Origin of the sequence: Lactobacillus sp. UMNPBX16 (genome assembly GCF_002553775.1) — a bacterium.
GTDB classification, from domain to species: Bacteria; Bacillota; Bacilli; order Lactobacillales; family Lactobacillaceae; genus Lactobacillus; species Lactobacillus crispatus.
The window spans coordinates 1-43092 of the sequence record NZ_PCYU01000039.1 but is presented as its reverse complement, the minus strand read 5'-3'; the positions used below and the strand labels follow the sequence as shown (position 1 = coordinate 43092).

General features: G+C 36.1%; 35 protein-coding genes and 6 pseudogenes. 6 read left to right on the top strand and 35 right to left on the bottom strand.

Features of this window, described 5'->3' with window-relative positions; all coding sequences use genetic code 11:
- Positions 1 to 72: 72 nt before the first annotated feature.
- The 4 genes from CP367_RS08980 to CP367_RS08970 form a co-directional block, all read right to left on the bottom strand.
- Entirely contained in the window at positions 73 to 885 is an 813-nt protein-coding gene (locus CP367_RS08980) for a helix-turn-helix domain-containing protein (protein WP_233186499.1), read from the bottom strand.
- Positions 882 to 1496 carry an IS607 family transposase gene (locus tag CP367_RS08975; RefSeq protein ID WP_061204974.1) on the bottom strand — a complete coding sequence of 205 codons (615 nt, stop codon included), beginning with the start codon at positions 1494 to 1496 and terminating at the stop codon, positions 882 to 884. The genes CP367_RS08980 and CP367_RS08975 overlap by 4 nt, the downstream gene beginning before the upstream one ends.
- 69 nt (positions 1497 to 1565) lie before the next feature.
- Positions 1566 to 1706, bottom strand: a complete 141-nt coding sequence (locus tag CP367_RS10760) for a hypothetical protein (RefSeq protein ID WP_158227331.1) — start codon at positions 1704 to 1706, stop codon at positions 1566 to 1568.
- A 151-nt stretch (positions 1707 to 1857) separates the two neighbouring features.
- Positions 1858 to 3138, bottom strand: a complete 1281-nt coding sequence (locus CP367_RS08970) for a lactate oxidase (protein WP_005723285.1) — start codon at positions 3136 to 3138, stop codon at positions 1858 to 1860.
- Positions 3139 to 3421: 283 nt separating this feature from the next.
- On the opposite strand from CP367_RS08970, the gene CP367_RS08965 reads away from it, so the two are divergent.
- The gene (locus tag CP367_RS08965) at positions 3422 to 4621 is read left to right on the top strand and encodes an acetate/propionate family kinase (protein ID WP_089146236.1); all 1200 of its coding nucleotides are present in this window, start codon (positions 3422 to 3424) and stop codon (positions 4619 to 4621) included.
- A 55-nt stretch (positions 4622 to 4676) separates the two neighbouring features.
- Here the strand turns inward: CP367_RS08965 and yjeM are convergent.
- The 21 genes and pseudogenes from yjeM to CP367_RS08860 all read right to left on the bottom strand — a co-directional run bounded on the left by yjeM (position 4677) and on the right by CP367_RS08860 (position 26432).
- A pseudogene (gene yjeM, locus CP367_RS08960) lies at positions 4677 to 6172 on the bottom strand (glutamate/gamma-aminobutyrate family transporter YjeM).
- Positions 6173 to 6450: 278 nt separating this feature from the next.
- A complete protein-coding gene (locus CP367_RS08955) occupies positions 6451 to 7446 on the bottom strand; it encodes an SLAP domain-containing protein (RefSeq protein WP_143438844.1) in 996 nt (331 codons plus the stop codon).
- Positions 7447 to 7523: 77 nt separating this feature from the next.
- Positions 7524 to 8156 carry a hypothetical protein gene (locus tag CP367_RS08950; protein ID WP_089146234.1) on the bottom strand — a complete coding sequence of 211 codons (633 nt, stop codon included), beginning with the start codon at positions 8154 to 8156 and terminating at the stop codon, positions 7524 to 7526.
- 168 nt (positions 8157 to 8324) lie between these two features.
- Positions 8325 to 9047, bottom strand: coding sequence for a Fic family protein (locus tag CP367_RS08945; RefSeq protein WP_013086576.1), 723 nt, complete (start codon positions 9045 to 9047; stop codon positions 8325 to 8327).
- Between the two features lie 94 nt (positions 9048 to 9141).
- Complete coding sequence (locus tag CP367_RS08940) at positions 9142 to 10641, bottom strand: SH3-like domain-containing protein (protein WP_089146086.1); 1500 nt, start codon at positions 10639 to 10641, stop codon at positions 9142 to 9144.
- Positions 10642 to 10786: 145 nt separating this feature from the next.
- Positions 10787 to 11539 (bottom strand): hypothetical protein, encoded by a 753-nt coding sequence (locus CP367_RS08935; protein WP_005728136.1) that lies wholly within the window; start codon positions 11537 to 11539, stop codon positions 10787 to 10789.
- A 51-nt stretch (positions 11540 to 11590) separates the two neighbouring features.
- A complete protein-coding gene (locus CP367_RS08930) occupies positions 11591 to 12103 on the bottom strand; it encodes a DUF805 domain-containing protein (protein ID WP_013086579.1) in 513 nt (170 codons plus the stop codon).
- Between the two features lie 3 nt (positions 12104 to 12106).
- On the bottom strand, positions 12107 to 12511 hold the full coding sequence (locus tag CP367_RS08925) for an OsmC family protein (protein ID WP_089146087.1): 405 nt from the start codon (positions 12509 to 12511) through the stop codon (positions 12107 to 12109).
- Positions 12512 to 12521: 10 nt separating this feature from the next.
- The gene (locus tag CP367_RS08920) at positions 12522 to 13694 is read right to left on the bottom strand and encodes an MFS transporter (RefSeq protein WP_089146088.1); all 1173 of its coding nucleotides are present in this window, start codon (positions 13692 to 13694) and stop codon (positions 12522 to 12524) included.
- A 46-nt stretch (positions 13695 to 13740) separates the two neighbouring features.
- Entirely contained in the window at positions 13741 to 15018 is a 1278-nt protein-coding gene (locus tag CP367_RS08915) for a cell wall metabolism sensor histidine kinase WalK (RefSeq protein ID WP_089146089.1), read from the bottom strand.
- An 8-nt stretch (positions 15019 to 15026) separates the two neighbouring features.
- Positions 15027 to 15275, bottom strand: a pseudogene (locus CP367_RS08910) (winged helix-turn-helix domain-containing protein); the annotation flags it as partial.
- Between the two features lie 194 nt (positions 15276 to 15469).
- Positions 15470 to 16714, bottom strand: coding sequence for a transposase (locus CP367_RS08905; protein WP_233186501.1), 1245 nt, complete (start codon positions 16712 to 16714; stop codon positions 15470 to 15472).
- The gene (locus tag CP367_RS08900) at positions 16695 to 17336 is read right to left on the bottom strand and encodes an IS607 family transposase (RefSeq protein ID WP_061204417.1); all 642 of its coding nucleotides are present in this window, start codon (positions 17334 to 17336) and stop codon (positions 16695 to 16697) included. The genes CP367_RS08905 and CP367_RS08900 overlap by 20 nt, the downstream gene beginning before the upstream one ends.
- Positions 17337 to 17405: 69 nt before the next feature.
- A pseudogene (locus tag CP367_RS08895) lies at positions 17406 to 17843 on the bottom strand (response regulator transcription factor); the annotation flags it as partial.
- Positions 17844 to 17849: 6 nt separating this feature from the next.
- Entirely contained in the window at positions 17850 to 18461 is a 612-nt protein-coding gene (locus CP367_RS08890; protein WP_176714030.1) for a GTP pyrophosphokinase family protein, read from the bottom strand.
- A 174-nt stretch (positions 18462 to 18635) separates the two neighbouring features.
- A complete protein-coding gene (gene gtfA / locus CP367_RS08885; protein ID WP_089146091.1) occupies positions 18636 to 20078 on the bottom strand; it encodes a sucrose phosphorylase in 1443 nt (480 codons plus the stop codon).
- 11 nt (positions 20079 to 20089) lie between these two features.
- Positions 20090 to 22291, bottom strand: a complete 2202-nt coding sequence (locus tag CP367_RS08880) for an alpha-galactosidase (protein ID WP_089146092.1) — start codon at positions 22289 to 22291, stop codon at positions 20090 to 20092.
- Between the two features lie 9 nt (positions 22292 to 22300).
- Entirely contained in the window at positions 22301 to 23413 is a 1113-nt protein-coding gene (locus tag CP367_RS08875; RefSeq protein ID WP_005719533.1) for an ABC transporter ATP-binding protein, read from the bottom strand.
- A gap of 26 nt (positions 23414 to 23439) precedes the next feature.
- Positions 23440 to 24273, bottom strand: a complete 834-nt coding sequence (locus CP367_RS08870; protein WP_023488656.1) for a carbohydrate ABC transporter permease — start codon at positions 24271 to 24273, stop codon at positions 23440 to 23442.
- Positions 24274 to 24287: 14 nt separating this feature from the next.
- The gene (locus CP367_RS08865; protein WP_023488657.1) at positions 24288 to 25163 is read right to left on the bottom strand and encodes a carbohydrate ABC transporter permease; all 876 of its coding nucleotides are present in this window, start codon (positions 25161 to 25163) and stop codon (positions 24288 to 24290) included.
- A gap of 12 nt (positions 25164 to 25175) precedes the next feature.
- Positions 25176 to 26432, bottom strand: a complete 1257-nt coding sequence (locus tag CP367_RS08860; RefSeq protein WP_089146093.1) for an extracellular solute-binding protein — start codon at positions 26430 to 26432, stop codon at positions 25176 to 25178.
- A 185-nt stretch (positions 26433 to 26617) separates the two neighbouring features.
- Between CP367_RS08860 and CP367_RS08855 the strand changes: the two genes are divergently transcribed.
- Positions 26618 to 27574: a LacI family DNA-binding transcriptional regulator gene (locus CP367_RS08855; protein ID WP_013086589.1), complete on the top strand. Its 957-nt coding sequence runs from the start codon at positions 26618 to 26620 to the stop codon at positions 27572 to 27574.
- A 56-nt stretch (positions 27575 to 27630) separates the two neighbouring features.
- Here CP367_RS08855 and CP367_RS08850 read toward each other — a convergent pair whose 3' ends face one another.
- The 5 genes and pseudogenes from CP367_RS08850 to CP367_RS08830 form a co-directional block, all read right to left on the bottom strand.
- The gene (locus CP367_RS08850; RefSeq protein ID WP_005719540.1) at positions 27631 to 27864 is read right to left on the bottom strand and encodes a hypothetical protein; all 234 of its coding nucleotides are present in this window, start codon (positions 27862 to 27864) and stop codon (positions 27631 to 27633) included.
- 132 nt (positions 27865 to 27996) lie between these two features.
- A complete protein-coding gene (locus CP367_RS08845; RefSeq protein ID WP_089146094.1) occupies positions 27997 to 28992 on the bottom strand; it encodes an aldose epimerase family protein in 996 nt (331 codons plus the stop codon).
- Between the two features lie 122 nt (positions 28993 to 29114).
- Positions 29115 to 30584: a UDP-glucose--hexose-1-phosphate uridylyltransferase gene (locus CP367_RS08840; protein ID WP_089146095.1), complete on the bottom strand. Its 1470-nt coding sequence runs from the start codon at positions 30582 to 30584 to the stop codon at positions 29115 to 29117.
- A gap of 18 nt (positions 30585 to 30602) precedes the next feature.
- Complete coding sequence (locus CP367_RS08835) at positions 30603 to 31766, bottom strand: galactokinase (RefSeq protein WP_089145407.1); 1164 nt, start codon at positions 31764 to 31766, stop codon at positions 30603 to 30605.
- Positions 31767 to 32133: 367 nt separating this feature from the next.
- Positions 32134 to 33876, bottom strand: a pseudogene (locus tag CP367_RS08830) (beta-galactosidase trimerization domain-containing protein); the annotation flags it as partial.
- Positions 33877 to 34087: 211 nt separating this feature from the next.
- Between CP367_RS08830 and CP367_RS08825 the strand changes: the two are divergent.
- Positions 34088 to 35791, top strand: a complete 1704-nt coding sequence (locus CP367_RS08825) for an IS1182 family transposase (RefSeq protein ID WP_089143252.1) — start codon at positions 34088 to 34090, stop codon at positions 35789 to 35791.
- Here CP367_RS08825 and CP367_RS08820 read toward each other — a convergent pair.
- Complete coding sequence (locus CP367_RS08820) at positions 35784 to 35939, bottom strand: protein repA (protein WP_087712813.1); 156 nt, start codon at positions 35937 to 35939, stop codon at positions 35784 to 35786. The genes CP367_RS08825 and CP367_RS08820 overlap by 8 nt on opposite strands.
- A 358-nt stretch (positions 35940 to 36297) precedes the next feature.
- On the opposite strand from CP367_RS08820, the gene lnu(A) reads away from it, so the two are divergent.
- Positions 36298 to 36783, top strand: coding sequence for a lincosamide nucleotidyltransferase Lnu(A) (lnu(A), locus tag CP367_RS08815; RefSeq protein ID WP_086129319.1), 486 nt, complete (start codon positions 36298 to 36300; stop codon positions 36781 to 36783).
- 305 nt (positions 36784 to 37088) lie between these two features.
- On the opposite strand, the gene mobV is transcribed toward lnu(A), so the two are convergent.
- Positions 37089 to 38300 (bottom strand): MobV family relaxase, encoded by a 1212-nt coding sequence (gene mobV / locus CP367_RS08810; RefSeq protein ID WP_089143251.1) that lies wholly within the window; start codon positions 38298 to 38300, stop codon positions 37089 to 37091.
- A 358-nt stretch (positions 38301 to 38658) separates the two neighbouring features.
- On the opposite strand from mobV, the gene ermCL reads away from it, so the two are divergent.
- Both ermCL and erm read left to right on the top strand, forming a co-directional pair.
- On the top strand, positions 38659 to 38718 hold the full coding sequence (gene ermCL, locus CP367_RS10700) for a 23S rRNA methylase leader peptide ErmCL (protein WP_002503927.1): 60 nt from the start codon (positions 38659 to 38661) through the stop codon (positions 38716 to 38718).
- Between the two features lie 59 nt (positions 38719 to 38777).
- Complete coding sequence (gene erm, locus CP367_RS08805) at positions 38778 to 39515, top strand: 23S ribosomal RNA methyltransferase Erm (RefSeq protein ID WP_087712812.1); 738 nt, start codon at positions 38778 to 38780, stop codon at positions 39513 to 39515.
- Between the two features lie 509 nt (positions 39516 to 40024).
- Here the strand turns inward: erm and CP367_RS08800 are convergent.
- The 3 genes and pseudogenes from CP367_RS08800 to CP367_RS08790 form a co-directional block, all read right to left on the bottom strand.
- Positions 40025 to 40837 (bottom strand): annotated as a pseudogene (locus CP367_RS08800) (beta-galactosidase); the annotation flags it as partial.
- 10 nt (positions 40838 to 40847) lie between these two features.
- A pseudogene (locus CP367_RS08795) lies at positions 40848 to 41468 on the bottom strand (glucose PTS transporter subunit IIA); the annotation flags it as partial.
- 185 nt (positions 41469 to 41653) lie between these two features.
- Complete coding sequence (locus CP367_RS08790; protein ID WP_098043545.1) at positions 41654 to 42985, bottom strand: RNA-guided endonuclease TnpB family protein; 1332 nt, start codon at positions 42983 to 42985, stop codon at positions 41654 to 41656.
- Between the last annotated feature and the right edge of the window lie 107 nt (positions 42986 to 43092).

Sequence of the window (43092 nt, the reverse complement as noted above, 5' to 3'; positions counted from 1 at the left end):
TGTGTAGAAGAGACACCTTAGAATCCTACTTTGATTAAATAAATAATTAAAAAATCAATTTACGAGAAAGATCTATTTACACAAAAGATTTGACAGTTTCATTCTGCCATTAACTGTCCGCTTCTTAGCTATACGCTTTTGATAAAACTTGATTTTCGCATAAAGCCTCTTTAGTGACTTAGGCAAGACTAAACACTGTCCATCTTGATAATTAAAGTGACCTACATTAATATCAACTCCTGTACCTTTGCCAGTTTTAGCCTTGGGTAAAGGCTTTTCTAGCTTATAAGGTATAGAAGCATAATACTTATGGTTTACTTTAAAAATTGAAACTACACCAATTTTACCCGATAAAGGCTTATTTGAAAGTTCGATCCCTGCCCAACGATCCTTATATGGGGTATCTCTAGGCATTTCTAACCAAAGTAGTCCATCCTCTATCTTTGCTCGATCAGTTTTAAAGCCTTGGCGCGGATTTTTCTTAGAGCGGAACTTAGGCTTGCCCCAATCAGGCTGTGCTTTATTAAAGAAATTTTGCCATGCTTTGCCTAAATCCTGTACCGCTAACTGTAAAGTGCGAGCAGAGTAGGCATACTGCCAATCTTCCTTTTGTTCAATCATTAGGTCTCTTACTAAACGCCAATTAGGACTAGGATTTAAGTGATAATCTTGATGAGTCATGCGCCATTTCTTAGTCTTTTTATTCTGCTTAGGAATAAAGGTAGTGGCAACTACTTTATCAAAAATAGTACGTGCCATATACAAGTCTTGCCATAAAGCCAAGGCTTGATTCCAACAGTATCGACGGTAGTTACACCAATCGTCCAAAATTTGCTTCATCGCCTCATCTGGTTTTAGACGGTAAACGCGTGTTTTTACTATCATTTATTAGTCAACTCCTTGTCTTCGCTAATCTTATGCTTGTATTTACGTAAGCCGTAAAGACGACAAGAAAAGACGTGTAAAATACTTAAGACATCTTGAACCAATTCTTCATTAGGCGACGTTTCTCGATTGTTTAAGACTACTATTTTGGTGCCATTTTGATTACATAGTTTTTCAAACCAATCATAACCAAAGCGGATAAAACGATCTTGGTAAGTAATGTAAATTGTTTTAATCTTTCCTTGCATTACTTCATCAAGAAGCTTATTCCACTTTTTGCGCTTATAATTCAGACCGCTACCAATATCGATGATCATTTCATCAAGAATAATCCCTTTAGCGTTGACAAATTCGCGTATGAACTCTTCTTGATCTTTTAAATCATCCTTTTGATTAGCAGTTGAAACGCGTGCGTAGCCAACTACCTTGCGCTTATCCTTCTTAGGATCAGAATTATTATTAATGTACTTAAGATAATCCTGTTCAGTATAGTAGCGCTTATTTGTTGGAGTACGATGTGCTGGAAAAATTCCTTTACGATCCCACTCCTGTAAAGTGCGCACTGTCACACCCAAGCGTTCAGCCATCTCTTTAGGTTTAAGAACTGCCATAATCTTCATCTCCACATATTACCTTTAGTAAAGATTATAGCATTTGCTTCTACTAAATTCTATAAATTTCTATTTCTTTCTATGGCTTAATTTATCATTTCTTTCTCCTAATAGTTTTTGTAAATATTTTGCTACTAAAATTTCATTATCATTAACGGATTTTATTGCAACAAGATCACTCAAGATTTTAAGCTCTTCAGTATCAGTCAAAACATTATTCTCTTCAATAATTTAATTTTCCTCTCCAAAAATCAAATCGCTTTCACCTTGATTGTAGCCGCTGAGTTCTTGATAGTAAAAAAATATGACTATCATTTATTCAATGACAATCATATTGAAAAATATTAATTATATTTTTGCTTTATCTTACTGAAGCACCAGTTGTGGTATCAGTCTCTGGTTCCGGAGCTGGCTTTCCTTCTAACTTAGAAGCACCAGATACCGCATCAGTTTGCTTAACTTGATTTTCGTCAGTTACCGGATATTCCTTGCGTCTGCTTGGATCAGTATTAGATGGCAAATTATCAGCAGTATAAGCAATGTGCGTCAATTTAGCATGCTTAACGTCATCAATTGTCTTGCATCCCGTTAATTGCATATCAATCTTTAATTCATCATTTAATTGTTCAATAACTGAAGCAACTCCATGCGCACCACCTAAGGCTAAACCATAAAGATATGGACGACCGATTCCAACAATGTCAGCACCCAAAGCCAAAGCTTTAAAGATATGAGAGCCACGACGGACACCTGAATCAAAGATAATTGGCACCCGATGATTTACTGCTTGCGCAATTTCTGGCAAAACATCAATGGTAGCAGGAGCACCATCAACTTCACGACCACCATGATTAGTTACGTAAATTCCATCAGCACCGGCTCCAATTGCTTTATAGGCATCTTCAGCACACATAACACCTTTAACAAAGACTGGCAAACCTGATTCTTTCTTAATTCTTTTAACATCTTCAGGACCAATCTTTTGCGCAGAAGAAGCGTACATTTGAGCTACGCTTTGACCTTTACCTTTTGCACCAAGGTAACGCTTAAAGAAGTCCAATGGTACAGGATAAGTAAAGTTAGTCCGCAAGTTTGCTTCACGATAACCTGATACCAAAGCATCAACGGTTAAGAAAATGCCTTGATAACCAGCTTTTTTAATTGCATCAAAAACCATCTGATTAAAATTCCAGTCTTTACTCAAATAAAGTTGGAAAAACCTTGGTGCTTCTGGAGCTGCAGCTGCAATTTCTTCTACACTCTTATTAGCATAAGTACTAGAACTAAAGAGCGCACCAGCCATAGCAGCACCCTTTTGCGTTGCGACTTCCGCATCTTTATGTGCAATTCCATGACAAGCAATTGGAGCGATCATAATTGGCGTCTTTAAGTGCATCCCCATAAAATCAGTATCAGTTTGCGGATCAGCCATCTCAGTCAAAGCACGAGGTACAATTTGAAAATGATTAAAAGCAGCAGTATTGTTACGCCAGGTCCATTCATTTTCTGCACCCGAAGCAATATAATAATATGCACCTTCTGGCATTACCTTCTTAACACGTTCTTCAAGTTCATCCACATTCACCATCTTGATTTTTTCATCGCGGTCACTTTGTGGAAAGCCTTCGTAGTAGTGGGTCATTCGTTTTTCTCCTCTCAATATATATTGTATGTTAATTTCATTATAGTTTGTAAGCGGTTTTGTTGCAAATTGATATTCTAAATTTATATATGATCAATCAAATTTATATATAAATTTTAGTAATAAAAAAATATCTGTAAGAGCTTACAACAAAAGTTGTATAATAAAGACGTTGACACTATTACTGCAAGAACTTACTTAAAGCAGATTAGTGGCATTTTCTTTATTGCATGCCTTACTGGATAGGTTGCACTGCAAAAATTAAGAAAAAGAGGCATAATTTATGAAAAAAATTTTAGCGATTAATTCGGGTAGCTCTTCTTTTAAATTTAAGCTTTTCACCTTTCCTGATGAAAAAGTTATCAGCGAAGGGATGGCTGATCGAGTTGGGCTTAACGGCTCCACCTTTACAATCAAGGTTAAAGGTGAAAAACACCAAGAAAAAGTTGACATTCTTGATTCCGAAACTGCCGTTACAATCTTGCTTGAAAATTTAAAAAAGTATGATTTAATTGACGATCCTAAAGAAATCATCGGAATCGGACATCGAATTGTTGCGGGTGGTGAAGAATTTAAGGACTCCACCTTAATTGATGAAAAGTCACTACAAAAGATTTATGATTTGAAACAATATGCGCCGCTTCATAATACCGCTGAAGCCGATGTCATTAAGGCCTTCATGAAAGTATTGCCTGGCGTCCCTGAAGTCGCTGTCTTTGATACTTCATTCCACCAAACCTTGGATCCAGTGCACTACTTGTACTCACTTCCATATAAATACTATGAAAAATACGGTGCAAGAAAATATGGCGCACATGGCACTTCGGTTAGATATGTTAGTCAAAAAGCCGCTGAAATTATGAAACGCGACTTAAAGGACTTGAAATTAATCGTTTGTCACTTAGGATCTGGTGCTTCAGTTACCGCTGTGAAAGATGGTAAATCATTCGATACTTCAATGGGCTTTTCACCAATGGCGGGTATTACGATGAGTTCCCGTTCAGGTGATGTTGATCCTTCTTTACTTGCTTTTGTCATGAAAAAGGAAAATCTTGATGCTGATCAAATGCTTAAGGTTCTAAACAACGAATCTGGTTTGTTAGGAATTTCAGGCATTTCACCAGATATGCGTGATTTACGTGGTGACATGACTAAGCTCGAAGGGGAAAAGAAGAAGCGTGCTGACTTAGCTAGGAACATTTTCATTAATCGAATCATTCGCTATGTTGGTGCTTATACCCTTGAAATGGGTGGCCTAGATGGTATCGCCTTTACAGCTGGTGTTGGTGAACACGACTTTGGTGTCCGTGAACATGTCATGGATTCACTCGAACTTTTAGGCCTTAAGCCTGATTCAGCCGCTAATAAAGAAAATGCCACCATTATTACCAAGCCCGACTCAACTATTGTTGGTATGGTTATTCCAACTAATGAGGAATTAATGATTGAACGCGATGTTGTCAGAGTAGCTGGCTTAAAGTAAAAAATAGAGAAAAGAAATAAGACGAAGGACAAAATCCTTCGTCTTATTTTGCGTATTAAGCCATTGCTTTTTCTTTTCGTTCATTATATGCGTAATAAATCCAAGCAACAACACCAAAGGCCACTGGACCAATAGCCGTCCAGAATGAAGTTTGCCAGTCTCCGGTAAAGAGTGGTTCGATACAAGTAAAGATAATTCCGACCGCAACCACTAACCAAACAACAATTGTCGTTGCCCAAACTTTTTTCTTACCTTCAATAAAAACAAATGGCCGATCTAAGTCTTTTTTAGCTTTAAAAAATGGGTAAGCAGCAATTAAAAATAAATATGGTGCTGATGAAGAAACATTCATCATATCCATTAAAATTGTATAGAATTGTTGTGCTCCATTACCACCAAATGAAATAAATAAGATAATAACGCTAACCACAATTGCTTGTACCCACATCGAGAATTCAGGCATATTGTGCTTATTTAACTTAACCATCTTCTTAGGCAATAGTCGCGGATCACACCCCTCAATAAATGATTTAATCGGTGAATAAACCATCAAAAAGGCAGCGGCAATTCCTGATAACACATCCGCAATTCCGGCCAAACGAGAAAAGACAGTTCCAATTGCCAGTGAAGTAGAATGTGATAGACCTAGGCTATGACCAGTGACAATACCTAAATTATTAATCAAAACATATTCGACATTAGCTAAGTCAACACCTTTACCACCTAACGATTTGTTCCAATTAACAGCCACCCCACACATAAAGATGTTTACAACATAAAGTGCTGTCATTAAGACCATGGCCGTAATCAGAGCCTTAGGATAATTCTTTTCCGGTTTATCAACTGAATCAATTACTCCTGAGGTTGTTTCCAGACCACCATAGGCAAATAAAGCATAGACAATAAATGAAATAACCGCAATCGGTGACTGAAATGCTGGATTAGGTGAATGAACCATATTTTGTGCGGTCACTGGTTCAGCTAATTGCCCACGATTCAAAATAAATACAAAAAGTGAAACTGCTGTAAAACCAATGGCAATTCCTAAAGTAAAGATCCCACCAATATTATTAATCGCCTTTATTTTATCAATTCCCTTTGCGGCACAGAATGTAACAATTGCCAAAAAATAACTTCTAAAACACCTAATAATTGGGTTGAAGTTAATGGTCCTAAATGCCAACTTTGGGTTGTATCATGACCAAAAATTGCAGTTGAAACTGAAACCAAGAAGAATTGGGTTGAAGAAACCAACCAAATCACCCAAGCTGATAGCCAAATAAAAGTTCCAATAAATGCTACTTTTTCATTAGTAGATCCTTCAAGCCATGAAAAGATTCCACCTTTAATTCCTTTAAAGGAAGCACCATATTCAGCGAAAATTAAGGCTGATGGCAAGAAGAATAAAATAGCGGTGACAATATACCAAATGATACTTGAATAACCCATTTGGTAAAAAGCTGTCAGAGAATTACTAAATCCAAAAATAGAAGAAAAAATCATCAAGACCAGACTACTACGACTTATCTTGCTGTGATCATTATTCTTCATAAAAAATAAAACAACTCCTTTAACATAAACAAACAATTTCTATTATGAACTTTTATCATGATATTTTCAAAAAGAGCTTTCGAATAAAAAAAGACGAGATAGCATGATGCTATCTCGTCATGGAACGACTTACGCTTCGTATAGCAATTAAATCATTTAAAGAGTAGTAACTGCAGATAACTTTTTTGGAAAATCATTTCAAGAATGAATATTTTTTATTTTGTAGAGTTTTTAGAAACAATATTCCATCAGTACGTGTTATCTGCAGGAAACGTATATTACTTGGCTGTTTTAACTAACTTAATATTGCCTGATCTAACCCAAGTGTTAGTTCCCTTGATTCTGTAGAAAGTTGTTCCTTTCATAAATTTCTTTGCATCAAATTTAACTTTCTTAGCCACAGTTAAGTACTTCTTAGTGTATTTACCATTAGCATTGTAAAGTTTAACACCATACTTCTTAGTAGCAGCAATCGTACCACGGGTATTAATCTTTTGAGCCTTTGACACTCTACCAACATTAGCTACTTTTACAAAACGGTTCTTGCCCACTCTGTAGTATTTCTTGCCTTTGATGGTATAAATCTTGCCATTATCAAGAATCTTAGCTTTAGTGTGGAGTGCCTTTAAGCGATAGCCATCCTTAGATAAAATCAACTTGCCATTTTTGTCATAAACAAAAGCATTATGAATGTAAACCAAGTTTTTGGTATTTGCTACGGTTGCTTTTTGACTTATATTTTGTTTATCAGTATTTTCGGAAGATGTATTAACAGTTGTTGCTGTTGAACTTGTAGTTACTGATGTAGGTTCTTCAACATTAGTAATAGGAGTAAATGAAAAGTCAGTACCATTATCTACTGGTGCATTATTCCAATCTGACTTATTTGAATCAGAATCGTTCTTAATTGCATCATCAGCTTTTTGACTTCCCTTCTTGTCACCATTTTCAGGTACTACAGGAGTATCTTGTACCCAATCGGCTGGTGCTCCAACGTCATATGGATTATGTGGAATTACAGTTGCATCTGTATCATTTGAAATCACGAATTGAACAAATGGCAACGTCATATATCTACCAAAGTCATAAAAAACAGGATTACCATTTATCTTTTTGTTTGATGTAATCCTAGGTAAATTACCAAACAAATCTGTTTTTTCTGTTAAGAAACCGTTACTTTCAGACACTCTACTTACGATTTCTACAGGTATTTTCTTTCCCATTTCTTTTTCAATTTCTTCAATCACATTCTTACCAATAGTATCTCCAGTCATTATCCATTTATACCACTTATTAGGTAACAGATATGAAGCATTTCGCTTAATTTCAATAGTATCTCCTGGTTCAAGAATCAAAACATGTTTTTTATTATAAATCTGTTGATTTTTTTATTTCTTACAATGATAGCATAGCCACTGAATTTAGAGTATTTGTCCGTTTCATAACCGTATTTTTCATCAACATTTTTTTGTTCATCGTCGGTATTATTAATATTTTCGGTATAACGATTTACAGCCTTTTTACCATTTATAAACATACTAGAATGATTCATAAAATAATTTCTTACATCATCACTAGTTAATCCCTTGATGAATTTAATTTTATTGCTCCTCTTAATAGCATCATCATAATTAAAATTAAGTTCATAAGCTGTGTCAATCGAATCGCCATTGTTTACAGGTTGCTTAACATCATTATTTGTATTAACTACAGGTTGACTCATTTTAGGTTGAGCATTGGTGGCCGAAGACTTTGAAGTATCGTTCTTATTCTCTTCTGATTGTGCAGCAGATTTTGATCCTGCTAATTTATTTGTATCACTCTCATTAGCTACTACAGCAGAATTAGGTTGTGATACTGATTTGCTACTACCAGCATTTGTAGTAATATCTGCCTTAACTTGATCATTCAAATTAGCACCAGTTAATGCTAAAGATGCTAATGCAATTGCGGCTAGACTAGTAACTTTCACTTTTTTATTCATCTTTTTCTCCTCATTACTTTCTTAACCAATCTTTTGCATTCTACATCTTGTTATCTATCAAAATCTTTATATATTCGTAATTGCACTAACATTTTTTTATTTTAACAATTTTTTATTAATAAATGCTTTTAATATAAAAAAGCAGACCTTAATGGTCTACTTTAGTATCTAGTCATAATCAGTTGGGTTAATATCTGGTTTAGGTAGATTTGAGTTTTTATTCAACACAACACCTTGAATACCATTTTCGTAAGTCCAGTCTTTGAGAGCATTCATTTCTCCACTCAAATAATATTTACTAATTAATTCATTCCACTTATCCCATCTATCTAGTGGAACATTAATTAGTCCTGCCCCATGGTCAATCATTAATTTATTTGCAGCTAGTGTAGCAGTGCGCTTGTTCCCGTCCCAGAATAATTGATTACGCATATTATGATACATCAACGTCATTGCCTTATCTGCAATTGAAGTATCACTATGCATTAACTCATCAAAAAATTTTTCTTCTTGTTTATAGTTTAGACTATCTGGTTTGTACTCTCCCCGATTATTGCCCAACTCAACTGTAACTTCCCCAGTTCTAAAATTTCCTGGATCTAATGAATCATAACGTGCTACTAATAAATTAATGTTTTGTTCAATTTTCAAAGAAAGAGGCTTATTTTCATTAATTATATATTGCCATCCTCTCTTTAACTGTACAATTACGTTAGTATCATCTATTGACACACCTGCAGCACTCATTCCATCAACAATGGTTTGGGTTTGAGGCAATGTCGTAGTCAATCCTTCAAAACGTGAATTAGTAAATATTAATCTAACAAGATTTTTCCTAGCAAATCTTCTGTTCTGATCTTGCGTCAAATGAAATTTATCAGGATATTGCATATTCTCACTCCCTTATTTTTATCTAATAATCATTACTAATATCATACAGTACAAATTCAACTATTAGAAGATACATAAAAATTTAAAATTTTAATTATCTTATCCTCTGCCACAATAACTCTGGTCGCTGAGCTAATTCCGCATAAAGATGGCGACCATTTACGCTAATCCCCTCAAATTCACGACCTGTATGAAAGTGACCTCTAGCCAGCACTTTACCTGAGCGTTTCAATTTAAACAAATAATCATTAAAGGCCAAATAAATCTGTTTTTTATGCTTGTCATAGGTAATTCCTTGAACGGGAGAATCATTGCGCATAAAATCTCCTCTAGTAGCGCCAATCTCTTTAGGATACCAACTATTACCCTGACGAATAACTTCCCAATATTCAAAACGGTGGTCTGTGGCATCATGGTAAACGGCAATAAATTGGTGACCATTTACAAAAGTAGCATTATGGAAATAACGACCTGTTCTAGCTGAATGATTCCAAACTTTAAAAGTCCAAATCTGTTTAATTTGCAAATTGTTTTTACTAATCTGCATAATTTCTTCTGATTGAGAGCTCTTGCGCAATAAATGGTTATTAGCAATCACATAAATATACTTTCGAGTTGAACCGATTGCTTGTCCATGTCCCAATTTAATATATGGGCTTATCTTAACATGGGATGCAAGCCGCAGAAATTGTGACCAGGGTAGCCATGACAACTTTTGCATAACATAGCGATTAGGTACATGATTAAACTGATAAGAAACAATGTGAGCACGTGTATCATGTGGTGAATGATACATTGTTGCATACATTGAACCATTTGACACGGTCAATCCTTCTGGTACTGGTCCCACCGTTCCAGTTACCGAATCACTTTGACATAAAGTCGCAGGTTGATAGAAATAGGTTTTCAGTCTAAAATGTCCACTTTTCAAAACATGCGGTCTAGTTTCCGGAGCAAAGCTTCTACCCCAATTACCAGACGTCTTATAGTGTTTAAACCAGCTACGAGCACTGTCTCCAGCTTGTGGTTTTTTGGTTGCTTTAACAATGCCCTCTCTAGCATTAGCTCTCACTTGAACAACTGTCTGAGCATGAGCTTTACCATAAGAATAACTTACCCGATAGCTTTCCTTTTTACTTGATGAAACTTCTGCTCGAGATACTTTAACTTTACTTGGCTCAATTACCGTTCCTGCTGCATCTGTTGCATAATTAATCGCATCCCTAGTTGGAAAACTATAATGCGAATTCTTCACTAAACTAATCTGATGTACAACTGCAATTTTTCTTCTTAAAAAAGCTCGCTGATTGACCCAACCGCCTCTATGTCCGTCTAACCAAACATAGCAATACTTATTGCCGCGAACTTTTCTAACTGCACTGGCTTGAACATTGCCATGTTTAAACGTATTAGCAAGGCATAGACTTCTTGACGGACCTTTACGAGTTAAGTTTTGATAAATTCTATAAGACGTATGCGGATTAATCATCTTAGTCTGAAATGGATTTAGTTCTCGCGCCCAAACCACTTGCGGCTTCAAACATAATAACGTCATCAAACAAGCTAATCCTAAATAGACTTTTACTCTCTTCATTCTTATTTTTACAACTCCCTAAAAATAACGCAAAGTCTATTGTAGGTCAGTGAGATTTTTTATCAATATTATTATTAATTTTTAGATCAAAAAAGCGTAAAGGACAATAATTCATCCTTTACGCTACAATTTTTATTAACTTTTTCTAGTTTTGAACAATTAAGTTCTTCAAATCATCTGATAATTGAACTGGTGCGTACTTAGCACTTACTACTTTAATAGTAGAGGTCTTTAAGTATCTCTTCTTACCAATATAAGCATATCTGCTCTTACCGTTTTTAACGATCATCGATGACTTGTACTTCTTACCGTACTTGATCTTCTTCTTGGTTGCCTTAAAGTAAACCTTTTTAGCCTTAGCACTCTTCTTATATGCGTAGTAGATCTTTGCACCCTTTTTTGACTTAGGTGAAACAACGATGTACTTTAATGCTCTATTATTGTAAGCATCTTGAATGGCTTTTTGGTCACTTTGTGCTTGCTTGTACCAGTCTGCTTGACTTGGAACTGTTGCTGAAGGGGTAACATCAGTCGAAACAACATAAATTGCACATTGTTGTCCATCTACAGTTTGACTGTCAACATAATAGAAAGTAACAGAACCTTGATCGTTCTTAGCCTCGTTAGAGAAGTAAAGCTGGATGGTTTGACCTTTAGTATAATTTGAATCCATTGACTTTACGATTTTACCATCTTGGTTTACAGCGTAAAGCTTAGGATTAGCATTATTAACTGTAGCTGATACTGATCTACGCTTAATACTAATGGTACCTTTTTTGCTTGAAGTTTGTGTAGTTGCTGCATGAACTGGTTCTGCAGCAGACACACCTGCACCAGCTAAACCAGCTGAAAGCATCACTGCGGCAGCTAATGAAGTAAATAAATTCTTAGTTTTCATCGATATAATCTCCTAACGTAATCTCTTATAGTTCAATTATAACATTTTTTATTATTCGTAAAGGTAAAGATACGTCCCCCATTTCACTGGTTCTTGCTTACTTGGCTGAATTGCAAAATACAGAACAAAAATCCAACCTAACGGTATCAGCATTAACAGAATCCACCAACCTGTATAATTGATATCATGCAATCTTCTTACAGCTAGGCCTAATTGACATAATTTCAAATAAAGATAGATCAAGCCCCAAATGATCATGCCAATAATTACTATCGCTGAAATATGGTTACTATTGAAAGCAAAACCATTAATCATATCAACAGAATCATTTTCATAATGTGAAACTGGCATAAGTGTAGCACAAAAAGTAATAATGCCCCCGATCCAGATTAAAATCTCGCTTACAATGATGCCAATCCAGAAACTTCTTCTGGTAGTTCTTGCATTCCAGGTAAATGGTCGCAGAAAAGTTTCTTTCATAATTTGACCAAAACTAAAAACTGGGGCCTCACCATCTAACTTTCTTTCACCCTGGTATTCTTGTTTGTAATATGGCTCGCTCATCGCTTATTCTCCTAATTCCACATAAATTTTGACAGCTGCTTTAATAGTTTGATAAACAGTGGAAACATGCAAAGTATGAGCTAAAAATTCTTCCTTCTCGGCTCTGGTCATTGCCGAGTCAAAGAAGACCTTGATCTTCATCTCAGTTACTACTGATTTACCATGACCGAGATTCTCCGTTTGTGCCTGATTTTCTACCCTAAAATTTTTAACATCAAGTTGATGTGCTTTAGTAATCATCCCTGCCGACATCACAATACATGAATTAACACTACCACATAGATACTCAACTGGGTTGGGACCTGCATCATGTTTAACATCATCACAAACAAAAACATGATCACGTACTTGGTTGGCAATTTGCCATTCTTTATCTTCTAACTTAGATTTAACTACATATTCGCTCATATTTTTCCCTCTAATGATGGTCAATTGCGCCATTCAAACGCTTACGCCAAATGAAATAAACTACTAAAATCAATGGAACTAAGACTAATTCTACTGGATAGAACCATTCTATCGGTAAAGCAGAATCAATTACACCACTGATCATCGGGCCAAAGGCCATAGCAATATCTAATCCTAAATAAAAAGTAGCACTAGCTAAGCCTTGTTCTTCAATCGGTGCTAACAACAGCGCAGTTGATTGCAAAACTGAATAAATGATCCCATAGCCTGACGCCATTAAAGCTGCCGCTAAAGCCATTTGCCAATCATTATTCATTATTGCGAGCAAGATAATATAAGTAGCCGTTGAAACTAGACTTAGCCAAAACCAGACGCCAAAACGTACTGTATCAAAATACCTTTTTAGTCCTACTCTAATAATCAACAAAACAACCGCATAGATCAAGAAATATGATCCAACTGCGACAGTCAGATGTTTTTGTTCTACATAAGTTACAATATCTGCCTGTGTTACAAAATACGGGATAGCAAATAAAGTTGTCAAAATTGCCACCGGTAGGACATTAAATTGAATAATTTTGAAACTCTTTTTCTGCGTTCGGACGCGCTTTTTATGCAAAGCATGATCACCCACAAACTGAATTGCTACAATCATTAGTAAAGCTGAAACAGCTGATGCCACCAAACTTGTTCGATAACCTATTTTTTGATAAATATTAATCGAAACTGCTGGAGCTAACGCCATTGCCAAAGCATTCATTAAACCATAAAAGCCCATTGCTTCACCAACATGTTGGCGCGGCACTAAAAAAGCAAGCCAGGTAGTCATACAAACTGTGCACAGGACATAACCGGTGCCGTTAATTAACCTAAAGAGCAAAAGCCAACCACTTGAGGGAGTCAAAACGTAACCCATTACCCCTACAAAAATTAAAGTGCCGCCAATAAACGATAAGCGGTATTTAGAAAATTTATCGGTTAAATTGCCAGCTACCGGTCGCAAAAACATTGCTGCTGAACTCATAATCCCGACAATGATTCCAGCAAAAGCACTGCTAGCGCCTAATTCTTTGGCATATCCATTAATCAAAGGATTAACAAACATTGTACTAAACATAAAAAAGAAAGATGCTGCCATAACCAGGACAACATCTTTGGTATAAATTGATTTTCTCTTCGCCAAAATGATCCCCCAATTCTGCTCTAATTATACAACTATCACAGAATGATCATTTAGCAATTTTTAAACTAACAGTAAAAACAATGTCTTCACCTTTGTGGTGGGCCGAAATTTTACCATGAAAAGCTTCCACTAATTCCTGTGCCATGGCTAGACCAATGCCAAAGCCACCTTTCTTAGAATTATGTGACTTATCATCACGATAAAAGCGATCAAAGAAATGACTATAGTCTTTGCCTTTACCTTCACGATAAGTATTTTCTACCCGCAAAACTGCATATTTACTTAAGGTACCACCTTTAGTCAATTTTACCTGAATCTTGCCATGAGGATCACAATATTTCTGGGCATTGTCCAATAGGATGTTAACTATCTCAGCTAAAGTATGTTTTTCAGCTAAAACATTCAGCCCTTCACGCACCGATACTTGATAAACTAAGTCATTCTTCTTCATGACTGATTTAAAATCTTTAGTCGTTTCTTCAACAATTTTTGAAAAATCAATTTTACTTAAGGTAAGTTCACCCATCTCGCCGGTACGAGCTAACGAAATCAAACGATTAATTAATTTGGTTAATTTTGCTACTTGCTCTTTATTGCTTTCATTCCATTCAGAATTATTGCCAAGCATCTCTTCCATTTCTGTATTCGCTGAAATAACTGCTAATGGTGTTTTTAATTCATGACCAGCATTAGTAATAAACTCCTGCTGCTTATGATAAGCATCAACAGTAGGCTTGATTGCTTTACCTGAAACTAAAATCAAAACTAAAGCGAAGACAATCAAAGCTCCTAATCCTAAAACTAAAGCTACCCTGAATAATAACCAAAAACGATTAAAAATTAGGGTCTCATTTAAAAAGACAATCATCGTTTCACCAGTAGAATTTTTAGCAACTCTGAAGGCATATTGATTTTGCCCTAGGGCGACTACACCGCTTTTGTCTCCATTTTCTAAAGCTGCTCTGGTAATATTCTGAATCTTAGAATTATTAACCTTGTAAACATTATTATCGTTGATCACATGTACGCGATGACTTTCATCAATCATTACTGCAAAATAGCGATACTGATAAACCGCTTCAGGATTATATTGCCCACCTAAAAAATTGCGATTAATTGGATCGCGTTGGTCACCAAAAGCTGGCTTGGCATTTTTAGGTGATAAATGTCCTTCATTTTTAACTAAAGCTATCAGCACCCGATCGACTTCATTTTGACTTTGAACATGAGTCACCCAAACTAAGCCGCCTAAGGTCAACAATAGGACTACAAATAAGGCAGCAACAGAAGTACCAATAAACTTCCAACGAAATTTTTGAATCATCTGCTCACCTACTTAACTAACTTATACGAGCCAGCCTTATCGCCTTCAATTCGAACTGAACTTTGAATTGACTTCAGTTTTTGTCGCAAGTATGAAATATAAATCCAAACTACATCAGCGTTTGCATCAATATCATTTTTCCAAACATGATTAAGCAATTCTTCCGTTGATAATTCCTTATTTTGATTTAATAAAAAGTAATTCATCAACTGGGTCTCAGTTCCGCTCAAACGAATTGAGTTATGACTAACTAACTGCTATGAAAAATGTATATAAATGTGTACAGTATCTTGTTTAATTTGTACGCATTATGGTCTAACGTATTTGCATTTTTCTTATCGGCGTCCTCATCAGTATTCCGATATCTCATCCAGTGAGGCAATCGCATTGACCGACTCTTCCGACATAAAGGCTGTAAGCCCAGCCTCGTTTTTAATAATTTGTTTTATCTTTAAGCTGCTTTGTTCAGCTCCGGATGCTCAATTAAAGCATACAGGTTTTTGACCGCGTTTTGATCGCGGTCATTTTTATATCCGCATTTGTAGCAGACATATTCATTGTGCTTGGTGCCATGCTTTTGATTGCCTTGCAAGGTGATCTTTTCATCGCCTTTTTTGACGAATCCGCAATTGGCACATCTTTGCGTTGATGGATAAAGCTTGTTGGCAACAATCAATTCCTTGCCATACCATTCACACTTATAAGCCAAAAGCTGTCTGAAAGTTCCAAACATAGACCGATGCACGCCTTTAGAAGCTGCGTGACTCATGAGCATGTCTTTAACCGACAGCTCTTCAATGACGATCTTGTCATAGTCTTTAACCAGTTTAATAGTGAACTTATGCATCAGGTCCTTTTGGATATTGGCACACTTTTCATACTCACGCTGCAGCTTGGCTCTCGCTTTAGCGTATCTGTTTGATTGCGTGCCTTTAATCAGACCATTGACGGTTCTCTTTTTAGCCAGCATTCTTTGATAGAATGCAATCTTCTTATATGATTTAGTCAGGCTTTTGGGCAGAACCAATTGCTTGCCCTCAGTATAATTGAAGTGGCCGACATTGACATCAACTGCTGTATATTTTCCAGACTTTGGCCAAGGCTTGGCATCTTCAACCTTGAAAGGAATGGACAGGTAATATTTATCGTTCTTTCTTGTAATAGAAAGAACGCCAAACTTGTCAGAAAGTATTCTGCCTTTAAATTTGATTGGATGCCATTCGCCTTTGTATTCTCGTGATTTTTCAAGATAGAGCAAGCCGTCTTTTAACTTTGCTTGATCGCTTTTAAAACCCTGTTTAGGAAGCTTCTTGGACTTAAAGCCGGGGTTGCCTTGTCTGGCTTGTGATTTATCAAAAAATGCCTGCCAGGCTTTGCCTAAATCTTGAACCGCCAGTTGAAGCAAATGCGCAGAATACTGATATTGCCAGTCCTGCTTCTGCTCAACCATCATGTTGCGAACCAGACGCCAATTGGGCATTGTCTTAAGATTAATCTTTTCTTCTTTGATGCCATTCTTATTAGGAACAAAGCGATAAGCGTAAAAAGGCAGAATTCTTCTGTCATCATAAAGATCATTCCATAATTCCAATGCTTGATTCCAGCAGCATCTGCGATAATCGCAAAGCTGATCAAGCACAATTTTCATGGTTTTGTCTGGATAAAGACGATAGGTTCTAGTCACTATCCTTGTCATTCTTATTTTCATCTCCTTTCAAATGCTTATCGTTTTCGATTTTCTTTTCATATCTTCTTAAACCATAAAGTCGGCATGAAAATACGTGTATGATTGATGTTAAATCGCTAACCAATTCTTTGTCTGGTGAAGTATCAACATCATTTAAAACAACAATATTAGTACCATGACGCTTGCAAAATCGTTCGAACCAGTCAAACCCGAATCTTACAAATCTGTCTCTATAGGTGATGTAGATATTAGCTATTTTCTTATTTTCAACATCTTCAAGGAGATTATTCCACTTAGATCTTTTATAGTTTAAACCTGAGCCAATGTCGGTTATTTCACGATCAAGAGGTATTTGATTGCCTTGTGCAAAATTTTTAATATACTCAAGCTGTCGAGCTAAGTCATTCTTTTGACCATGTGAAGACACACGAGCATAAGCAACATTGATCCTTTTTATTGGCGGTTCAGTCGGCAATCCTATAACTTTTCGAATTTCAGATTCATAGTAAAAACGCTGATTGGTTGGAGTACGATGAGCTTTAAGCTTTCCAGTTTTATCCCAAACTTGCAGAGTATGAACTTGAACGCCAAGCATTTTAGCAGCTTCGCCAATTTTTAAAATTTTTTCCATAAAATAAACTTACCCTTTCAATAAGTCTATTTTATAATTATAGATTATCATATACAACTATATATGCTTTGATGTACTAGTAATTAACTCTTGCTTAGATACATTTAAAGTTACATCCCCTAATTCCAATTTATTAGGTGTAAAATCATCTTCTCGACGTTCTTTTGAACGCAGCCGTGCTAGCAATTCCTTAAGTGAAAACGGCTTAGTCAAATAATCATCAGCACCACTATCAAGTCCAGTTACTCGGTCATCAACCTCGGCCTTAGCGGTCAACATTAAAATATAAGTCTTGTCGCCACTCTCACGGATCTTTTTCAAAGCAGTAATTCCATCCATGACTGGCATCATGATATCTAACATAATTACGTCATAAGAATTTTCTTTAGCATGTTCCACTGCCTTTAGTCCATTGTCTACTGGATCAACATCATAACCAGCATGTTCCATGGCAACGGTTAAAACACGCAATAGCTGTGGTTCATCTTCTGCTACTAAAATCTTCATTAATTACTAATCCTCTTCCCTAATTAATTGTCGAATCGTCTGCATTGATACATCACAAGAAGCTAATTCATCTGCTACTCTTTTTAATTCTTCGCCAATCATCTCAGGATTATTAATCTTGTGCTTGTACTTCATTTCATGTTCTAGACTTGCCCAAGTATCCATGGCGATAGTTCTTAGCTGCACTTCAACAAAATAATGACCCGGTATATTACCGTCAACATCCCCATCGGGTATAGTCACATCAAGAATCATATGATATGAACGATAACCGTTCGGTTTAGCATTAGTAATATAATCTTTTTCCTGATAGACACTGACATTATCCCATTGTTTAATAAAGTCAATGCAAGTATAAATATCATCAATAAAATTGCAAACTACACGGAGACCAACACTATCACGGTTAACACGCAAAGCTGATTGTGGCGTCAATGGTAAATTTTTTCTTTGGCATTTACCTTCCATACTAGCTTCACTTTTTACCCGACCACGTAAATGTTCATAAAGTCGTTCGCCGTGTTCTTTTTCATAATTTTTATTTAACTGCTCAAACTGCGCCATCATTTGGCCAAGCAATTTATCTAAAGTTGGGGCGTATTTCCCGTAAATATTCAACATTTATCCCTTCTTCCCTCTTTAAGCATAACAAGATTATTTGATTTTTATTTGAATAAAGCTAATTTATTTTGTGATAAGTTGTTAGTAACCAAAATAAGCAACCTATACTCAAATTGAGCAGGATTGCTTATTTATATTGCTATTATTTATTTTTGGTCTAGAGGGAAAAGATTAAAATTTAATTTCTTTGCCGTTAACTACAACTTGATAAGTTAAATCTTTTAAATTAGCCTTTAATTCTGCTTGGCTAGTTTGCTCTTTATTTTTACGAATAATTTGGATTTCATTTTCATTTGGAGTAGAAATTTCAATTGAACCATCAAGATCGAAGGCAGGTTCATTGTTTCTAAAAGTAAATAATTTTAAGAGTGAACTAACTACTGGTCGTTTAACTTCTTCAGCTACTTCTTGGCGACTATAATAATGCCGATTAATGTTGCGTCCTTCCTTAGTTTTTTCTAGTAATTCAAGATCATTCTTGCCAGCCAGCATCCCCACGTAATAAACTTGCGGGATCCCTGGCGCAAAGACTTGCAATAACCGTGCCATGAAGTATTTCTGGTCATCATCGCCTAAAGCAGAGTAAAAAGTAGTATTAATTTGGTAGATATCAAGATTATGGTATTCAGCACTAGAATACTTCTTCTTTACATTAGCGCCAACTTGATAGAGCTCTTGACTGGTATAATTGATTTCTTCAGGAGAGAGAATATCACGGGCATCAACTACACCTATTCCGTCATGTGTATCCAAAGTCGTAAACTGTTTCATTGGACACTTTTTCAGCCAAGCTGCCAAGCGATTGCTTTCACCAGAATACAGTGAATACAAGGTTACCATTGGCAAAGCAAAATCATAGATAAAGTAACCATGTTTAGCAATCTTGAACGGCATTGAATAGTGTTCATGAATTTCTGGTAAAATTGTTGCACCTTCATCGGCAATATCATCTTGTACTTGCTTAAGCAAATCCCAGATTTCTGGTTCTACGAAGAAATCATTACTATCTAGCTTTTTGACAGCATAAGCAAAGGCATCCAATCGAATAATATCGGCTCCGTGATGAATTAGGCTAACTAAGGTCTCTTTAATAAATTTTTGTGTTACTCGCTTACGCACATCAAGATCAATTTGTTCCGGACCAAAAGTATTCCAAAGTTTTTCTTTCGTCCCATCGGCAAAAGTAATTTCTTGATATGGGGCACGATCTTTTCTTTTATAGATTAAGTCCACATCTTCTTTGGTCGGACGACCTTTTGGCCAGAATTTATCCCAGCTTAAGAATAAATCTGCATAAGGACTTTGATCCTTATTTTTTTGAAAATCTTGATAATACTTAGAATGACGAGAAATATGATTAATCATAAAGTCAAACATCAGGTAATATTCTTCACCTAATTTTTCGACATCAGCCCAATCGCCAAACTTAGGATCTACAGTAGTGTAGTCAGTTGGAGCAAAGCCGCGATCACCAGTTGATGGGAAAAACGGCAACAAGTGAATGCCACCAACTGCGCCTTTTAAGTCCTCATGTAAAACTTCATTTAATTCTTTTAGATTCTTACCTAAACTATCAGGGTAAGTAATCAACATTACTTTGTTTTTAATTGCCATTACAAACTTCCTCAGTTAATTGCTTTAAAGTGATACTGATAAGCCATGAAATCGCCGTGTTCAACCGGATCATAAATTCCCAGGTTCATCAATTCGTCACCGCCATATACTTGGTGGGTTACCTGATCTTCATACTGTTTATTTGGATCAAGACCAACTAATTTAGTCTTAGTGAAGTATGGCTGTGCACTGGCCATGACCTTAACTGTAGATAAAATTACTTCGTTTTTATCAGCTGAAACAGTTTCCCATGCACATTGGTTGCCTTCTTGCGCATTTTTCAAGCGATAAAAAGTACCATATTGAGTAACTGCTCTAATTTTCTTATATTCAGCTACTTGCTCAGCAACAGCCTTTTGATCTGATTCGCTTAATTTAGTTAAATCAAGCTCGTAACCTAAATCCCCCCACATTGCGACAATACCACGCGTCTTAAACGGCGTAATCCGGCCATTTTGCTCATTAGGACTAACCGAAACATGTGAAGTCATCATTGATTGTGGATAGACTAAACTAGTGCCATATTGAATGCTTAACCGATCGATTGCATCACTATCATCACTAGCCCAAATTTGCGGATTATAATACGCCATACCAGCATCAAATCTACCACCGCCGCCGGAGCAGCCTTCAATTAAGAGGTCAGGATAACGATCAACAATTTTTTCAAGTAAATCATATAGACCTAATACATAACGGTGATAGACTTCGCCTTGTCGATCTGCTGGCAAATCAGCTTGGTAAATATCAGACAAGTGGCGATTCATATCCCACTTAATGTAGTCAATCTTGCCTGAGTCAAGAATTGCTTTCATTTGGTCAAAAATATTATTACGTACTTCTGCTCGGCCTAAATCAAGCAAGTATTGGTTACGAGCTGGACTTGGTGTTCTTCCAGGAACATGCATCAAATAATCGGGATGCTTTTGATACAAATTAGAATCAATTGAGATCATCTCTGGTTCAAACCACAAACCAAACTTAAGCCCTTGCTGATGAACGTAATTGGCAAAGTGATCTAGGCCATGAGGGAATTTTTTCTCAAAGACCTGCCAATCGCCCAAGGAAGAATTATCATCATCGCGATGGCCAAACCAACCATCATCAAGCACAAACATCTCAATGCCTAATTCCTTAGCCTTATCAACAATTGGCTTTAACTTATCTTCATCAAAATCGAAGTAAGTTGCTTCCCAGTTATTCACCACAATTGGCCGAACCTGATCTTTGTATTTGCTTCGCATAATGCGATCATGAATGATACTATGGAAAGCTTGGCTCATCTTATTCAAACCTTGATCTGAATAAACCATTAATACTTCAGGTGTTTGGAAACTCTCTTGCGCATTTAGCATCCAGCTAAAGTTGTAATCATTAATGCCAACAACAATCCTGGTTTGCGCATACGGATCTTTTTCTACTTCAAACTTGTGATTGCCAGAGTAAACAAAGGCGAAACCATATGCATCCCCAGCAAACTCATTTGTATCTTGATCAACTAAAGCAACAAATGGATTCATTTGGTGACTTGAAGTGCCGCGAATGCTGGAATAAACATGAATTCCTTGATTAACCTTGTTTCGTTCAACCCGTCTTTCATGCGCATGGGCACCTGGCAGTGTAATCATGTCAAAGTCACGATCTACGAAATCCATTTGCATCGAAGCTACTTTTTCAATTTTTACCGTTTCCTTGCCAGCATTTCTAACTTTAGTCGAACGCACAATTACCGAACGATCACGATAAATTGTATAAAGCAAGTCAAATCTCAGCTCACTAAACTTATCTTTTAAAGTAATGATTAAAGTTTCAGCTTCATCCTTATTCTTTACCCATGCATGAGGCAAACCTTTTAGTTCAGGCTTTCCTGGCACAATTTGATAATTTTCATAGGTTAAAAATACTGCATTAGAACCGTCTGGTTGGCGCACAATCATTGCTGGCGTTCTAAAGTCCATTTCGCCTGCACTACTGTATTCTTGTGGCAAAGAATCTTTTGAAAAAGTACGATCTAATGATCCGGGTAAATTACCCGAAAAGCCTCGATCAAGTCGTGGGTACCGCAATTCACCATGATACGCTTTGATACTTTTACCGAAATACAAGTGACTTAGTGTGCCACCATCTTCAATTGAAATCAGATATGAAATTTGGTCATTATGCAAATGAAAAACTTTATTTTTTTCATCAAATGTAATTAAGTTTTTAGTCATTACTTAACCTCAGTTCTCAACTGCTACTTCAGTTTCAGGATCAAAGAAGTGCGCCTTATTCATTTCAAAGCCCATCTTTACCATATTGCCAGGCTTAGCATAGTCTCTTTGGTCTACCTTCGATACCAATTCAGTATTACCAACTTTAGTATAAAGCTGAGTTTCAGCACCTAACAATTCTGAAACTACCACTTTAGCTTCAACAACATTGTCTGGATAGGTTTCTAAAAATACTTGCTCAGTATGAACATCTTCTGGACGTATACCAAAGATCAACTCTTTTCCGTCATATCCTTTTTCTTTTAATGCCTTTAACTTACCTTCTGGAACTGGAATTTCAAAGTCATGATTATCTTTATCAATGATCTTGCCATCCTTTAAAATTACATGGAAGAAGTTCATAGCAGGCGAACCGATAAAACCAGCAACAAAGACATTAGCTGGTTTGTTATATACTTCAAGTGGACTACCAACTTGTTGTTGCTTACCATCCTTAATAATGACAATTCTATCAGCTAAGGTCATAGCTTCAGTTTGATCGTGAGTTACATAAATAGTAGTTGTCTTCAATTGTTGGTGTAGTTTAGCAATCTCGGCACGCATTGTTACACGAAGCTTAGCATCCAAGTTTGACAAAGGTTCGTCCATTAAAAAGATTGGAGCATCCCGCACAATCGCACGTCCCAAAGCAACACGCTGACGTTGACCACCAGAAAGTGCTGATGGCTTACGCTTTAAGTAATCTGTCAAGCCCAAGATCTTTGCAGCACGTTGTACTCGCTTATCAATATCTTCCTTGCTATACTTACGCAACTTCAAACCAAAGGCCATGTTGTCATAAACAGACATGTGAGGATACAAAGCATAGTTCTGGAATACCATTGCAATGTCACGGTTCTTGGGAGCAACGTCGTTCATAACTTTACCACCAATTTTCAAAGTACCCTTTGAAATATCCTCTAGTCCAGCAATCATTCTTAAAGTAGTTGATTTACCACACCCAGATGGCCCAACAAAAACGATAAATTCATCGTCTTTAATATGTAAATTAAAGTCCGTTACTGAATACTTATCATTACCATCATACTTTTTATATACGTGATCTAAATCTACCTTAACCATTGTTAAAACCTCGTCTCTATTCTTAACTACTTCACAGCACCGTTACTCATACCGGCAATAATATTCTTTTGGAAAATTAAGTAAACAATTGTAATTGTGATGATACCTACTACATATGAAGCAAAACTTGGACCGTAATCGTTGAAATACTGACCTGTATAGTTGTATTGGAACAATGGCAATGTCCACATCTTTGAATCTTTGTTCAAGATTAACAGTGGAAGCATAAAGTCATTCCAGAACCACATTGCATTAATGATTAATGTTGTTGCATGCATTGGTTTTAATAATGGGAAGATAATCTTGAAATATGCGGTAATCTTATTAGCACCGTCAATTTCTGCTGCTTCATCCAAACTTTCAGGAACACTCTGTTTGATATAGCTTACATAAAGGAACAATGTTTGTGGAACTGCATAAGTTAAATACAGAATAATCAAGCCCCACATATTAGCTAAGCCAATCTTACTCATCATGACAGTAATTGGAATCATAATTACTTGGAATGGTACGAAGATACCAATGATTAGCAAGATATACATCCAATTAAAGGCTGTATGTTTTGACATATTTCTAGCAATAGAGTAAGCAGCCATTGGGACGAAAATCATTACTAAGACAATTGATAAAACCGTAATGACAATTGAGTTCCAGAAGTAACCCATTACTCCATCCGAAAACAATCTTTGAAAGTTAGCTGTTGTCCATGGATTTGGCCAAGCAAAGAAATGATTCATAATTTGCTTAGTTGTCTTAAATGAACTTAAAAATGTATAGAGCAATGGAATTAAAATCAGAATTCCACCGACAATCAGTAAAGCATAATCCCAAAACTTCTTTGATTTATTTTCTTTTTCCATTTTGATACTCCTCTTTAATCAACGGCATACTTGTTAGAAATCTTAATTTGAATGAATGAAACAATAGCAATTAAGATGAACAAGACAATGGCAATCGCATTGGCGTAACCAAATGAGTTATTGTTAAACGCATAGTTATAAACCAGCAAACCAAGTGAAGTAGTTGAGTTGTTAGGACCACCCGCAGTCATTGCAAAGATTTGATCGAAGGCTGTCAAACCTGACTTTAATGCCAAAATAAAGACCATTGAAATACTTGGTAACATGTATGGCAATTCAATGTTCCAGAAGATTTGACGACTATTAGCACCGTCCATCTCCGCAGCTTCTTTAATTTCATCGGGAATACTTTGTAAACCCGCTAAAAAGATAATGATTGGCATTGCCACACCTTGCCAAAGCAAAACGAAAATAGTTGCAATTACCGCACCAGTATTAGTACCTAATAAACTTGTTTGAAGCCATTCAATATGAAGTGCATTACCAATTGCTGGCAAACCATAATTGAATACTTGCTTAAAAATCAAAGCAACTGTTAAACCTGACAATACAGCTGGGAAGAAGAACCAGGCTCTAAAGAATGTTTGACCCTTAATCTTTGAGTTTAATGCTCTAGCTACTAAAATACCTATTACAATTTCACCAATAATCAATGAAATAGTTAGAATTGCAGTAAAACCAATGGATTTAGCAAAATTTTGATCCATCAACAATAATTTATAGTTATTAATTCCTACAAACTTGTAGTTATAAGTCAAACCAGTCCAATTAGTAAAACTGTAAAAAGCACCTTGAAATAGTGGAAAATAGAAGAAAATTGCTTGTAAAATCAATGGAATGATTAAAAACAACCAACCCCAATGTTTTTCAATAAAACTTTTTGATTTCATTTTTTAATCCTCCTAGTTAGAAGCCTTCATTGGATTGAAGAAGGTGTTCATATCATTTACCATTTGTTGCTTATTACCAGCCATCAGATAACTAGCCGTCAAATTGAAGAAATCATTCTCACTAGTCCAGTCTTGTGCTAACCAAACCATATCGTGTTTAGTGAAAGCCAAAGTAGACAAGCCTCCCAATTGAGAATTAATTCCCTTTTGCTTTACACCTTTAACGGCTACAGGACTTCCATCAACGTTATAGTACTTTTGCATTGCAGCAGGTGTTGTCATATATGCTACAAACTTTTCTGCTGCCTTTTTGTGCTTACTCTTTGATGAAATAGACAAAGCTAAGTCGCCTGAACCAACTGTCATTTCATGACCAGCCTTTGCTGCTGGAAAAGCAAATGTTCTAACCTTAAATTTTGGCTTTTGTTGATTGATCATAGGTAATGCCCATGAACCGTTTGGCATAATCAAGCTTTTACCATTAGCAAATGAAACAACAGCATCGTTGTAACTAGCACCACGCCAATTTTGTTGTGCATTTTCACGAAGTAAGTTCAATCTAGTAAAATCTTTTTGAATATAAGGATTGTTTACTTTAATGCCGTTAGGCGCTGAGAACCTAAGTAATTGGTTAGCTTGCTTAGCACCACCTGTAACAGTAGCTAAAGATAATTGGTGATATCCGTTTAAAGTCCAAGGTTCAGTACCAGCTACAGCAAATGGTGCCTTGCCACTAGCCTTGATTTTTTTAACAATTTGTTCAAATTCGGCCCAAGTCTTAGGAGCTTTAATTCCTAATCTCTTAAATTCAGTTGCATTATAGAAGAAACCGTAAACGTTGGCACTAAGTGGTGCGTTGTAAATCTTACCGTTAATTTTAAAAGAATCAGCATAGTGATTTTTAATGTTTTTAATATATGAAGCATGAGTCATATCTTCAAAATAACCTGCTTTTGCCCATTCCTGAAAATCAATATTTTGTGGGTAAATATTAATTACATCAGGAACATCTCCTGAAAGCATTCTTGTCTTCAAAACTGTACCTGCATTAGGAACGTCAACTTCTTTGACATGAATATCAGGATTTTTCTTTTCAAAGTCTTTGATAATTTCTTTCAAAGTTGCTGACATTTCTTTTTTCTGGTTAAAGTACTCAATTGTCACTTTTTTACCAGAATTGCTGCTTTTATTTTGACCACAAGCTGTCAAACTTAAAGCCATCGTAGCGACTAAGCTAATTAAAGCCATTCTTTTTAGCCACTTTTTCATAAATCTTCACTCCTCTTGATCAAATATCGCTCTCTTTAAGTAAGCGTTATCATATTTACAATTACATCATACACTTCTATTTACAGTTTTCGATGGATTTACACAAATTTACACATTTAAATAAGTAAAAATACTATGATATAAGATTTTAAATGTGTAATATTTACATAAGGAAGTGAAAAAATATGGCAGTTACTATTAAAGATATAGCTAAAGAAGCAAACGTTTCGATAGCAACAGTTTCAAGATATATTAATCAAAATGGATATGTAGGTATTGAATCTGCTCTTAAGGTTAAAGAAGCAATAAAAAAATTAGGCTACAAAACAAAAAATACAGTCAATACTACATCTAAATTAAATTTAATTGAGGTTGATTTTCCAAAAATCAATAATCCTTTTTATTCTGAATTATTTGAATATTTAGCCTTTTATTTGCAAGACAAAGGATATGATTCCATTCTTCATTTGGATCATTATCAATCTCAAGATATCAATTATTATTTAGAACGTTTTAAGCGAAAAGAAATTGCTGGATTGATTACCAGCTCTCCTATTAAGATTCCTAAAAAAGGACTAAAAATAAAGTTTCCTATTGTTAGCTTTGACCGTAAAATTAGTCCTCAAATTCCGACTGTTCAATCTAACAACTACGATGCAGGCATGCAAATTGCACAATCTGTTTTAAAGCAAAAGAAAAATAGAATTATTATTATTGCTGGGGCTAAAGAAGATTATTATCCGATAAGTGATCGAATCAAAGGAATGATTCGTGTATTTAATACTTTTAATGCTAAATTTGATCTTCGTTCTCTCAGTGCAAGTGATTCAATTATTGCTAAAAAAATCGCCATTCTTCAATTTTTAAAGAATAAAAATTATGATGCGATATGTTGTACCGATGATATTACAGCGTTATTAGCCAAAGAATGTGCGGATTACTTAAAAAAAGACACTTTAATCACTGGTTTTGATGGCACTCACTTAATTCAAAATCTTTTTCCAAATTTAATTAGCGCTCGGCAACATACAAAAGAAATTGCTGAATTAATGAGTGATTTACTCTTACGCCAAATTAATGACCCATCCGCTTCATTAGAAAGTGTTTATACGCTACCTGTTAGTTTAATAAATCAAAATTAAAATCAAAAAAACGCTAGAATGTAGCGATCTAATAATCATTACATTCCAGCGTCTTTTTATAACATCTTATGCTTTTTCATTCTTTGTTCGAAAATCCCGTTAATCAACTCTGTCATTTGTTGTTTTTCTTCTGCGGTTGGTTCACCATCTTCAAAAGCCTTGTATAAATCAGGATGTTCTCTAGCGATTAACTTGCAAGTGCCTTCAACAGCATGCTTGCGAAAAATTTTTGGAATCTTGTTTAGATATTCTTCCTTGACTAAAGCAATAATCTTTTCGTTTGTCATCATTTTTACTATACCTTTCAGTTGATTTCTAAATATTTTAAATATTAATATGGATTTACTTGTAAAATCAAATCATAATATCCAAAGAAGGAAACATCCCTACCACTTCATTCAGTAAGGATGTTCTCCATATTTTTATTCAAACTTCCAATCAACGGTACGCTTAAATTTTTCACCAGGTAAAAGCGTGATGCGTCCCAAATCATCACCTTCTGCTGGCGGCACTTGAGCTTCAAACGTAATCCCACAATATGGACCAAAGTCAGCTGTATACTTGCCGGTGTGGTCAAAGCCATTACCAGTGTACAGAATCAGAGATGGCGCATTAGTCGTGACCGTTAACTTGTGCTTGCCTGAAGTCAGAACTGCACCCGGCTGATTACCGTTCAAGATAAATGGGTGGTCCAACCCATCACGATTCTTAATTTGCGGATCATCAGACTCCAAAGCATCCCCTACACGTTTAGCTTTTCTAAAATCGAATGCTGTTCCATCAACTTTTTCCATACCACGATCAGGCAAGCCAGTCTCATCAACTGGAATATAATAATCAGCATTCATTTGCAGTTGCAAGTCATTAATCATTTTCTTTTCACCTAATGTGAAGAAAGTATGGTTAACCGGATTAAAAATAGTCAGCTTATCACTCATGGCACCCAATGAATAATGCAGAATATTGTTATTATCTAACTCATAACGAGCGTGTAATTTTAAATTACCAGGATAATCATTATGCCCATCTGGATCAAAAAGTGTTAAATCAACACGAGCACCTTTTTCATTACAACTAGGTCTAAAATTCCAAATTTCAGTATCAGTCCCAATACCACCATGAATGTGGTTAGGCCCTTCATTGATTGGTAATTGATGTAATTCTAAGCCGTGCCGCCATAAACCTCGTCTCACTCTTCCAGCAATACGTCCAACCGTACCGCCTAGATAATTACGCTCCTTGTCGTAATCTTCTGGCTTATCCAGTGACAAAATCATATTCTCACCATCAAGCAACACCTTTTCCAATGTAGCACCATAGTTCAATACCTTAACTACCATACCGTGATCATTCTCTAGTGTGATTTCACAAAGATCTTTATTATCTTTTCTGCCATATTTTCTAAAACTTGTCTTCATACTCTTGCCCTTCTTTTGTATTCGCTTTCATAAATATTATAAATTATTTAACCATCAGAATATATGAGTTACCGCTAACAAAAAAACGAGATCCAACAGATCTCGTTTTACACATTGATGAGTTAAATCTGCTTAGTTAAAGCGGTAATGAACTTATCCCAGCCTTCATCGCCATCTGCATTATTCTTGAAAACACCGGCATCTTGCAATACTTGTTCAAAGACTTCAACTAAAGCTTGCTGCATCACAGCGTCAACATTATCGGCAGTAATATTCTGCTCTGCTTTAATTTGATCGGCCCATTCTTTGTGGCTAATAGCCATCTTATTATCTTGGCCCATCCAGTATTTTTTAACTTCTTCAAGTTCACTCTTTAACCGACCTGGCAAAATAGCACGGCCCATTACTTCGATCAAGCCAATATTTTCCTTTTTAATATGCCACAATTCTTTATGTGGGTGGAAAATACCTAACGGATAATTTTCACTAGTGTTGTTGTCACGCAAAACTAGATCAAGTACGAAGTTCTTGCCTTCACGGTGCATAATTGGAGTCACAGTATGATGACGTGTTTTACCATCAAAAGCCTTAATTTGACGAGCAGAATCTGAATAATGATCCCAGAAATTAATAATTTTAGCGCCCAATTCAATCAAATCTAACGAATTATCGCTAATCAAGCGCAAGTCGCTCATTGGCCAATCAACAATGCCAGCAACCACTTCAGGATAATCATCAAAGACTACATTTTTCTTAATCTTAGCTTTCATCATTGGAAAAGTATGACGTCCGCCTTGATAGTGTTCATGTGCTAACATTGACCCACCAACAATTGGCAAGTCAGCATTTGAACCAACAAAATAATGTGGTAACGTCTTTTCAATTTCAACCAAATTAATCAAAGTTTGTTGGTTGATGACCATTGGAATATGCTTTTGATCTAAGAAAATACAATGTTCATTGAAGTAAGCATATGGTGAATACTGAAATCCCCAAGGGCGGCCACCAATATTCATGCGAATAATTCTCAAATTTGAACGAGCATTTTTGCCATATCCACCAAGGTAACCCTCGTTTTCTAGACAAAGTGCACATTGAGGATATTTCTTACCAGTTGCATGAGCTGCTGCCGCAATTGCCTTAGGATCCTTTTCCGGTTTAGACAAATTAATTGTAATTTCTAAGCCATGTTCTTTAGAGCTGGTCCCTGAGAATACAACATTCTTGGCAATTGCTTCCTTTTTGACATAATTGTTGTTTTCGCAAAGTTTATAAAACCAATCTGTTGCTTTTTCAGGTGATTTTTGCATTTTTTGCCAAAAGATGCCATTAGTTTTAGATGGTGTTGGCGTTATCAAGTCGTATAGTTGATCATTCAAAACTTCACGTGAAGTAACATCATCCGAAATCTTTTTATTTTGCACGGCTAAATCAACTAATTGCTTAACTGAAGTTTGTTCATCATTAGCTTCAACGCTACTTGCCTCATCGCCAACTAAAGCGCGAATTTTGTTAATCACATATACGCGATCGAGCGGCTCATACGCTCCACTATTAATAACTTCATCCGCAAATTTTTCAATAACTTTCATACTTATCCTCTTGTCTGATTAAATTCTCTTAGTTCCATCAACAATTTCCGCATCATAGAAGCTAGCATCGTAACCGACCTTGTCGCGGTAAATCTTGCCAACATTTTTCTTAAATGCCTCAGCTTGGTCTTTCTTGACGATTGCAATGGCACTACCACCGAAGCCACCGCCAATCATTCTTGCACCCAAGACGCCAGGTTGAGCCCATGAAGCTTCAGCTAAAGTATCTAGTTCTTGACCAGTTACTTCATAATTGTAATGAAGTGAAACGTGTGAAGCATCAATCAAACGTCCCAATTTTTCCAAATCTCCATCTTGCATGGCCTTTGTTGCCCGCAAAGTTCTTTGGTTTTCACTAACAGCATGACGAGCACGCTTAATTTCAGTTTCATTATTAATCAGGTAAGCATATTCATCAAAAGTATCATTATCAAGCTCACCTAAAGTCTTAATATCTAACTTAGCCTGCAACTTCTTCACTGCATCATGACATTCACGAACACGATCATTGTAAGCAGAATCGGCTAAGGTATGTGGCTTGTTAGTTGCCATAATAATAATTTCGTAATCGCCTAAAGCGAGTGGCTTATACTCATAATCTAATGTATTGCAATCGAGGAAGATAGCACTATCTTTTTTACCCATAATGCAGGCAAATTGATCCATAATCCCTGAATTCAAGCCAACAAATTCATTCTCTGTTCTTTGACCCATCTTGGCTAAAGCAATCCGGTCAACATCTAAGTTAAATTCATCCTTTAAAATTATGCCCATTAGCATTTCAATGGCAGCACTTGATGATAGCCCTGAACCTGATGGTAAATTGGCTTTGATATAAAGATTAAAACCATGATCAATGTTGTCATATTTTTCACGTAAGTACGTAATCATGCCCTTGAAGTAGTTAGCCCAAAAGCGATCATCTTTCTCAACAGTTGTGTCGTCAATATCGAATTCCACGATATCGCCATCAACATTGCCAGAAAACAAGCAAACTTTTTTATCCTCTCTTGGGCCGTAAACACCATAAACACCCAAACTAATTGCAGCTGGGAAAACATGACCACCATTGTAGTCAGTGTGTTCACCAATTACGTTAATTCGGCCAGGTGAAAAGAAGACGTCCTTACCCTTTTCACCAAAAGTTGTTTCATATTCTTTAAGCAATTCTTCTTTATTCATTGTTTTTACCTCAAATTCGTTCTGTAATCGTTTTCAATTATTAGTATATCTCTTCAGTTTCTTTTAGTAAATAGTTTACTCAAATAAATAAAATATTTATTCGAAATCTAACTTTATTTTCCTAGAAATACTTTTATTGTCCTATAACTACTATTCAAATATAATAAATATAAGAATAAATCCTATGAACGGTCGGCTCATGGTTAATCTGATATTTCACTAGGATGTAAGGGCCAAACAGGTGGCAGACACCAGAATAAACCGACCATGATGAGTTCGTATATAAACGTGAACTTATTTTTTAACATAATTACAAAAAAGCATCATTTAACAATTTCTCTGTTGAATGATGCTCTTTTAATTCTAATTATTTAACCAACACTTGCACATCCCAAGCCTTCATTTGTTTATGAGCTGGCTGATTAGTCAAAATATCCTGATACCCAGCAAATTTTTCTGGCAATTCACGTTCATCATTACTCATATTCAAAACGAAGTATAATTCCTTGCCATCTTTAGTAATTCGCTTCGTCACTTCAAGCTGATTGCCAGCGGCCACTAACGATTCAATGTCAGCAGCCAAGACAATATGATTGAACAATTGAGTTAAACCAGCATGATCCAGTTTAGTACCAACATACCAAGCTTTACCTTGACCATATTGATTTTCAGTAATGGCGGCAGTGCCTTGATAAAATTCATTAGCATATTTCGCCAACACTTTAGCAGTTTCAGGGTGAATCAAGTCGCAGACTAAACCAGCTTCATAATTCTGATCCTTTAATGAAACATAAGTCTTGTGACCTGGCACTACTGCGTCGCTTTCTTCAACCCAAATGCCAGTAACATCCTTCAGCGGACCAGGATAGCCGCCCAGATAAACATTGTCGCTTTCATTAACCATGCCCGACATGTAGCTGGTAACGAAATCACCACCATTTTTAACATAAGCATTGATCTTGTCAGCCAAGCCAGTTTTCACCATGTATAAAACCGGGGCAACCACTAAGTCATATTGACTGAAGTCATCATCAACGCTAATTACATCAGTTGGAATATTTCGTTCATAAAACTGGCGATAATAATCAAGAATTGAGTCAACATAATGCAGGTCTTGGCTAATGCCATCGACATATTCATAAGACCAGAAATTGCTCCAGTCAAAAATAATAGCAACTTTAGCCTTAGTCTCTGAGCCGAGAATGGTCGATCCCGCCTGCTTTAACTTTTGCCCTAAGTCAGTTAATTCATGAAAGACTCGTGTATCAGTTCTTTGTGAATGAGCAATAATTGCACTGTGGAATTTTTCGGAACCACCCACTGCTTGCTTTAATTGGAAGAACTGAACAGTGTCAGCACCGTGAGCAACAGCTTGCAATTCAGTTGCGGCCATTTGACCTGGACGCTTTAGTGGACTGTAAGATTGCCAGTTAACTTGTGAAGGTGCAGATTCCATTAACATAAATGGTTGATGCTTAAGGCTTCTCATTAAGTCATACAAGAATGCTGGCTTATAAGCAGGTGCGTCGTAAGTTGGATAACTATCATAGGAAATAATATCTTGATCCTTGGCCCACTTTTGATAGTCAATCATCTTGTTGATTGCTAAAGTATTATTATTAATCGCCACGTCAAACCATTCATCTGATTTTTGAATACAAATCATTAGAAAGTCAGCATAATTATCAATCTCATTTTCGTAAATATAAGTGATAATATCTTTCATCACACTTATTTTATTTGTTTTCGTTAATTCAAAATAACTTTCAACATCAGCACCACCATGAGCAACAATCTCATCTCTTGAGTATTGATATTTTTCAGGATTATCCAAATGAATAAAATACCTAATCATTCCACGTCCTGAACCAACTTTTTGTGGCGCAGGCACATTCAAAGGTTCAATGATTTTCTCAACTGCTTTAAGTGTAATTGGACCGTCTGCTGACAACATCACATGCCAATGCGGTTTTTTGAACGTTCCGTCAGGATTGAAATCTTTATCATGCAAAGGACTTTCAACCCAACGCATATGCGTTTCATCTAAAATCTCTCGCCAATTTTTTGGCGCACTCTCTGGATACACAATAAATGCCCAGTCTCTACCTTTTACAATCTTTTCACTCATGTTATAATAACCTCACAATCATATAATGCGTAAATATGTTTTTCGTACAAGTGTCTGGGAAATAACTAATTCTCGGACATGAAAAAAGAACGATGATTTCCTGACGGATTTCATCGTTCTTTTTCTATATTTTAAGTGCCTTCCTTGATATTATTGAATCACCACAAAACAAAAATGAAAGAAGGCAATCTCAATGTATCAAAATTATACCACAGGTCAAACTGCTTTAACACTTAATCTGGACTTTACTATCCCCAATAATCATTTAGCCAATACTATCAGCTGCTTCGTTGATTCTATTCCCGAAGATGTCTTGTTGGGTGATACTGCTAAAACTGGTCGGCCAGCTTATCACCCAGCCATGATGCTTAAAATTTTGCTTTTTGCTTATTCCAGAAGAGTATTTTCAGGCAGAAAGATTGAATTAATGCTGGAAGAAAACGTGCCCATGATGGTACTAGCAGAGAAGCAAAAAATTTCATATCATACTATCAATAACTTTAGGTCTAGTGAACATGCCAATGAATTGGTTAAGAAGAGCTTTCTATACTTTACCAATTTATTAGAGCAAGAAGGCTTAATCAATGAAGGAGCCATCTTTATTGACGGCACTAAGATCGAAGCTGACGCTAATCGCTATACTTTCGTCTGGCGCAAGGCAGTTGAAAAGTTTCATGAAAAGCTCAAAGGACAGGCGGTTGAGCTTTATGATGAACTGATTGCCAAAGAAGTTGTTAAAGCAATGGCTCAAGAAAAAGTACAGACCAGTCAAGGCTTAGAAGAACTAGTGCAAGAAACAGAAGCTGAGATTGATAAGCTGACTGAAGAAATTGAGCAAGAACCTAAAGCTATTCCTGGCGGCTCGCCTAGAAAAATAAGAAGACGCGGTCTTAAAAAACTGCTTCATAAATTAAGAAAAGACTACGTTCCTCGAATGAAGAAATACGAAGAAGCAGAAGAAATCTTCGCTGGACGCAACAGCTACTCCAAGACTGATCATGATGCGACTTTCATGCATATGAAGGAAGATCATATGAAGAATGGTCAGCTGAAGCCAGGCTACAATATTCAAACCGCTACAACGGATCAATATGTAGTCGACTTTGCCTTGTACCCTAACCCAACTGACTTTAAGACATTAGAACCATTCCTAAAGCAGATGACAACGCTAGATAAGTTCGATAAGATTGTCGCCGATGCTGGTTATGGCAGCGAGTCCAACTATTCTATGTTAGAGCAAGAATATCCAGACAAAAAATACTATATTCCTTACACCATGTATGAAAAGGAAAAGACTAGAAAATATCGCAACGATCCGACTAAGCTGGCTAACTGGTTCTATGATGAAAAAGATGATTACTATCTTGATCAAAATGGCGTCAGGTTCAACTTTAAGTATTATAATCGGCGCAAAGATCGTTCTACTGGTCAGGTTCGTGATTTTAAGGTTTATGAAGCAGATGAATTCCAACTAACGCCAGAATTAGAACGCCTAGCCAAAACCAAAAGCGGACGTCAACGCCAAGTACGCTACAATCCTAACTGGCAGTATTTAAAAGAAAAAGCTAAAAAAGTTCTTCAAAGTTCTGAAGGCAGACACATCTATAGTATGAGAAAGTATGATGTGGAGCCAATTTTTGGACATTTGAAGAACGTCTTTGGCATGCGCCGAACTCATTTAAGAGGCAAAAAGAAAGTTGAAACTGATGTGGGAATAGCCTTCATGATGATGAATTTAAGCAAATATTGGAACAGAAGATGGTCAAAAGGCCAATTTTCTTTGTTCAAAAATCAAAATAGGGAGAAAAAACGATCAATCAAACTCAAATTAAGAGTTGAATTGATCGTTTTTCAGTATCTAAGGGTTAGTTATTTCCCAGACACTTTTTTTATTTAAAAATAGAACCTTTTTCTTTTAACTGGTTAATTAAAAACGTAACTAGACCAGACTTAGTCATACCATGTTTTCTAGCCATTTCTTCCAAAGTATTATTTGTTTCAACAGGAATAGATAACGTTATCTTTTTCTTTTCGTTATTAACCACAATTAACACCTCATTTCTTTAAAATCAGTATATTATACATACAACGTAAATACAACCTTTTATTTTAAATTCGTCCCTATTTTTAAAAACATTGATATATCAACGTTCCCTTGCCTTTCACATAGAACATTGCACTCCTGGGGGGTGTCGTAGTACCCCCCAGAAGTTGGTCGATTTTTTTTCAAAATCTCCCCCAGAGTTTTTTGTTTTCAACCTTTTTTAACAAAAAACATCTAAAAACACTGTTATATCAGCATTTATTTAGTTATTATAAAAATGTAGTTGTTTCTATATAGTATCAAGACAAGAAGAAACTCGTTTTCAACTCGTTTCAAATTCCCAAGTTAGGAGGGATAAAATGAAAAATAATAATGTAACAGAAAAAGATTTATTTTATATTTTAGATTTATTTGAACACATGAAAGTAACTTATTGGTTAGATGGTGGCTGGGGGGTAGATGTATTAACTGGAAAACAACAAAGAGAACACAGAGATATAGATATAGATTTTGACGCTCAACACACTCAAAAAGTTATACAAAAATTAAAAGATATCGGATACAAAATAGAAGTTGATTGGATGCCTTCACGTATGGAACTCAAGCATGAAGAATATGGGTATTTAGATATTCATCCTATAAATCTAAATGATGATGGATCAATTACCCAAGCAAACCCAGAAGGTGGTAATTATGTTTTCCAAAATGACTGGTTTTCAGAAACTAATTACAAAGGTCGAAAAATACCATGTATTTCAAAAGAAGCTCAACTACTTTTTCATTCTGGTTATGATTTAACAGAAAAAGACCATTTTGATATAAAAAATTTAAAATCAATAACATAATCGCTTTATTGACGTTAAGCCTCGGAACCCTTTTAAAAACCGTGAGCTTCCGCCCACACCTGACAAACGCAATGCGTTTGATCATGCCTCTGAAAAGTGAGTAAACAGCCATACCTGTTGGCTTTTCTGTCGGTTTACAAAAGCTAAATGACAACAAAAAAAGCTGCAAGGGTAAATGCACTCACTACGTTCGCCCTTGCTGCTTTTTCTATTGCCATTTTTAACGCTTATGCCGACGAAAAGACCAAACAGGTGTAAATATACTCGAATTGATTTAAAACGCCTTAAAACGCAAATATGAGCTTCTAACGACTTAATTCATCTCTATCTCGTGTTCGAGTTTCATTTCTATGAATTTTTTCAAACTCTCCACCTTTTACAAACTCTTTAATTTCACTCACAAGGTTATTCATGAGCTTTTCAGCTTGTCTAACAGTTGCACCAAGGGTATTTTCCATAAACTGATTAAAACCTCTGTAAATGCCCTTAATTTCGTTTTTAAGCGATTTATTCTCTTTCTCCAACGAATCAATTTTCTCTAAATTATTATTAAATCTATCTGCCAAATCATTGTAATCACGCACTACCTCTTTGTATTTGCCTTTTACGTAATCAATTCTTTTTGGTAAATCTGTTTCTGCATATTTTTTTAGTTGCTCATTCGATTTATATAAATCTTCATAGCCTTGTATTAAAGCATTTAATTTACTTTCAGGGATAATCACATTTCCTGTTTTTCGTTCTTCATTTTTCGTAAATTCATGACGTAACTTACCAATTCCAATCGTTTCGCCACTTGGTACTTTGACCGTTTTCGTTTCGTCTTTTAAATCTAAACTTTCTTTGTTGATTGTTGGTGTTTTATCGTTCGATAACGCTAAAACTTCTGACTTTCGCTGTTCCAGCGTGGTAGTCATCTCTTTTAATTCGTCCTTTGCCTTTTTATATTCAGGCACCGTTAAATTTTTACGCTCTGAACCTTTTTCGCCACGTTCAAGCTCAAAACCACGCTCATTTAAATACTTTGGCAATTCGTCTTGTACCGCCTGTAAAGCTTGACGATTAAAAAGAGTCTTTGCTGATAACCGCTTTTCCGCATTGAAAGGCACAATACCTAAGTGCATATGCGGTGTTGTTTCGTCTAAGTGAACTTGAGCGTAGCGGATATTCTCATCACCAAATTTTTCAGCGAAGTAATCTTTCGACTGTTCGAAAAAGTCTTTAATTTCTTTATCGTCTTTATCTTTAAAAAATCGGTTGTCAGAAGTTATGATCCATTCGTTTATTAATACAGCATCTTTTCTGACAGCACGACTACTCGATTTGTTGTCGTTAATAAATTGCTGAATATCCGTTTTGTAATTGTCTGTGCGATTGACTAAGTCATAATTTAAATACGACCGTTCAACATCAATATCTTTGTTCGAATGATTGTCTGTATTTCTCTGATTATGATTACCCACCCCAACCAAATTTCCTGATTTCATCTTTTGCATACGAGCCACTACAAATGACATATAAACACTCCTAACTTCGGTACAACTTCCATGTAAAGTATACACACTATACTTTATATTCATATAAGTGTGTACTCTGCGAGGCTGTCGGCAGTGCCGACCAAAACCATAAAACCTTTTAAGACCTTTCTTTTTTTCGTAAAAAAAGAAACAAAAAAACCCGACCTCTGCCACCTCAGCAAAGGGGGGATGCTTTCGTTACCACTCAAAAATAAAAAAGATACAAGAGAAATCTCTCGTATCTTTATTCAACAATAGGGCCCAATTGCAGTATAAATTTAACAGTCGTTCATCATGTTATTATTTATCAGAGCTTGTGCTATAATTATTCTAATTTCATAAAAAGGAGAATTAATATATGGGCATTTTTAGTATTTTTGTAATCAACACAGTTCATTATCAACCAAACAAAAAATAAGTGGTTATAATGGATTGTTAATATAAACATTCATTATAACCTCATAGGAGTGGGTTATAATGAACAAAAAAAATATAAAAGATAGTCAAAACTTTATTACTTCAAAGCATCATATAAATGAAATTTTGAGAAATGTACATTTAAATACAAATGATAATATTATTGAGATTGGTTCAGGGAAAGGTCATTTCACGTTTGAATTAGCTAAAAGGTGTAATTATGTAACCGCCATTGAAATAGATCCTAAATTATGTAGGATAACTAAAAACAAACTTATTGAATATGAGAACTTCCAGGTTATCAATAAAGATATTTTACAATTTAAGTTTCCTAAAAATAAGTCATATAAGATATTTGGAAATATACCCTACAATATAAGTACAGATATAATTCGAAAAATTGTTTTTGAAAGCACAGCTACAGAAAGTTATTTAATAGTGGAATATGGATTTGCTAAAAGGTTGCTAAATACAAATCGTTCACTAGCACTATTTTTAATGACAGAAGTTGATATATCCATATTAAGTAAAATCCCTAGAGAATACTTTCATCCAAAACCTAGAGTTAATAGCTCGTTAATTGTATTAAAAAGACACCCTTCAAAAATATCACTCAAAGATAGAAAACAATATGAAAATTTTGTTATGAAATGGGTTAACAAAGAATACAGAAAACTATTTTCCAAAAACCAATTTTATCAAGCCTTAAAATATGCAAGAATTGACGATTTAAACAATATTAGCTTTGAACAATTCTTGTCTCTTTTCAATAGCTATAACTTATCTTATTTTGCTTAAACAATCTTGGCCCGTAAACTGCATAACTCATATGTAAATCGCTCCTTTTTAGGTGGCACAAATGTGAGGCATTTTCACTATTTCCGGCAATTACTTCCATGTAAAGTATAACCCACTATACTTTGCAAGCAAAGTGTGGGCTCGCCGAGGGGTCTTGCAGACAGCTGTTCGGCTCTTTTGAGCCGAGTATCAGCGCACCCTTATGGTGCAATTAGCTGATACCTGTTTGACGTTTTGCTGCCCTACTTTTTCAGTAGGTATGCAAACATCAAACCAAAATAAAAAACCCCCTTCGACTTTCGTCAGGGGGCTTTTTATTATTAAGGATTATTAATTTTATCAATAACTTTTCTCAAATATTTAACTAACCAGACAAAAAAGATAACTAAAGCAATAATATATACAAAACCCATTATCATTTTAAACACCTACCAAGTATAAGTAACTTCTTTACACTTATAAGTTATCATAATTAGAAAACGTTTTCTAATAGTGTACTTTTATAAGCTATTTTTCTTCTTCAACCACATGCCATCAATCATCTTGTTTGGCAAACTGTGGAAGTTAGTAGTTACAGGCGTTTCAGGATCGTACTTCTTGATGACTGCCTTTTCCATCTTGAAGAGGTTTTGCAAACTTTCGGATTGAAAGCGTAAGTAGTCGATTGAAAGGCCAGCAACAATGGCTTCGCTACTTTCTGGCCCCCATGCATCCCCCAACTCGTTTGGAACAACAATTTCATCCCAATCATAAATCGTGTGACTCCAAACATTCATGTTCCAAGCCTTGTTGAGCGCACCCAAGGTCTTGTATTTGTTTCTCAACCAATCACGGAAGGCGTTTTGACAATTTCCACAGTAGCAGTTGCCACCGTATTCATTGTTCACGTGCCAAACTACGATATGCGGATTGTCAGCGTAGTGCTGGGCCAATTTTTTAACTAACTCACTATCCAGTATTTGATAATTCTTGCTGTTCGGACAGAATTTGTGCCGCTGACCAAAGACGTGACGTCTGCCTTGGTAATCAACTCTTGCGATATCCGGATACTTTTTAAACATCCAGGCTGGCATTGCGGCTGTTGCCGTACCCATCACAATATCAAAGTTTGCATCAGATAATTCTTGAACGATCTTGTCTAATTTAGAAAAGTCATAGACTCCTTCTCTAGGTTCAAGAACTGCCCAAGAGAAAATATTAATTGTAGCTGAATTTAAATCTGCCTTTTTAAAGACCTTAATGTCTTCAGGCCATGTTTCTTCTGTCCATTGATCGGGATTGTAGTCCCCACCATAAAGAAAACGTGATAATGTTTTTGTCATTTTTAAAACTCTACTTAAACTGGACTTCTACTACTTCATCACCGTGTTTTACAGTAGAACCTGCTTTAATTGGACTAGCTTTTTTAATTCTACCTGGTTGAGTGTAGAAGGTAACGATCGTATCCTTGTAGCCATTCTTAAGAGTCAAATCACGATCAAATTCTAGTAATAAGTTGCCCTTCTTGACTTCTTGTCCATCATCATAATACGTTTCAAAGCCTTCACCACGCAAGTTTACTGTTCCAAGACCAACGTGGACGACTACTTGCAAGCCATTATCTGAGATAATCTCAAAGGCGTGTTTTGTACCAAAGGTAAATCTAATCTTACCATCGAATGGTGCATAGATCTTGCCGGCACTTGGTTTGATTGCGAATCCCTTTCCTGGGAATGGCTTACCATCTTCGTCGACGACGGAGGACATTTGCATCAATTCACCATCGGCTGGTGCGTAAATCTTTTGCTGTCTAGGTCTTGCTTTAGTTGAATCGTCTTTTTCGATTTCACCTTCAGCAAGCTTAGTCTTCAATTCTTCAACAACTTTGGCGTGTTTCTTTTCGGTCAAAGTTACTTTGCTTAAGAACACGATGATTGAAATCACAGCTAAGATTAAAGGAATATATAAGGCCATTGTAGTCAACTACCCTAGACTGAAGTCTAGGGCTTAGTGGCTCGCTAGCTTGTGCTAACCAGAACACCAACTTGCTTAGATACAGGCTCGGCTTGTCACTAATAATCTCGCAACTATTAGCGATAGAGGTCGTCTAATTACCAAAGCCTTTTAAGTCCGTGAGTTGCTAGCGGACTGCAGCCTTTCTAGGCTGCTTTTTTTATTTTAGGATTCTGCCACTTGCCTAATCCTTTTTCTAGAATATTCACTGCCGCATTCCAATCACGAATATGATGCGTTTGACAGATTGGGCAAGTCCATTCCCGATCCTTAAGGGTTAATTTCTTATAGCTATTTTGGCCCATAATACTGCCACATTGATGGCATCTTTGAGTGGTGTACTTAGGATCAATTGTTTTGAACTCTTTGCCATATAGATCTGCCTTATAAGCCAGCATGTTCAGGAAACTACGCCAGCCAACATCAGAAATGGCTTGAGACAAGGCATGATTCTTTAACAGATTTCTGCTTCTTAGTTCCTCGGCAACTACTAAATCGTGGTTTTTGATTAGTGCAGTTGAGAGTACTTGCAAGAAGTCATTACGCTGTCTTCTGATCTTGTCGTGCAGTTTAGCTACAACTAAGCGCTGTTTTTGATAGTTTTTTGCTAGCCGCAAATTGCGTCCTCCTTTTTTAGCCCGGCGCTGCCTGCGAGACAAGACACGTTGGGCATGGGCAAGCTTCTTTTTTGCTTTACGATAAAATCGTGGATTGACAACCATTGATCCATTTGACTCCGTTAAGAAATTATCAAGGTTAAGGTCAATGCCAATTTGACTCTGCGTCTTAGGCAATTCCTTGACAAAAGCAGTATCGCTGCCTAACTGCATAGACAGGTAGAATTGGTCATCAGCGGTCTTTTTTATCGTCACTGTTCCAATACGAGTTGGAATATGATTAACCAGACGCTCTTTGATTAGCTTTCTAAAGCCGGCAATGCGGACAATTCCTAGCTTAGGCAATTTAATATGCTTAGCATCAATAAACCTAGCCGTCCCGTTATCAAGAAAAGCTTCTTTTTGCTTAGGATATTGACAGTTGGTTTGGTATGACCAGCCACTGCGTTTTTTGTGAAAAGTCGGAATTCCATGGCCAATCTTGCGATAGTTGTTCCAAGCCTTCTGGTAGTTCTGAATCGCATTGGCAAGGGCAAGGCTATCAATTTCTTTAACACGCAAAAAGCTATAAGCATCGCGGATATTCTTAGGCTTAGCTAATAACAAGTTATTGGCGACTACTTCTTCTGCCAGCTTAGTCTCATAATTATTAAGAATAGAAAAGGCAAAAGGCATTGTTTGATATTGTCTAACAGCTAAGTAGTGCTTAGCATGATAATTGCTTCGATTGCGTCCTACATAAGAGTTGTAGACAAAGCGTTGCGCATCATAGTTCAACTTAATGATTTTCTTTTGCTTAGAACTAGGATAAAAGCGAAGCTTAACGCCAAAATGATAGGCTAAACTGCTCATTCTCTTCATGATTTCACCTCCTCGTATTATATAAATTAAATCTGTGTTGATTGTCTTTTTAGTTTGTTTATTCGATCATCAGATGCTAGTCTCTAATTGTCATTGACCTTGGTCAA

Excerpts from the sequence above, each read along its gene's own strand:
- CP367_RS08980 (WP_233186499.1), bottom strand. The coding sequence starts at position 885 with ATGATAGTAAAAACACGCGTTTACCGTCTAAAACCAGATGAGGCGATG.
- CP367_RS08975 (WP_061204974.1), bottom strand. The coding sequence starts at position 1,496 with ATGGCAGTTCTTAAACCTAAAGAGATGGCTGAACGCTTGGGTGTGACA.
- CP367_RS08970 (WP_005723285.1), bottom strand. The coding sequence starts at position 3,138 with ATGACCCACTACTACGAAGGCTTTCCACAAAGTGACCGCGATGAAAAA.
- CP367_RS08965 (WP_089146236.1), top strand. The coding sequence starts at position 3,422 with ATGAAAAAAATTTTAGCGATTAATTCGGGTAGCTCTTCTTTTAAATTT.
- CP367_RS08955 (WP_143438844.1), bottom strand. The coding sequence starts at position 7,446 with ATGACTGGAGATACTATTGGTAAGAATGTGATTGAAGAAATTGAAAAA.
- CP367_RS08950 (WP_089146234.1), bottom strand. The coding sequence starts at position 8,156 with ATGAATAAAAAAGTGAAAGTTACTAGTCTAGCCGCAATTGCATTAGCA.
- CP367_RS08945 (WP_013086576.1), bottom strand. The coding sequence starts at position 9,047 with ATGCAATATCCTGATAAATTTCATTTGACGCAAGATCAGAACAGAAGA.
- CP367_RS08940 (WP_089146086.1), bottom strand. The coding sequence starts at position 10,641 with ATGAAGAGAGTAAAAGTCTATTTAGGATTAGCTTGTTTGATGACGTTA.
- CP367_RS08935 (WP_005728136.1), bottom strand. The coding sequence starts at position 11,539 with ATGAAAACTAAGAATTTATTTACTTCATTAGCTGCCGCAGTGATGCTT.
- CP367_RS08930 (WP_013086579.1), bottom strand. The coding sequence starts at position 12,103 with ATGAGCGAGCCATATTACAAACAAGAATACCAGGGTGAAAGAAAGTTA.
- CP367_RS08925 (WP_089146087.1), bottom strand. The coding sequence starts at position 12,511 with ATGAGCGAATATGTAGTTAAATCTAAGTTAGAAGATAAAGAATGGCAA.
- CP367_RS08915 (WP_089146089.1), bottom strand. The coding sequence starts at position 15,018 with ATGATTCAAAAATTTCGTTGGAAGTTTATTGGTACTTCTGTTGCTGCC.
- CP367_RS08905 (WP_233186501.1), bottom strand. The coding sequence starts at position 16,714 with ATGACAAGGATAGTGACTAGAACCTATCGTCTTTATCCAGACAAAACC.
- CP367_RS08900 (WP_061204417.1), bottom strand. The coding sequence starts at position 17,336 with ATGGAAAAAATTTTAAAAATTGGCGAAGCTGCTAAAATGCTTGGCGTT.
- gtfA (WP_089146091.1), bottom strand. The coding sequence starts at position 20,078 with ATGGCAATTAAAAACAAAGTAATGTTGATTACTTACCCTGATAGTTTA.
- CP367_RS08880 (WP_089146092.1), bottom strand. The coding sequence starts at position 22,291 with ATGACTAAAAACTTAATTACATTTGATGAAAAAAATAAAGTTTTTCAT.
- CP367_RS08875 (WP_005719533.1), bottom strand. The coding sequence starts at position 23,413 with ATGGTTAAGGTAGATTTAGATCACGTATATAAAAAGTATGATGGTAAT.
- CP367_RS08870 (WP_023488656.1), bottom strand. The coding sequence starts at position 24,273 with ATGGAAAAAGAAAATAAATCAAAGAAGTTTTGGGATTATGCTTTACTG.
- CP367_RS08865 (WP_023488657.1), bottom strand. The coding sequence starts at position 25,163 with ATGAAATCAAAAAGTTTTATTGAAAAACATTGGGGTTGGTTGTTTTTA.
- CP367_RS08860 (WP_089146093.1), bottom strand. The coding sequence starts at position 26,432 with ATGAAAAAGTGGCTAAAAAGAATGGCTTTAATTAGCTTAGTCGCTACG.
- CP367_RS08855 (WP_013086589.1), top strand. The coding sequence starts at position 26,618 with ATGGCAGTTACTATTAAAGATATAGCTAAAGAAGCAAACGTTTCGATA.
- CP367_RS08850 (WP_005719540.1), bottom strand. The coding sequence starts at position 27,864 with ATGATGACAAACGAAAAGATTATTGCTTTAGTCAAGGAAGAATATCTA.
- CP367_RS08845 (WP_089146094.1), bottom strand. The coding sequence starts at position 28,992 with ATGAAGACAAGTTTTAGAAAATATGGCAGAAAAGATAATAAAGATCTT.
- CP367_RS08840 (WP_089146095.1), bottom strand. The coding sequence starts at position 30,584 with ATGAAAGTTATTGAAAAATTTGCGGATGAAGTTATTAATAGTGGAGCG.
- CP367_RS08835 (WP_089145407.1), bottom strand. The coding sequence starts at position 31,766 with ATGAATAAAGAAGAATTGCTTAAAGAATATGAAACAACTTTTGGTGAA.
- CP367_RS08825 (WP_089143252.1), top strand. The coding sequence starts at position 34,088 with ATGTATCAAAATTATACCACAGGTCAAACTGCTTTAACACTTAATCTG.
- mobV (WP_089143251.1), bottom strand. The coding sequence starts at position 38,300 with ATGTCATTTGTAGTGGCTCGTATGCAAAAGATGAAATCAGGAAATTTG.
- erm (WP_087712812.1), top strand. The coding sequence starts at position 38,778 with ATGAACAAAAAAAATATAAAAGATAGTCAAAACTTTATTACTTCAAAG.
- CP367_RS08790 (WP_098043545.1), bottom strand. The coding sequence starts at position 42,985 with ATGAAGAGAATGAGCAGTTTAGCCTATCATTTTGGCGTTAAGCTTCGC.